General features: G+C 39.5%; 46 protein-coding genes and 1 pseudogene. 24 read left to right on the top strand and 23 right to left on the bottom strand.

Features of this window, described 5'->3' with window-relative positions:
- On the bottom strand, positions 1–886 hold an 886-nt coding region (gene lipA / locus FJR09_RS06295; protein WP_168654042.1), incomplete at its 3' end, for a lipoyl synthase.
- A gap of 237 nt (positions 887–1,123) precedes the next feature.
- Between lipA and FJR09_RS06290 the strand changes: the two genes are divergently transcribed.
- Complete coding sequence (locus FJR09_RS06290) at positions 1,124–1,702, top strand: response regulator (RefSeq protein ID WP_168651011.1); 579 nt, start codon at positions 1,124–1,126, stop codon at positions 1,700–1,702.
- A 558-nt stretch (positions 1,703–2,260) separates the two neighbouring features.
- Here the strand turns inward: FJR09_RS06290 and FJR09_RS26110 are convergent.
- From FJR09_RS26110 to FJR09_RS06255, 7 genes are all read right to left on the bottom strand, one after another.
- Entirely contained in the window at positions 2,261–3,268 is a 1,008-nt protein-coding gene (locus FJR09_RS26110; protein ID WP_371725166.1) for a hypothetical protein, read from the bottom strand.
- Positions 3,269–3,883: 615 nt separating this feature from the next.
- The gene (locus FJR09_RS06280; RefSeq protein ID WP_168653329.1) at positions 3,884–5,446 is read right to left on the bottom strand and encodes an NAD(P)H-quinone oxidoreductase subunit N; all 1,563 of its coding nucleotides are present in this window, start codon (positions 5,444–5,446) and stop codon (positions 3,884–3,886) included.
- Positions 5,447–5,695: 249 nt separating this feature from the next.
- Positions 5,696–6,322: a Uma2 family endonuclease gene (locus FJR09_RS06275; protein WP_015081436.1), complete on the bottom strand. Its 627-nt coding sequence runs from the start codon at positions 6,320–6,322 to the stop codon at positions 5,696–5,698.
- A 74-nt stretch (positions 6,323–6,396) separates the two neighbouring features.
- Positions 6,397–6,750: a MarR family transcriptional regulator gene (locus FJR09_RS06270; protein ID WP_015081437.1), complete on the bottom strand. Its 354-nt coding sequence runs from the start codon at positions 6,748–6,750 to the stop codon at positions 6,397–6,399.
- On the bottom strand, positions 6,747–7,031 hold the full coding sequence (locus FJR09_RS06265; protein WP_235081894.1) for a DUF6516 family protein: 285 nt from the start codon (positions 7,029–7,031) through the stop codon (positions 6,747–6,749). The genes FJR09_RS06270 and FJR09_RS06265 overlap by 4 nt, the downstream gene beginning before the upstream one ends.
- A gap of 240 nt (positions 7,032–7,271) precedes the next feature.
- On the bottom strand, positions 7,272–7,490 hold the full coding sequence (locus FJR09_RS06260; protein ID WP_015081439.1) for a type II toxin-antitoxin system HicA family toxin: 219 nt from the start codon (positions 7,488–7,490) through the stop codon (positions 7,272–7,274).
- The gene (locus FJR09_RS06255) at positions 7,490–7,732 is read right to left on the bottom strand and encodes a type II toxin-antitoxin system HicB family antitoxin (protein WP_015081440.1); all 243 of its coding nucleotides are present in this window, start codon (positions 7,730–7,732) and stop codon (positions 7,490–7,492) included. Before FJR09_RS06255 ends, FJR09_RS06260 begins: the two co-directional genes overlap by 1 nt.
- A 157-nt stretch (positions 7,733–7,889) precedes the next feature.
- On the opposite strand from FJR09_RS06255, the gene FJR09_RS06250 reads away from it, so the two are divergent.
- Together FJR09_RS06250 and FJR09_RS06245 are read left to right on the top strand one after the other, a co-directional pair.
- Complete coding sequence (locus tag FJR09_RS06250; protein ID WP_015081441.1) at positions 7,890–8,141, top strand: type II toxin-antitoxin system Phd/YefM family antitoxin; 252 nt, start codon at positions 7,890–7,892, stop codon at positions 8,139–8,141.
- Positions 8,134–8,550: a putative toxin-antitoxin system toxin component, PIN family gene (locus FJR09_RS06245; protein ID WP_015081442.1), complete on the top strand. Its 417-nt coding sequence runs from the start codon at positions 8,134–8,136 to the stop codon at positions 8,548–8,550. Before FJR09_RS06250 ends, FJR09_RS06245 begins: the two co-directional genes overlap by 8 nt.
- A 257-nt stretch (positions 8,551–8,807) precedes the next feature.
- Here the strand turns inward: FJR09_RS06245 and FJR09_RS06240 are convergent, their stop codons facing one another.
- Positions 8,808–9,758: an aspartoacylase gene (locus tag FJR09_RS06240; protein WP_015081443.1), complete on the bottom strand. Its 951-nt coding sequence runs from the start codon at positions 9,756–9,758 to the stop codon at positions 8,808–8,810.
- 96 nt (positions 9,759–9,854) lie between these two features.
- Between FJR09_RS06240 and FJR09_RS06235 the strand changes: the two genes are divergently transcribed.
- Both FJR09_RS06235 and FJR09_RS06230 read left to right on the top strand, forming a co-directional pair.
- The gene (locus FJR09_RS06235) at positions 9,855–10,790 is read left to right on the top strand and encodes a LysR family transcriptional regulator (protein ID WP_015081444.1); all 936 of its coding nucleotides are present in this window, start codon (positions 9,855–9,857) and stop codon (positions 10,788–10,790) included.
- A gap of 443 nt (positions 10,791–11,233) precedes the next feature.
- Positions 11,234–11,809, top strand: a complete 576-nt coding sequence (locus tag FJR09_RS06230; protein ID WP_015081445.1) for a Uma2 family endonuclease — start codon at positions 11,234–11,236, stop codon at positions 11,807–11,809.
- Between the two features lie 86 nt (positions 11,810–11,895).
- Here the strand turns inward: FJR09_RS06230 and FJR09_RS06225 are convergent, their stop codons facing one another.
- From FJR09_RS06225 to FJR09_RS25025, 3 genes are all read right to left on the bottom strand, one after another.
- Positions 11,896–12,315, bottom strand: coding sequence for a type II toxin-antitoxin system VapC family toxin (locus tag FJR09_RS06225; RefSeq protein WP_015081446.1), 420 nt, complete (start codon positions 12,313–12,315; stop codon positions 11,896–11,898).
- A complete protein-coding gene (locus FJR09_RS06220) occupies positions 12,302–12,565 on the bottom strand; it encodes a hypothetical protein (RefSeq protein WP_015081447.1) in 264 nt (87 codons plus the stop codon). The genes FJR09_RS06225 and FJR09_RS06220 overlap by 14 nt, the downstream gene beginning before the upstream one ends.
- 325 nt (positions 12,566–12,890) lie before the next feature.
- Entirely contained in the window at positions 12,891–18,491 is a 5,601-nt protein-coding gene (locus FJR09_RS25025) for a S8 family serine peptidase (protein WP_254433046.1), read from the bottom strand.
- 849 nt (positions 18,492–19,340) lie between these two features.
- Here FJR09_RS25025 and topA point away from each other — a divergent pair.
- Positions 19,341–21,971, top strand: a complete 2,631-nt coding sequence (topA, locus tag FJR09_RS06190) for a type I DNA topoisomerase (RefSeq protein ID WP_168653330.1) — start codon at positions 19,341–19,343, stop codon at positions 21,969–21,971.
- Here the strand turns inward: topA and FJR09_RS06185 are convergent.
- A complete protein-coding gene (locus FJR09_RS06185; protein ID WP_168654041.1) occupies positions 21,940–22,119 on the bottom strand; it encodes a hypothetical protein in 180 nt (59 codons plus the stop codon). The two genes, topA and FJR09_RS06185, sit on opposite strands and share 32 nt — an antisense overlap.
- 223 nt (positions 22,120–22,342) lie before the next feature.
- On the opposite strand from FJR09_RS06185, the gene FJR09_RS06180 reads away from it, so the two are divergent.
- From FJR09_RS06180 to FJR09_RS06150, 7 genes are all read left to right on the top strand, one after another.
- Positions 22,343–22,483 (top strand): hypothetical protein, encoded by a 141-nt coding sequence (locus FJR09_RS06180; protein WP_015081449.1) that lies wholly within the window; start codon positions 22,343–22,345, stop codon positions 22,481–22,483.
- A gap of 25 nt (positions 22,484–22,508) precedes the next feature.
- Positions 22,509–22,952: a type II 3-dehydroquinate dehydratase gene (aroQ, locus tag FJR09_RS06175; protein ID WP_168653331.1), complete on the top strand. Its 444-nt coding sequence runs from the start codon at positions 22,509–22,511 to the stop codon at positions 22,950–22,952.
- Positions 22,953–23,021: 69 nt separating this feature from the next.
- Positions 23,022–23,918, top strand: a complete 897-nt coding sequence (locus FJR09_RS06170) for an ADP-ribosylglycohydrolase family protein (protein ID WP_168653332.1) — start codon at positions 23,022–23,024, stop codon at positions 23,916–23,918.
- 129 nt (positions 23,919–24,047) lie between these two features.
- The gene (locus tag FJR09_RS06165; RefSeq protein ID WP_168653333.1) at positions 24,048–26,651 is read left to right on the top strand and encodes an HD family phosphohydrolase; all 2,604 of its coding nucleotides are present in this window, start codon (positions 24,048–24,050) and stop codon (positions 26,649–26,651) included.
- Between the two features lie 264 nt (positions 26,652–26,915).
- Positions 26,916–27,521, top strand: coding sequence for a VWA domain-containing protein (locus tag FJR09_RS06160; protein WP_168634137.1), 606 nt, complete (start codon positions 26,916–26,918; stop codon positions 27,519–27,521).
- Positions 27,522–27,556: 35 nt separating this feature from the next.
- Entirely contained in the window at positions 27,557–28,162 is a 606-nt protein-coding gene (locus tag FJR09_RS06155) for a VWA domain-containing protein (protein WP_148765217.1), read from the top strand.
- 199 nt (positions 28,163–28,361) lie between these two features.
- A complete protein-coding gene (locus FJR09_RS06150) occupies positions 28,362–28,895 on the top strand; it encodes a salt stress protein, Slr1339 family (protein WP_371416421.1) in 534 nt (177 codons plus the stop codon).
- A gap of 218 nt (positions 28,896–29,113) precedes the next feature.
- Here the strand turns inward: FJR09_RS06150 and FJR09_RS06145 are convergent, their stop codons facing one another.
- The 3 genes and pseudogenes from FJR09_RS06145 to FJR09_RS06135 all read right to left on the bottom strand — a co-directional run bounded on the left by FJR09_RS06145 (position 29,114) and on the right by FJR09_RS06135 (position 32,056).
- Positions 29,114–30,358 carry a glycoside hydrolase family 10 protein gene (locus FJR09_RS06145; RefSeq protein ID WP_168652825.1) on the bottom strand — a complete coding sequence of 415 codons (1,245 nt, stop codon included), beginning with the start codon at positions 30,356–30,358 and terminating at the stop codon, positions 29,114–29,116.
- 281 nt (positions 30,359–30,639) lie between these two features.
- Positions 30,640–31,044, bottom strand: a pseudogene (locus FJR09_RS06140) (response regulator); the annotation flags it as partial.
- The gene (locus FJR09_RS06135) at positions 31,007–32,056 is read right to left on the bottom strand and encodes a transposase (RefSeq protein ID WP_254433045.1); all 1,050 of its coding nucleotides are present in this window, start codon (positions 32,054–32,056) and stop codon (positions 31,007–31,009) included. The gene FJR09_RS06135 and the pseudogene FJR09_RS06140, both read right to left, overlap by 38 nt.
- A gap of 61 nt (positions 32,057–32,117) precedes the next feature.
- Between FJR09_RS06135 and FJR09_RS06130 the strand changes: the two genes are divergently transcribed.
- Positions 32,118–32,255 (top strand): hypothetical protein, encoded by a 138-nt coding sequence (locus FJR09_RS06130; RefSeq protein ID WP_162471200.1) that lies wholly within the window; start codon positions 32,118–32,120, stop codon positions 32,253–32,255.
- A 38-nt stretch (positions 32,256–32,293) separates the two neighbouring features.
- On the opposite strand, the gene FJR09_RS25020 is transcribed toward FJR09_RS06130, so the two are convergent.
- From FJR09_RS25020 to FJR09_RS06120, 3 genes are all read right to left on the bottom strand, one after another.
- Entirely contained in the window at positions 32,294–33,121 is an 828-nt protein-coding gene (locus tag FJR09_RS25020) for a sensor histidine kinase KdpD (protein ID WP_051155221.1), read from the bottom strand.
- Complete coding sequence (locus tag FJR09_RS25015) at positions 33,073–33,831, bottom strand: PAS domain S-box protein (protein WP_235081901.1); 759 nt, start codon at positions 33,829–33,831, stop codon at positions 33,073–33,075. Before FJR09_RS25015 ends, FJR09_RS25020 begins: the two co-directional genes overlap by 49 nt.
- A 381-nt stretch (positions 33,832–34,212) precedes the next feature.
- A complete protein-coding gene (locus FJR09_RS06120; RefSeq protein ID WP_015081458.1) occupies positions 34,213–34,707 on the bottom strand; it encodes a bifunctional nuclease family protein in 495 nt (164 codons plus the stop codon).
- 405 nt (positions 34,708–35,112) lie between these two features.
- Here FJR09_RS06120 and FJR09_RS06115 point away from each other — a divergent pair, with 405 nt between their 5' ends.
- The gene (locus tag FJR09_RS06115) at positions 35,113–35,772 is read left to right on the top strand and encodes a riboflavin synthase (RefSeq protein WP_148765225.1); all 660 of its coding nucleotides are present in this window, start codon (positions 35,113–35,115) and stop codon (positions 35,770–35,772) included.
- A gap of 176 nt (positions 35,773–35,948) precedes the next feature.
- Here FJR09_RS06115 and FJR09_RS06110 read toward each other — a convergent pair whose 3' ends face one another.
- Positions 35,949–37,622, bottom strand: coding sequence for a peptidoglycan DD-metalloendopeptidase family protein (locus FJR09_RS06110; RefSeq protein WP_015081460.1), 1,674 nt, complete (start codon positions 37,620–37,622; stop codon positions 35,949–35,951).
- Positions 37,623–37,720: 98 nt separating this feature from the next.
- On the bottom strand, positions 37,721–38,533 hold the full coding sequence (locus FJR09_RS06105; RefSeq protein WP_041458139.1) for a biotin--[acetyl-CoA-carboxylase] ligase: 813 nt from the start codon (positions 38,531–38,533) through the stop codon (positions 37,721–37,723).
- Positions 38,534–38,625: 92 nt separating this feature from the next.
- On the opposite strand from FJR09_RS06105, the gene pgeF reads away from it, so the two are divergent.
- Positions 38,626–39,405, top strand: a complete 780-nt coding sequence (pgeF, locus tag FJR09_RS06100) for a peptidoglycan editing factor PgeF (RefSeq protein ID WP_015081462.1) — start codon at positions 38,626–38,628, stop codon at positions 39,403–39,405.
- A gap of 55 nt (positions 39,406–39,460) precedes the next feature.
- Here pgeF and FJR09_RS06095 read toward each other — a convergent pair whose 3' ends face one another.
- Positions 39,461–40,039 carry a Uma2 family endonuclease gene (locus FJR09_RS06095; RefSeq protein WP_015081463.1) on the bottom strand — a complete coding sequence of 193 codons (579 nt, stop codon included), beginning with the start codon at positions 40,037–40,039 and terminating at the stop codon, positions 39,461–39,463.
- A gap of 193 nt (positions 40,040–40,232) precedes the next feature.
- Positions 40,233–41,456 carry an RNA-guided endonuclease TnpB family protein gene (locus FJR09_RS06090; protein WP_168654040.1) on the bottom strand — a complete coding sequence of 408 codons (1,224 nt, stop codon included), beginning with the start codon at positions 41,454–41,456 and terminating at the stop codon, positions 40,233–40,235.
- A 543-nt stretch (positions 41,457–41,999) separates the two neighbouring features.
- Between FJR09_RS06090 and FJR09_RS06085 the strand changes: the two genes are divergently transcribed.
- The 8 genes from FJR09_RS06085 (at position 42,000) to FJR09_RS06045 (ending at position 49,219) form a co-directional block, all read left to right on the top strand.
- Positions 42,000–42,245 carry a Calvin cycle protein CP12 gene (locus FJR09_RS06085; protein WP_015081465.1) on the top strand — a complete coding sequence of 82 codons (246 nt, stop codon included), beginning with the start codon at positions 42,000–42,002 and terminating at the stop codon, positions 42,243–42,245.
- A gap of 205 nt (positions 42,246–42,450) precedes the next feature.
- Positions 42,451–43,041: a DUF3177 family protein gene (locus FJR09_RS06080; protein WP_015081466.1), complete on the top strand. Its 591-nt coding sequence runs from the start codon at positions 42,451–42,453 to the stop codon at positions 43,039–43,041.
- A 158-nt stretch (positions 43,042–43,199) separates the two neighbouring features.
- Positions 43,200–43,499 (top strand): hypothetical protein, encoded by a 300-nt coding sequence (locus tag FJR09_RS06075; protein ID WP_015081467.1) that lies wholly within the window; start codon positions 43,200–43,202, stop codon positions 43,497–43,499.
- A 55-nt stretch (positions 43,500–43,554) separates the two neighbouring features.
- Positions 43,555–44,670, top strand: coding sequence for a cobalt-precorrin-5B (C(1))-methyltransferase CbiD (cbiD, locus tag FJR09_RS06070; protein WP_015081468.1), 1,116 nt, complete (start codon positions 43,555–43,557; stop codon positions 44,668–44,670).
- Positions 44,671–44,832: 162 nt separating this feature from the next.
- A complete protein-coding gene (gene guaA, locus FJR09_RS06065) occupies positions 44,833–46,455 on the top strand; it encodes a glutamine-hydrolyzing GMP synthase (RefSeq protein ID WP_015081469.1) in 1,623 nt (540 codons plus the stop codon).
- 141 nt (positions 46,456–46,596) lie between these two features.
- A complete protein-coding gene (gene grxC, locus FJR09_RS06055; protein ID WP_015081470.1) occupies positions 46,597–46,857 on the top strand; it encodes a glutaredoxin 3 in 261 nt (86 codons plus the stop codon).
- A gap of 127 nt (positions 46,858–46,984) precedes the next feature.
- A complete protein-coding gene (gene gshB, locus FJR09_RS06050; protein WP_015081471.1) occupies positions 46,985–47,947 on the top strand; it encodes a glutathione synthase in 963 nt (320 codons plus the stop codon).
- Between the two features lie 207 nt (positions 47,948–48,154).
- Positions 48,155–49,219 carry an RNA-guided endonuclease TnpB family protein gene (locus FJR09_RS06045; RefSeq protein WP_168654039.1) on the top strand — a complete coding sequence of 355 codons (1,065 nt, stop codon included), beginning with the start codon at positions 48,155–48,157 and terminating at the stop codon, positions 49,217–49,219.
- The last annotated feature ends 447 nt before the right edge of the window (positions 49,220–49,666 follow it).

The raw sequence follows: 49,666 nt of genomic DNA, 5'->3' as shown, positions 1-49,666 counted from the left end.
CGGCGTGGTAGGAACTGCGAACCAGGGGACCGGAACGGACGTGATTAAATCCCATTTCCTGGGCTATATTGCTCAGTTCGGTAAATTCGGCTGGAGTCCAATATTTTCGGACGGGTAGATGTTCTAAAGAAGGACGCATATACTGGCCAATGGTGAGGCGATCGCATTTTACAGATCGTAAATCCGCCATTGTCTCAATTAATTCCTCTATTGTTTCTCCATGTCCCACCATCACACCTGACTTTGTGGGAATCTGATGATTCAATTCTTTAACTGTCGCTAATACAGCCAAGGAGCGGTCATATTTTGCCCCTCGGCGCACGGTTGGGGTTAACCTGCGGACTGTTTCAACATTATGGTTAAAACAAGCTGGTTGAGCCTGAATAATCATCGCTAGGCTGTGACGTTGAACTTCTGCACCCCCACTACCCCAAAAATCTGATGTCAGGACTTCAATTTGAGTTTCAGGGTTCAGGTGGCGGATAGTTTCCATTGTTTTGACAAAATGACCTGCTCCGCCGTCAGCTAAGTCATCACGAGCTACAGAAGTTAATACCACATACCGCAACCCTAAAAGTTGTACTGATTCTGCCACCTTTTGGGGTTCTTGTTCATCCAAAGCCATTGGGGCATGACCTTTATCTACTTGACAAAAAGCACAGGCGCGAGTGCAAGTTGGACCCATTAATAAAAAAGTTGCCGTTTTTTGGGCGTAGCATTCACCCCGATTTGGACAACGCCCCTCTTCACAAATTGTGTGGATTTGTCGTTGCTTAATGATACGTTGGACAGTAGAGATTTCACTAGCTTTGCCAAGAGGGCGACGCAACCAGCTAGGCATAGTCATAATTTCTGACTTGATATCAACTTGTTGTGGAGAATTCATATAGTAGCGAATAGGGAATAGGGGGAGGAGAAAGTTCAAAAATGTGTAGTTTAGACAAATATGGTACAAATTGATCAAAACGTCAGTAAAAGTTTCATACAACACTTGCATTTTGAGAATTTGTCTTAGAAAATACTCTTCCCCAATCTACATAAATTTGAGATATAGCGAGAGAATTCTTAAAAGCAGTGGGCAACCAGCCATCTAAACATAAAATTTTTAGGAGAGTAATCAGTTGTGGCAAGTAACAAAATTTTAGTTATTGACGACACTACCGTTGTCAGGGTAAAAGTACGGGAAATGTTAGCTCCGGGTAATTTTGAGGTAATTGAGGCAAAGGATGGGTTGGAAGGATACAATCTGATGCGTCAGGAAAAAGTCAGCTTGATCATGCTGGATTTCCTACTGCCGAAAATGAGTGGTTGGGAGGTTTTCCAGAATATTCAAGCTCAACCAGAGTTACGGAAAATTCCCTTGGTGATCATGTCAGGCCGCAAGGAAGAGGTAACGGAAAAATTTGTAGAACCATTTGAATATTTTGAATTTCTGGGTAAACCTTTTGATCAAAAGCAACTCATTGGGGCTATTAAGTCAGCAATGGTGAAGTCGAAAATTCCCCGTTCAGCCTTAAATACACCTCCAGTTAGTTCTGCAAATCAACAACTCGTTCCAGCCACTGCTGCTGCTAATGGTGTAGATTCATCTGCTGACATCAAATTACTAAATGATAAAATTGTCAAGATGCAAGGAGAAATTGATAGCTTGAAGCAACATCTTCATCAAATTGTGACCTTTATTAAACAGAAAATTAAGTAGTTTTGTCTTTGGTAATAATTCTTGTCATCTGAAATACTTAGTATTAATAACAAGAATAGTCACCTCCAACTTGAAAAAGCTATTATCAGCATTGAGTTTAGGAGCGAGATACTCAGGATGAGATTTCGATCTGTATTCTTTGCGATCAGTTTTATCGCAAGCCTGTCATGGCACATTCAAAATACAACTCAACTTGCAAAAAACAATGAAAGCTCTGTTAAATCTGGGCAAAATTATCTTATTTTTCGACAACGTTCTGCGACAACATCAAAACTGATTTATCTACAGAAAGTAGGGTTTGAGCTAAATTCTGCTATATCTGAATTTTAGCTTAAAAAAGTAGAAGCCCCTCACCTGCCCGATAAGGAAATGAGAGGCTTCTAGCTTCTAAGAGGATGTTTGAAAAGTTTTTAATGTATAAATAAACCCCTCTCCAAACCTCTCCCCGACGCGGGGAGAGGCTTTGAAACCCCCATTCCCTTGTAGGGAAGGGGGGAAGGGGGGTTAGGTTTCTGGAGATTATCGGTTTCATCTAATACTTTTCAAACAACCTCTAAGTTAAACGATAGCAATGTAAGGATTGCCAATAATACCATCACCATTGGCATCTATGCCAAAATTAGTTTCTTGAGTGAAAGCTGCCGCAGAATTTAATCCAAATTGTCCTTCGGAAGAAACGCGATTCCAGCTATTATCCAAATGCCAAATATGCAAGTAGTTTCCAGCAGTATTTTTCCAGAGAACTTGGTTATCCCCATTCACAGTTTCCACTGCTAAAGTTTGCCATCCTGGATAGATATCTGGGAAGATTTGGACTCCACTATTTTGAATAGCAATTGGGGTGGCTGTTCCCACTTGGACAAAGTATTTATTAGCTGTATCTTTGACCAGTTTAGTATTGCCGGTTGATTCAATTGAGGTATAAGGATTGCCAATAATACCATCAGCATTAGCATCTATGCCGAAATTAGTTTCTTGAGTGAAAGCATCAGCAGAATTTAATCCCCAATTTCCCTCAGAAGAAACCCAATTCCAGTTATTATCTAAATGCCAGATATGCAAAAAGTTTCCAGCAGTATTTTTCCAGAGAACTTGATTATCTCCATTAACCGTTTCTGCGGCTATCGTTTGCCATCCTGAACCGTAGATATCTTGGTAGATTTGTTGTCCACCATTTTTGATGGCAGTTGGGTTATTTGTTCCGATTTGGGAAAAGTATTTGTTTGTTGGATCTTTAACTAGTTTAGTATTACTTGCTGCTTCAATGAGAATGTAAGGATTGCTGGCAGGATTACCAATAACGCCATCACTATTAGCATCTATGCCAAAATTAGTTTCCTGGGTGAAAGCATCAGCCGAATTTAATCCAAATTGTCCTTCAGAAGAAACCCAATTCCAGTTACTATTTAAATGCCAAATATGTAAATAGTTTCCAGCAATATTTTTCCAGAGAACTTGATTAACTCCATTGACCGTTTCTGCGGCTAAAGTTTGCCAACCAGCGTAGATATTTTGGTAGATTTGTTGTCCACCATTTTTAATAGCAGTTGGGGTATTTGTTCCGATTTGGGTAAGATTAGGGTATTAGTAGATGTCTGAATGCTGTAGGATGTGTCACAATTGGTAACACTTTTCAGTTAAAGACTATACACGAACAAGTTTGACACAAATACTTACAAGTGTCAAACCCTATATCTATGTAACAAGTTAGGATATTTTTTAAATTGGTATTCACCAATGTCAATACTACTATCAATTTTTAACAGCTTATATTCCCATCAAATATGCAATTAAAATGAAGCTGTATAGAATCAAATTTCAAGAATTATGGTTCTACCGCTCCCATTATGGAAAAGAATATTAATTTAATTTTTGTAGGTTGGGTTGAACGAAGTGAAACCCAACATTGGCGGTAAGATAGTGAGAGTTGTTGGGTTTCCTTGCGTCAACCCAACCTACAATAAATGTTGTTTTACATAAAGGGAACGGTAAAGCCAGAATTATTAACCGCAGATGGACGCAGATAAACGCAGATAAAGACGGATGAATTAATGAATTTTATGATTTTGTGAAGTTTCACATAAGTTTGGTATTATTGCTGTTTAATAATAAAAATGGGTAATTGAATATTGAAGACTAGCTTCATTACCAATTACCCATTACCAATTATTTAGGAATAACTTACAATTCCTGTAACTCCTTATTTGTAATCACACTAGCTTGTGTACTGACAACTTTTGCTGCTTGTAACATGGGAGTGTTAGTGACAGAATTATTAGCCAAAGTAAACAAGGGATTGGATAAAATTCCAGAGATAGTAGTAGCTATTAAAGTTACTATCAAACCCACTTGTAAAGGTCTCAGTCCTGGTAAATCCCAACGAACTTGGGGATAATTCTTCACCACGTCGGACATTTCTTGGGGTTCTTTGACTACCATCATCTTAACTACGCGAATGTAGTAATAGATGGAAACCACACTGGTAACTAAACCAAGTAAAACTAACCAGTAAAGACCAGCTTGCCAACCTGCCCAAAATAGGTAAATCTTCCCGAAAAATCCGGCTAATGGGGGAATACCACCCAATGATAACAGGGAGATACTCAAGCCCAGTGTTAAAAGTGGGTCTTTTTGATACAAACCGGAGTATTCAGAAATTTGGTCTGTTCCTGTTCGCAGAGAGAACAATACCACACAGGTAAAGCCGCAGAGGTTCATAAACAGGTATACCAGTAGATAGAAAATCATACTGGAATAGCCGGCATCTGTTCCCGCAATTAAGCCAATCATCACAAACCCAGCTTGGGCAATAGATGAATAAGCTAACATCCGTTTCATGCTAGTTTGGGCTAGGGCGACAACGTTACCCAACACCATACTCAGTACTGCAAGGGCGGTGAAAACAAATCTCCACTCATCTGCCACGACAGGGAAAACGGTGGTTAAGAGACGGATAGCCAGGGCAAATCCTGCGGCTTTAGAACCGACGGATAAAAAGGCGATAACTGGAGTCGGTGCGCCTTCATAAACGTCTGGTGTCCATTGGTGGAAGGGTGCAGCGGAGATTTTGAAACCAATACCCGCAATCACGAAAACCAGGGCAATTACTAAACCTAGAGATTGACCAACATTTGCTGTGGCGATACCATTAGCGATCGCACTTAGTTCTGTTTGTCCACCGGATAAACCATACAACAGTGATACACCGTACAAAAATACCGCTGTACTGGAAGCACCAATTAACAGGTATTTCAACGCTGCTTCATTGGAACGGGGGTCACGTTTTGTATAACCTGTCAACAAATAAGAGGAAATACTCAGGGCTTCTAGGGAGATGAAAATCATCACCAACTCATTAGCGCCGGATAAAAACATTCCTCCCAAAGTCGCAGTCATCAAAATGGCGATAAATTCGGCTAAAGGCGTACCACTTTGTTCAACGTAGCGAATTGACATTAATATTGTTGACATTGCTGACAGGGCGATAATCCCCCGAAAGACAATACTCAGGTCATCGCCATTAAAACTACCAGTAAAGGCAATGGGGTTAGTTGTGTCCCATTGGAAGTATAGAGCGATAATCGCGGCTGTTAAACCAGCGATCGCTAGATATGCAATCCAGCGCGCAGATGTCCGTCCCAAAATCAAATCAACAATCAAAACCCCCAAGAGGGTAATCATGACGATTCCCTCTGGTAAAATCGTTCCAGCATTTAACTGGGATGCAAAATTAGCAAAATCCATGAGATGTATAGGTTTTAGCGATTAAACATTAGGGATAACACAAGTTTATTCTATCTATACTTCTTGACTAAAGTTGCATTGATCTTTCTATCTTTAACAGTTGGAAATTCGTATATTTAATTTTAGCTATCCGCAAATGTACCGCAATAACTCAAAATAAACAGTCGAGTGCATAACTGAACTGTTCAGCGTGGGGCGATTTTCGGGAAAGAGTTAATACCGTAGAGATTAAGCATGGCTTAAAGCACTTTATCTGCCAGCCTTTAAAACTTGTTCGGCTGTCAGTTTGAAATTTGGGAATGTCGGCGAAATAATGGGTTGATTGCCTCGAATCTGCTGAATTTCATACTCTCCTTTCACTAACGTACAAATGGAAAGGGTAGGTTGTTTCGGTTTCCCAATATGTCGAGTCCCACCTAGACCTGCATAATCCGCAATCCAATATTCAGGAATACCTAAAATTGCGTAGTCTTCGACTTTACGCGCATAATCGTTTTGCCAGTTGCTACTAACTACTTCTATCACAAATTTAATAGAACTGCCCAGGGTGAGGATTGATTGATCATGCCAAAGTAGTTCTTTCGCAAGTTCATTGCGGTCAACTACCATAACATCAGGTCGAAATGCTGTTATACCCAAGTTAGAAGGACGTAGTAATCCTCGCTGAAGGACAAACCAATTTAAACATAAGGCATCAATTTGGGCGCAGATTTTTGTGGTGGTAAAAGCTGAAACTTCTTCATGGTAGCCTGTTGGTTCCAAATCAAACACCTCTCCATCAATCAATTCGTAGCGGTTACTGTCACCATAACGGACGATAAAATCGCCAAAACTTAGTAACTGCTGTTGTATTGGTCTTTCGGTTGCAATGGTCATAGGTCAATTTAGCCCCATCAATATCACCACTCTAGCATTTTCGCTAAATCCATCCTTCGCCGTTTTTCAAATTCTCACACTGCTTTCGCTAGTGGCATGAATATTTCAACGGATTCAAATGGTACAGATATTTTGTCTTCTTCTGTCCGTTCAATTAATCCCAGTTCTTCCAGGCGATTTACGTCTGTGTGTACATTTGAATAGTTTCTTTCGGCTGTTTTTGCCAGCGCGTAAATACTGCATGGCTCTATTTTGCTTAAAGTATCAAGCAAATCAAGTCGAGCAGGCGTTAGCTCGCTAAAAAGTGATTTTGCAGATTCAAATGAAAGTCTAAAATTTACTGGCTTTCCAATTTCGGAGTCTTTAATTTGTTGACGAGCGGCTCGGATTGCAGAACCACCCTTGGCTACTTCAATAATTGCTTTCATGATTCACTCCAGGTTTCAATGTCTCTTTCAAAATCGTCAAGCAATTTATCAATGCTTGTGAATTTGTAATCTATTTCGTGTGAGTTTATATGTTTATGATCTCCTTTTCCACGTTCATTGTCATATCTAATTCTACATTTTCCATTCTGCCCGTAAAATAATCTGTATTTGTATTTATGTGTGCTTGGTGGTGTTGGCTCTGGTAATTCCCATATAACAACCTCGACGATTGATCCGTCGTCATGAACTTCTTTTGCTTTGGCGATTAGATTGGCCTTCATATATTGCATTGTAGCAATACATTTAAAGTTTGTCGAGTAGCAATATTATGGGACGAAGGATGGGTAAGCGATACCTTCGGTGAGCGCTCGCGCTATCGCCCTCAACTCAAAACCAAATTATCACAATATTATCCAGTTTAATGATTTGTTATACAGCGATCGCTTGCGTTGCGAAGCACATCACCAATTACCCTTGCGAAGTTAACAAAATAATGAATTAACCTTAACGGAGAGATCGCACTATAATTTTTCCCATTCATCTCTGCTAATATGGGCTTGTTTTAGTATTTTGCTCAATAAACCTATGCTAATGTCCGCCTCATGAGGATTAGGAATCGTGAGTTTGAGTTCTCCCTTAACCAAGTATTGATGTTTACCACCTGAATAAGGACCTTCAAAGCCTGCTTCTTTAAGAAAAATAACCAGTTCCCGCCATTTTATGGCTTTCCAAGCAGGCATCAGGCAACCTCTTGTAGTGAATTTAAGCCCACACCATCAAGCACGGGAAATTGATGACCCAAACGGATTCCCAAGACAACCCAGCCTTCTAAAGCATCTTGCAAGTTCTCTCGACAGGATTCCAGGGTGTTGGCTTGACTCCAAACACCTTCACAATCAGGAATTTCCCCGTAAAAAGTACCGTCTTCTAGCAACTCATAGGTTGCTTTTTGCATGGCTTTGGCAATGTATTCAGTTATCATTACTGTTTGCTCAAACGAATTCCAACTACCTTAATAGTATTACACAAATATAACATTAACTTCTCCATTATGAAAGGCGAACTGCTTGCAGCAGCGCTTCGCGATCGCACTACAGGGTATGTTACAATAACCAGAGTTATTTCTCAAACAAAATGTAATGAGACAAGTTTCAGTTTCAGAAGTAAAGGAAGATTTTGCTTACATTATGGATAGCGCGCAACAAGAACCTATTCTTGTTAAGGAACATGATCGCAATTATGTGGCTATTATTTCGATGAATGATTATGAAGATTTGGTAAAGATTAAAAATCTGCGTTTAAAGAATATATCAGCGGATTTAGGGGCGGAAGCTCAGGCAAATGGACTAACGTTAGAACTGTTAAACGAGATACTTAATAGTGATGCTTAATCGCTATGTTTTGGATGCTAATGTCTTAGTTAGTGCTATTTTATCTCCTAGTTCTACTGCTAATCTAGCTTACCAAAAAGCTCTTGACACTGGCATTTTATTGATTTCAGTTGAAACTTTTGCAGAGTGCGAAAGTGTGATATTTCGTTCTAAGTTTGATCGTTACATTTCTGTAGCACGTCGTCAGAAATTTTTAGCGGAATTTAGGGCAGCCGCCGAGTTAGTCTCGATTCTTGAGTTAATTAATGATTGTCGAGATCCAAAGGATAACAAATATTTAGATGTAGCAATTAATGGTTCGGCAAATGTCTTAATTACAGGTGATCAAGATTTGTTGATTCTTCATCCTTATCGGGGAATATTACCAATTTTAAGTCCGTCGGATTTTCTTAGGGATGATGTTTACTGAAAAGTATCTTTAAAATTTTAACTTTTAGACGGATAAAATATGTAAATCAGCAATAGCAGGATGTGTTAGCGTAGCGTAACGCATAATAATTACTGACAGTTGCGATCGCTATTCCTGTGAGTCGTAATTTTTAGGCGATCGCATCAACATCTATCTTCATAAAAGAGATCGCTATTGCTGTGAGTCGGGATTTTTAGGCGATCACTTTTGGTGAAGTGAAAGGGAAAGTGGCGATCGCACTTCATCAGAGAAAGTGATCACATTAACCCACAATGCAGGTTATCGTTTCCCATCATTGTGTTCCTTAACCCAACCAACAGGATCGGTGATCGCACTTCGGTTTTTTTCATTAAGTGGAAGGCTAAGTTATAAGCATAGTACGCCGCTTCATTTACCAAATAAGGATACAATTCTTGCGTTTCCGTGTAATTAATTACCTCTCCATCAAAGCTAATAAATAGAGGACCTCCTGGGTTAATTGCCACAAAATTCTGAATTTCGGGGTGGATAAAGGCATTCAATTCATTAAAAGAATTAAGAGGAAAATTGACTGTCATCAGCTTTTGATAAACGGTTACAAACTCTGATTGACTCGTCGTTATTCCTGAATTCCAGCGATCAAGATAATTCAAAATTTCATTAATTAGATTTTCAGTCTTTTGAAACAATGAAAAATCCAAAACACCTTGGGCAATTGGCCCCACCTCGATCGCAAAACCCAAGGGAGAAAGAGAATTTAAGAACGAAGTAGGCTGATCCTTTTCAAAGAAGCTACAAATACGGACTTCAGGGTTAATTTGGCTTAGATAAGACGCTAAACTGAGGTTAAAGGGATGGTCGTTGACTAAAATAATAGATAAACCTACGTCCGCCGTCGTCGAGTGAAGATCGAAAATACAATCAACGTTATTTGATGTGATTATCTCCTTTATTTCTTTTGCCCGTTGCTTTTCATAGATAATAGTTTCATCAGAAACAGTCTCTAAGCTCTCAATGTCAAAGCACCGATTTAAATCTTTGTCAATGAATCGAGTGCAGGCTTCTATCGCCTTGAGATTACCGAGAATGGGGGAAGCCGTAAAAGTATTGCGTTCGAGTAAATGTGGCTGTTTCAGAAATTTTTTAATCAGATAAAGACCCGTTAGTTCATTTCCATGAATACCACCGAATATGGCTGGTTGTTTGATTTTTTCAGGAGTTTGAGTCATTGCGCTTACCTTTAGAACGTTAACTAACATCAATGTAAGGTAAGCTATTGTTAATCACAACAGCAAAAATAACATGGTGGGATGTGAAAAAATACTATGAAAATCGAACATCTTGAAAATCTGATAATTTTATCCGAAGAGCTTAATTTTACAAAAGCGGCTGATCGAATTAGTCGTCAAGGTTCTTCAATTGATCAACCTCAATTAAGCAGACAGGTTAGAGCGATTGAAAAAGAGTTGGGTCAGAAAATTGGTTGTGATGATATACCTTTATTTGAAGTAACACCAAGAAACGTACAACTAACAGAAAGAGGCGAAATATTTTTAGAGGCAGTCCGTCTTGCAATTAAATCTATTAATGAGGGAATTTATGGAATCCAGCAAGTTACTCAAGGTGAAAGGGGAAAACTGAAATTAGGAGTAATTGGTGTGATTACTCATAATTTTTTACCTGAAATTTTACAGATTTTTAAACAAAGATATCCAAAACTACAAATAGTTTTAGAAGAAATGGCCCATCCTCAAACTCAGGGGTTGCTAGACTATCAGGTTGATATTGGCTTTACCTATGCTCCTTCAAATTTTCTGTGGAATAAAGATTTGAGTTCTAACATTGTTCTAAAAGAGTCCTTGTTGCTCGTCTTGCCGAAAAAGCATCGTCTTGCTAATGTAGTTGAAATTCAGTTAACAGATATTGCTGAAGAAGATTTTATTCTACCCGCTTCTTCGACGACTCTTGGACTTACAGAGCAAATTAATATTCTTTGTCAACAATCAGGATTTACACCTAAATGTGTACAAACGGCTACTTTTGCATCAACAATTATAAGTTTAGTAGCAGGTGAAGCTGGTATCAGTTTATTACCAGAAAACACTCGATATATTCAAAGAGACGGTGTCGTTTTTCAAGAGATAAAAGAGCTATCTAAACAATTAAATGTGGTGATGTTATGGCGCAGACGTGACAAATCTCCAGTTCTAAAGAATTTTCTTGCTATTATGACAGAAATCGTTAATTCAAGAGGCATTTGAATTTTTCTCTAAAAATTGATCTTTAAGCATTCATACTGCAAATCAAGAAGTCGCTTTCTTTAAGCTGGGACGATTTCGCCACCAAGCGAGTGAGATCGCCGATCTTGTAGGTTGGGTTAAGGAACGCAACCCAATTAGGGGAAATGATAACCTCATTGTGGCTTACTGCGTACCGACTCAAGTTCGATCACCGATCTTGTAGGAGAATTATAACTCTATTTTTGGCTAATTCGTCGAGTTACTGCGATCGCTATTTCTGTGAGTCGTGATTTTTAGGCGATAGCGAACGCATTGCGTCCCGGAGCGAACTAGCGCGACCTAGGAATCGCTTGTTGTGGGGATGAAATTGGATTTATATTTGGGTTAGTATTAAATAAAGAAATCACTCAGCCAGTCATGTAAACGAATCGCTTTGTCTAAAAATTACAAGGACTTGAATAAATATGACAGTTATCTTAGAAAGAATAAAGGATAAAGTTTGGACTGATGAAGAGTTTATGGCTTTAGCTGATGATGGCAATCGTTACGAAATTGTAGATGGAGAGTTGATAAACTTGGGCAATTCAGGCATGGAGCATGGGAATATTGGCATATTCCTCGGTGGGCTAATCGAGATATTTGTAAGGCAGCATAATCTTGGCGTTACTTGCGACTCTAGTACAGCATTTAAAATGAAGGGAGATAATAAGCGGTCGCCCGATATTTCTTTTGTTAGTAAAGAGCGATTGATTGGGCTAAAACGATTACCTAAAGGCTTTTTTGATGGTGCGCCCGATCTAGTTGTTGAGATTATCTCTCCAGGCAACACTTTTGACGAAATTCACAACAAGATTGAAGAATATTTTGAAAGTGGAACTAGACTGCTGTGGGTAATCCATCCTGATGAAAGATATGTGCTGGTTTACCATAGTCCTCAGCCCGATCTCCTATTACGAGGTAATGATATTTTAGATGGAGAAGATATAATTTTAAACTTCAAGGTTGCAGTCAGCGAATTGTTTAGAACTTTGGCGTTCTAAGGGAATTGATTAGTTAGCGATAGCGAACGCATTGCGTCCCGGGGGGAACTAGCGCGACCTAGGAATCGCCAATTTATAGCATTACTTCAGTTAATAGACATCAAATTCTCAAAAGGATGCCGATTTTTCCAGCGGTAAGTATTAAAGTCCCGAAAATCAACAGATAGAATCCGCCCATGCCCCAAATGTTCGGCAAGAATAATCAATGAAGCGTCCGCTAAATCCATTGGTAGAGAACTATATTGATTCATCAATTCACTGATTCTTTTCCCATCTTGAACTTTGAGATCAAAAATCTCAAAAGCACCAATTTCTAAGCTATGAATAAACGTCTGTTGAGCATTTGTGCCTGTACGTTTCAAGAGAATATGACAAGCTTCCGTAATCACACACCATGTTGTCACCAGAGGCTCATCAATCGTATCTAGAACTTCTTGAGCGAGAACATGATAATCATCACGGCGATTGATTAGTGCTATCCAAAAGCCAGAATCAACGATTACCATATTTTTCGTTAAGACTTTCAGTGAGATATTGCTTGTAATTAACCGACAAATCAGAGTCCCCTTCAGCACAACCAATCAGCCCTGATTCTCTAAGGAGTTGCAAAGGTTTTACAGGGGATTCTTGATGTAATTTTTCATAATAAAGATCGATCGCCACTTTCATAATGTCAGACGCACCTTGATTTGTCCGCTGGCGAATGTAATTAAACTTATTAGCGCGATCGCTATCGAGCCTTGCATTAACTCTCATATTTTTGCTTGTCATAACTCTGTATGACAATACTATATACTATAGCTCAAAAAATTCAAAGTTAAGTAGTTCTCAAATAGTTTCCTCATAGGGCGATCGCTAGTAGCCTTACACTTAGCAATCTCCGTCAAACCTTTGGCTTGAGACTTGACACTAGCGATCAGCCAGGGAATAAATTCCCTGTCTAAAAGCTAAAGTCGGTTGAAACCGACTATTTTAGTACAAATAGGATAATTTTTGGTTTTGAGTTAACTAGAGTGCGTTTTAACGCACTTTAGCTTTTAGACCGGAACTTAAGTTCCGGGCGGGAATGTTGCAGCCAAACTCAGACAGTTGTAAAGTTATTGAGTCCCAGAATTCCTGTTAATCCTGTGACTTCAATAATGGCATCATTAGCAACATTAAACCCTGCTGTTGTATCATTAATGGCGACAAATATCTTTTGTCCAAAGCTGAATTGAGCCGCAAAATTAGAGCCAAAGGCTGCGGCTGTTAATTTTGCTCCGATACCTGCGGTATCTAAAGTATTGACTGCGCCCACATCTACAAATCCGGCTCGTGCAGTAGAAACACGGAATAAATCATTACCTGTGGTGGCGTTGAAATCAGTAATCACATCAAAATTAGCTAAGAGAGAATCAGAGAGGTTTTGGTAAACAAACTTATCAGCACCTAAACCACCAGTTAAAGTGTCTTTACCACCTGCACCAGTGAGAAGATCATTATTTGCACCACCGATAAGGATATCGTTACCACTAGTACCTGTTAGAGTCAGACTAGAAGGATTACCGATAGAGCCATCACCATTAGCATCTATGCCAAAGACAGTTTCTTTACCCAAAGCTTCCGCCGAATTTAATCCCCAATTTCCCTCAGAAGAAACCCAATTCCAGTTACTATCTAAACGCCAAATATGTAGATAGTTTCCAGAAACGTTTTTCCAAAGAACTTGATTAACTCCATTGACGGTTTCTGCGGCTAGAGTTTGCCAACCAGCGTAGATATCTTGGTAGATTTGTTGTCCACCGTTTTTGATAGCGGTTGGGGTATTTGTGCCGATTTGGGTAAGGTATTTGTTCGCTGTATCTTTAACTAATTTGGTATTACCTGCTGATTCTATTGCGGTGTAAGGATTACCAATCACACCATCACCATTGGTATCTATGCCAAAGTTAGTTTCTTGAGTTAAAGCTTCCGCCGAATTTAATCCCCAATTTCCCTCAGAAGAAACCCAATTCCAGTTACTATCTAAACGCCAAATATGTAGATAGTTTCCAGGAATATTTTTCCAGAGAACTTGATTAACTCCATTAACGGTTTCTGCGGCTAGAGTTTGCCAACCAGCGTAGATATCTTGGTAGATTTGTTGTCCACCATTTTTGATAGCGGTTGGGGTATTTGTGCCGATTTGGGTAAAGTATTTGTTGGCTGTATCTTGAACTAATTTGGTATTACCTGCTGATTCTATTGCGGTGTAAGGATTACCAATAACACCATCACTATTGGTATCTATACCAAAGTTAGTTTCTTGAGTGAAAGCTTCTGCCGAATTTAATCCAAATTGTCCTTCAGAAGAAACCCAATTCCAGTTACTATCTAAACGCCAGATATGCAGATAGTTTCCAGCAACATTTTTCCAGAGAACTTGATTAACTCCATTGACGGTTTCTGCGGCTAAAGTTTGCCAACCAGCGTAGATGTTTTGGTAGATTTGTTGTCCACCATTTTTGATGGTGGCTGGGATATTTGTTCCTACTTGAGCAAAGTATTTGTTGGCTGCATCCTTGACTAATTTGGTATTACCTGCTGATTCAATTAAACTGTAAGGATTGCCAATTATGCCAATTATGCCATCACTATTTGTATCTATACCAAAGTTAGTTTCTTGGGTGAAAGCATCAGCAGAATTTAATCCAAATTGTCCTTCCGAAGAAACCCAATTCCAGTTAGTATCTAAACGCCAAATATGCAGATAGTTTCCGGCAACATTTTTCCAGAGAACTTGATTAACTCCATTGACGGTTTCTGCGGCTAAAGTTTGCCAACCAGCGTAGATATTTTGGTAGATTTGTTCTCCACCATTTTTAATAGCAGTTGGGGTATTTGTTCCGATTTGGGTAAAGTATTTGTTGGCTGCATCCTTGACTAAGTAGGTATTACCTGCTGATTCAATTGCGCTGTAAGGATTGCCAATCACACCATCACCATTGGTATCTATACCAAAGTTAGTTTCTTGAGTTAAAGCTTCTGCCGAATTTAATCCCCAATTTCCTTCAGAAGAAACCAAATTCCAGTTATTATCTAAACGCCAAATATGTAAGTAATTACCAGGAATATTTTTCCAGAGAACTTGATTAACTCCATTGACGGTTTCTGCGGCTAGAGTTTGCCATCCTGCGTAGATATCTTGGTAGATTTGTTGTCCACCATTTTTGATAGCAATTGGGGTATTTGTTCCAATTTGGGTAAAGTATTTGTTCGTGGCATCTTTGACTAGTTTGGTATTACCTGCTGATTCAATTACAGCTACTGCTAGGGTAGTGCTGGGAGTTAGTGTCAGAGTATAATTGCCCTGACTTCCAGGGGCAGCACCACTACCAGTCATCGGATTATAGTTTCGAGCCTGATCACTGTAACCATTTACCCCGATATAATATTGACTACCAGAGGTAACTTGTACTTCTAAATAACTGCCTCTGGTATTACTATTCTCATTGTCATTGAAAGCAATTTCAGTGCCATTAGCATCAAAGAAACGCAGGAAAGTGTCGGCACTAAATGCTTCGGAGGTACTCGTGCGAATTTGGACTTTACCACTTGAATTGGCAACGAATCTATAGATGTCGATGTCAGTAGCTCCAATAACAAAGTCGTTATCGCTGCCGATATTGGCAAAAACTGGTGAGCCAATAGTTACAGGCTGGCTCTGAACCAAATCGCTATTAATAGCATCGTTTGAGAGACTTCCGATAACTTGGTTAGTGGATAGTAATCGACTTTTGAAAATGTACTGACCTGTGTCGCCAGGTGAACCACTGCCAAGCATGAAGGGATCGAAGTTGCTATTGCCATATCCTGAAACAGCAACAAAGTAATCTGTATTGGCTTGAATTTGGTATTGTAGCAGGGGATCTACACTATTGGTATCATCATTTTCAGCTAGTAATTTTCCCTGGGCATCAAAGATTGAGAGAACCGTATCAACGGGAGTGGTAAATGAAGTATTTTCGTAGGAATCAATGTCAACTTCTAAAATTCCCGCCGTAGCTGCACGAATTTTCACAAAATCTACATCAAGGTCGCCCACTTGGAAAGATTGGCCTGTTTGCGGATCGGTATCAGCGCCAATAGTTCCTGGTTGTCCGGTAACAGGCAAAGAAATATTAGAGACTGCTTGAGCAATACTGCCATTGCGGTCATTGTTAAGAAACTGGACAGTGAGATTGTATAAACCGCCAGTGCCAGCAGTAGAGCGGTTACTCAAATTTTGGGTATTGTAATTCCGATTAGCATAATCTGAAACTCCAATATAGTAAACGTCTCCTCTGCTTACACCTGCTGCAATAAAGCTATCGGTGGTGTGTCCATGATAATAGGTTCTATCAGTAGGATCTTCAAAAACTAAGTCAGGATAAAGAGAATCAGTAAATTCAGTCCACTTATCAGCATCAAAAGATAGATCATCATCGCTGATAATCAGATCACTTGTGCCTGCAAAAGATAACTGATTGCCATTGGCATCAAACAGCCGCAGGTAGGAATCTACATAACCCGTATCAAAGGGGGTATCAATATCAATGTAGAGCGTACCATTATCAGGAATAATTACCTTGAATAAATCTACATCCCCAGTACCAACAGACTGACCATAGTCAGCACCAATGAAGCCTTCTTTGAAGTCAAAAGGATCTATATCTGTTCCCAGACTAATATCAACGGCATTTTCTAGCAGTCCGTTGAAATCGGTGTTGCCAAGGCCAAACTGAATGGAATAATTCCCAGTGGCTGCGGCTACGCCACTTCCGGCTAGATTCGGATTGTAATTTCCGTTGTTGTAGCCACTAATTCCTGCATAGTAAACGCCTGGATTTAGGGAAACTTCCAGGCGAGAAAAATCTCCTGCACCCCCATCATCATCAAAGGCTAATTCTGTTCCTGATGAATTAAACAGTCGCAGTAGCGTATCAAAATCATTGGCATTGTTGGGATGAGAACCCAGTTCAATAGTCACAGTTCCGGGAACAACAACTTCAAAACGGAATATGTCTACATCTTTATTTCCAACCTGGGTTGTTCCACCATCTGTTCCAATCGAGCCAAGGAGCGCATCCACAGGAGAACCATTTAGGCCTGTTTGTACGAGATAAGCTCCGGTAATGGTTCCGTTAGGATCTCCTGCTCCACCGCCTGGTGGTGGAGGTGCAATTTGCTCAAATCGCCGTTTAATTTCGCTGATGGCGTTATAAATGTTCAGACGACGATAGGAAGTATTAGTATTGGCAACGTTATCGTTCTCGTCATCGCCATCAACAATCTGATCACCTGTCGATCGCAGAATCTCCACAATTTCAGCCGGAGTTAAAACCCTACCTCCAAATTGAACAGCGGCTTCTTGCATGAGCGCAACAGCACCCGCTACGTGAGGAGATGCCATACTAGTTCCTGGCCATCGCTCAAATCCTCCCCCTGGCACAGTGCTTCTGATCATTGCGCCTGGAGCAAAGAGTGTGTCATAGGTGTTATTCGGGTCATCTAGACGCTGACTAAATACGAGAATACGGTCAGCCCCAGGAAGTTGTTGTGCGGATTGACTACCGCCAGGAACATACTGTCCTAAAGATTGATTGTCTTGCCAGACTGCACCAACGTTGAGAGTGCTAGATATCCCTGGAAAGGATACACCAGGGATCTCTTTTTCAGCATAATCATTCCCAGCAGCACTAACAATAGTCACTCCTACATCTTCTAGCCTGTCAATAATGTCGTTTATCTCAGTGATAATACCACCTTCAGATTCGATCTGAGAGTTATTTGTCAAAAAGCTTCCTTCGCCTAAAGACATATTGACCGCAATGATATTATATTGATTGCGGTTGTTTAGAACCCATTGGAGAGCATTTTTTATGGCACTAAAAGGACCTATAGCACGTAAGCCAATCAGACCAACATCAGGTGCAACCCCAATATTTTCATCTCTAGCACCTACTGTTCCCGCTACATGAGTCCCGTGTTGACCGGAGTCATAGGCGTTGGTTCTACCTTCGACAAAATCAGCAAATGCTCTAAAATTTGGGCTAATTAAGGAATGGCTACGATCTAACCCTGTATCTATTATTGCTACTGAAAAACCACTGCCATCAATACCGGCAAATTGTGGATCGTTGCGTAACCGAGTCAGTCCAATTAAATCAAAAGCTGGGTTAACTCCTACGGTTGCTTGTTCAATCTCAATTGTCTGTGTATTCAGAGTGATAACAGCACTATCATCTTCTGCTTGTAGCTGTTGCAGTTGAGCATTGCTCAATTCTCGCCCTTGCACCAAAGCTGCAAAAATCGCCCCTTCATCTCCAGCGCTATCGGTTTGATTAATTTGAGCATCTACAAAATGCCCAATTTCCTCTAACAGGGTATCAAGCAAAGTTTCTGGTGTAGCAGTTGCGACAAAATTAGCTGATAAATAAATCTTATTATTACTACTGGCATAAGCCCCATTAGCACCACCAAGAATGTTACTATCCAGAATTTCAATTTGCGGAAGTTGACTAAAATCACCAGATTGCCACTGTAAACGGAGGATTTCCGCACCGCTACGATTGTATTGCGTACTAAAAGCGGTATCGAAAACCTGCCAGAAATTATCTAAACCGGAGAAAGTGCTGAGTTGATTATAGGTCAGCGTCAGGGCAGAATTGGGTACAGTATTCATGGATTTAATTATTGATATTAAGATGATATCTGAAGGCGATAGGATGTGTCACAACTTGTAACACTTTTTAGCTAAAGACTATACACGCACAAGTTTGACACAAATACTTACAAGTGTCAAACCTTATATCTATGCGACAAGTTAGAATATTTTTTTACTTGGTAGTCACCAATGTTAATACTACTATCAATTTTTGACAGCTTATATTCCCTTCAAATATGCAATTCAAAGGTTAGAGTATGTTTGAAAAGTATAATTTATTGCTCAGTACAAGTAACTTATTTGCTTGGCTGAACAAACCCGCCCGGAACTTAAGTTCCGGTCTAAAAGCTAAAGTACGTTAAAACGCACTCTGGTTAACTCAAAATCAAAAAATTATCCTATTCATGCCAAAGTAGTCGGTTTTAACCGACTTTAGCTTTTAGACAGGGAATTTATTCCCTGGCTTGAAGGGACTGACTTCTTCCTGTATAAGTTAATTTTGACACAGCATCTATAAAAAAATGGCAAATTAGAAAAATTAAGCTAATTTTAAATTATTTATTTCCCCAACCTTTAACAACTGTGAGTCTTGTACTATTAAATTCCAGGGATATTTTACAAACTATAGTCGTCAAATATGTACTAGATAAGTTAAAGATGGAAATAACTGACAATTGACTCTCAAAGGTTACTTCTAGCATTCTCAAAAAGATCACTGTACCTGAAGTTGAGAAAGATTTACCCCTGTTGGGTAGTTTGTGTAAGTATACAATCACTGCTGAGGCATGATATTTCATCTTGACATTTCGCAAAAATTAACCCAACTTAACTATTTAGCTGCATAGCTATTATTCTTTTTAAATTTCCATGTCAACTCTTGTTATCGTCGAATCTCCCACAAAAGCTCGTACCATTCGCAACTACCTACCAAAAGACTATGTAGTAGAAGCTTCAATGGGTCATGTCCGTGACCTTCCCCAGTCGGCCAGTGAAATTCCCGCAGCCGTCAAAGGGGAAAAATGGGCGCAGCTTGGGGTCAATGTAGAAGCCGACTTTGAACCGATTTATGTCGTTCCCAAAGACAAAAAGAAAATTGTCACTCAGCTTAAAGAAGCCCTCAAAGGCGTAACTGAACTGATTTTGGCCACAGACGAAGACCGGGAAGGGGAAAGTATTAGTTGGCATTTATACCAATTACTCAAGCCGAAAGTGCCAACAAAGCGCATGGTCTTTCATGAAATTACCAAGGAAGCCATTCAAAAAGCTTTGAAAGACTGCCGTAATATTGATGAGCAGGTAGTTCGCGCCCAAGAAACCAGAAGAATTTTAGACCGATTAGTAGGATATACCCTATCGCCGCTACTGTGGAAAAAAATTGCCTGGGGGTTATCCGCTGGGCGAGTGCAATCTGTAGCAGTACGCTTATTAGTAATTAAAGAACGACAACGCCGGGCTTTCCATGAAGGTACATACTGGGATTTAAAAGCCAGTCTAGAACAGGAAAAAAGTCCCTTTAGCGCGGTTTTAGTGACTCTTGGCGGCACGAAAGTTGCCACAGGCAGCGATTTTGACTCAACAACGGGCAGAATTACCGCCGGGCGTAATGTTGTATTACTCAACGAGGAACAAGCCGAAGCCCTAAAAGCCCGCCTAGAAGGGAAAACTTGGACAGTGGCGGATATGGAAGAACGTCCCGTCACCCGCAAACCAGCGCCACCGTTCACAACTTCCACACTGCAACAAGAATCTAACCGCAAATTGCGCCTATCGGCACGGGATACCATGCGGGTTGCTCAAAATTTATATGAGCAAGGGTATATTACCTATATGCGGACAGATTCGGTACATTTATCCGACCAAGCGATTACCGCCGCCCGTGCTTGTGTAGAACAAAAATACGGGAAACAATATCTTAGTCCCCAACCTCGCCAATACACCACTAAATCTAAAGGCGCACAAGAAGCTCACGAAGCCATTCGTCCCGCTGGTAGCAGTTTCCGCACACCCCAAGATACTGGCTTAGGTGGCCGAGAATTTGCTGTTTATGATTTGATTTGGAAGCGCACCGTCGCCTCACAAATGGCTGATTCTCGCCAAACTCAAGTTACTGTGCAAATCCAAGTTGAAGACGCTGGTTTTCGTTCCTCTGGTAAGCGCATAGATTTTCCTGGCTATCTTCGCGCCTATGTCGAAGGTTCGGATGATCCTGAAGCCGCTTTAGAAGACCAAGAAGTAATTCTACCTGCGCTGAAAGTTGGTGATCATCCCAAATGTAATGAACTGGAAGCGGTAGGTCATGAAACCCAACCTCCCGCCCGTTACACCGAAGCAACTTTGGTGAAAACCTTAGAAAGTGAAGGTATTGGTCGTCCTAGTACCTACGCCAGTATTATTGGCACAATCATTGATAAAGATTATGCCCAATTAGTGAATAATGCCCTAATTCCCACTTTCACGGCTTTCGCTGTGACTGATTTACTGGAAAAACATTTTCCAGATATTGTTGACCCTAGTTTTACTTCTAAAATGGAGCAAACCTTGGATGAAATTTCCACGGGTGAAGCTCAATGGCTTCCCTACTTAAAGAAATTTTATCTTGGTGAACAAGGTTTAGAAACTTTGGTGAAGGAACGGGAAACCGAAATTGATGCCAGTAAAGCTAGAACTGTAGAACTAGAAAATCTAGATGCTAAAGTCCGCATTGGTAAATATGGTCCTTATATCGAAGTTACCAATGGTGAGGAAGTAATTACCGCTTCTATCCCCAAAAACCTCACCCCGGCTGACCTGAACCCCAAACAGGTGGAAATCCTCCTCAAACAAAAAATTTCCGGACCTGACCAACTCGGTCGTCACCCGGAAACTGGAGAACCAATTTATATCAAACTTGGTACTTATGGTCCCTACGTTCAATTAGGCGATAAAACTGAGGAAAATCCTAAGCCTAAACAAGCTTCTTTACTCAAAGGTGTGACACCAGAAACCGTCACTTTAGATATGGCTGTGGGTTTATTATCTCTCCCCCGTGCTTTGGGAACTCACCCCGAAACTGGTGGCAAAGTCCAAGCTAGTTTAGGAAGATTTGGCCCCTATGTTGTCCATGACCAAGGGAAGGAGGGGAAAGATTACCGTTCTCTAAAATCTACGGATGATGTCTTGACAATTTCCTTGAATCGTGCTTTAGAATTATTGGCAGAACCGAAAAAAGGACGGGCTGCTGCTAAGAGTAAGTCTAAAGAAGCTTTACGCGAGTTGGGTACGCATCCAGAAGATGAGTCACCAGTCAATATCTATGATGGTCCCTATGGTCCTTACATTAAACATGGGAAAACTAATGCCAGTCTTCCTGAAGGTGAATCAGTAGAAAATATCACGCTATCTACAGCTATTGAATTACTTTCAGCCAAAGCATCTACAAAATCTCCCCGCAAAACCACTAAATCAACTGCTACTAAATCAACTACTACTAGAGGAAAAAAGAAAGACGCAGCAAGTTAGAGGTAGGGAGCAGGGAGCAGGGGAAATTTTTTCTGTTTTCTTCCTCCCAACAACCAACAACTGACAACTGTACGGGCGAAGCATTTGGAGAACTATTTTTGGCAATGACCGATAATTTATCTTGCAAATGCTTCGCCCCTACTGACAACTGACTCCCAAACTTCTATTCCTTATCACCAATTACCCATTACTAATTAAGGATGTGATAATCTAATAAGTAAGGGAGAACACAAAATTAGAATTTCCTAGTAGGATATATCATACTTATGGAAATGTGTCAACCTTTTTGTAGGCTAAAGGTGTGATAATACGCCAGTTTCTGCGACCCTGTTAAAAAAAATTGAGGTACTATCTCAGGAGCGGTCAGTTTAATGGATTATATAGAAAAGGTACTGGAAAAGCTGAAAGAATTAGCGCGGAAGTTAATTGATAGCCTGCTAGGTCCAGAGGCTGAACCGGAACCGGAACTGATTCCGATTCCTGTACATGAACGTTCTCGGCGACGACGCTAAAATATTGAAGGTGTGAGAGTTGAATTTGCCAGCTTTAAGTGTTCTTGTGCTGCACGGTCCAAATCTAAATTTGCTAGGACTCAGAGAACCGGGAATTTATGGTTCTTTGACTTTGGCAGAAATTAATCGCTTGTTAGAGTCTAAAGCAATGGAACTACAAGCCGAAATATTGCCCTTGCAGTCAAATCATGAAGGGGTTTTAGTAGATGCTATACACGGGGCATTAGGAAAGCATCAGGGGATTGTCATTAATGCTGGGGCTTACACTCATACTAGTGTAGCTTTGAGGGATGCGATCGCTGCCGTTAATTTACCTACTGTCGAAGTACATCTAAGTAATATTTATCGTCGGGAAGATTTCCGCCATCATTCTTATATCGCACCAGTGGTAATTGGCCAAATCAGTGGCTTTGGCGCTCAAAGTTATTTGTTAGGCTTACAAGCACTGGTGTACCATTTAAGGCAGTAATTAGGTGACAGGTGACAGGGAAGAAGAAGTAATTACCAATTACCAATTACCAATCACCGATTAAAAATTATGCGTTATTCTCTTGTGAATCGGGTTAGGGGAACTTTTCTGGGAGCTTTCTTGGGAGAGGGTTTATCTAGCCAGAATAGTTTTAGATTGGGTAAAATTGCGGTTTTGGGGACGGAAAGTTTAATCAGTTTGGGCAGGTTAGATGTAGATGACTGGTTAAAGCGTCAAGAACAAGCAGGTATTGAATTAGAAACAAATATTAATTTCTGGGGACAAATAATTCTCGCTACATTACCAGTGGCGATTTTTTTTCATGACAATACCGATAGAATGCGAGAAAATATTTTAGCCGTGCAAAGGATATTCAATGGGCAAAATGAGCCGATGATCAGAGATGCTAGTTTAATTATAGGATATGCGATCGCTCAATCCCTGAATGAAAAACTTAACCCCCACAGCCTGATTTCGGAAACAGTGAGTTTTTTAGATAAAACATCAACTTTATTACCACAAGAATTAATAAAAGTCAATAATTTATTAAAAAAAGGGGCGGGACTAGAAACAGCACAAAGGGAATTGAGTAGTCCAGAAAAATTAATTAGCAATATTGGTTTAGCTTTTTACTGCTTTGGGAGTACATTAGAAGACTTTCCCCTGACCGTATTAAGAGCTAATCAAAATCACAATTTTGCCAATCAAAATATTACAGGTGCAATTGCTGGAGCATTATCAGGCGCGTATAACAGTACAGTTGGTATACCTGTAAATTGGCAAATTTCTCCGTCAGTCACTAACTCCCCGGCTTGGGGACTTGAGAGTTTTGCCCAAATGTTCACATTAGCCGATACAATGATGGCGGTGTGGTCTGGAGTATATGACTTGAGCGATAATTGCGGCGAATTTGTGGACACAGGATATACTATCTTTGCTGCTCCTCATATTATCCGTAGACGTTGAAATGATCTGATTCAGCAAAGGTCAAATGGGAACTGCTATCACTCCCTAACTTTTTATCCAGCTAGAGTGGCGTTCGCGGTAGCATGGCGGAGACATCAGCCATATTTGGGGTATTTCGCGGAAGGAAAGATGAAAACGCAGCGATTTTTGCAATCCTTGAGCCAGCAACTGAGGCAATGGCAGCGGCAGTATAAAGTGCTATTCCGAAAAGGAAAGTATCAGCATAAACTGCATGGGAATTTTCTAAAAAATCTACTTCTGTATTTATCAGCAAATAGTCATCAAGGAAAACAAGGCAAACAGAGACAGACACAACAATCAACTGTTAAATTAGTTAAGAAAACTCGTGGTATTGATAAATTTATTCTTCTATGGATACATCAAAAACGCTCTTCAATAATTTTGGTATTGGCAATCTTATCACTCACAAGTGTAATGGGACATGGTTTATATAACCAACCAAGAATGAAAGTTGATAATATTGCTTTACAAACATTTACTGCTCCTTTCACAGATGATGTTGAAGATCAGCAAGAAACAGAACAGAAACGAAAAGATGCTATAGATAAATCTGTGCCTGTTCTCATGATTGATAACCATATAAATGAACAAATTAATGAACAGGTGGAAAAATTTTTAGATACAACTAATGAACTTAGGGATATAGTTGACGGGTTTCCATTTTTTGATCCTGCCGTTTTATCAATTTCTATTCAACGTTATCTTAGGACTTTTCCTGAATCAGAATGGCAAAAGCTGAAAGTAACTTTAGAAAATAATAGAAAACAAAATTTAAAAAAACAAAATTCAAAATTTTTGTTGTCTCCACAAATATCATCAAATTTTCCGGTATTGCAATTGTCTAAACCTTTTCCTATTTATGGAAAGCAGAGTGATGAAGCTAGTTTTATTCAAGCATTATCAGAACTAGAAGCTTATCAATTTACTGGATCAGAATCTAATTTTTCAGCATTGATTACCAAAATCTCTCAAGTTAGACAAAAATATAATCAAGCAATTGAGAAAGCATCACAAATAGAAACTGGACAAATTAAAAATTTTTATACAGAACCTATTATTTTAGATTTAACTGATGATGATTGGTTAAAAACACAAGATGGGATTCATAAAATTGCCGAGCGAATTCTTGCCCAAGGTATATATGCTGGATTACCTAAAACTATTTTGAATAATGCAGTTAATTTGCAAGTGCAATCATCTGTACCTAGTGAAGCTGAACCCCTAGTAACAAAATTATTATTAGCCGTACTACAACCAAATCTTAAACAAGACGAAGCCCAAACAGAACAACAAGATGAACTGGTAGCTAATCAAATACCATCTGTAATGATCCGGGTGAAAAAAGCAGAGGTAATTGTTAGTAAAGGAGAAAAAATTACTAAATGGAAATTTCAGGTATTAGAACATTATCGCCTGATTGGCCGCCAAGTGAATTGGATGGGTTTAACAATTGTCGGTATGGTTGTTACTGGAGGGATTCAGATTTTTGTCTGGATAGAAAGAAAAAGTCATAACTATTTGCGACAACGCGATCGCCTATTAGTTTTACTTCTTAGCCTCAGTGTTCCTGGAGTATTGGCAATGAGTTTACCCTATACTACTTGGAGTGCTATTGGTTTATTATTAGGCAGTTTCTATGGACCAACTGTAGGGATAACAGTAGTAGGGTTATTGTCGCTGATACTCCCAATTACCACAGATACAAATATTCTGGTATTGTTGGCTGGGGCTATGGGGGGAATGTTAAGTAGTTATGTCGCTCATAGATTGCGATCGCGTGAAGAATTAGCATTATTAGGTGTTGTCTCTGCCTTAACCCAAGGTGGTGTATTCTTACTATTAAAAATCCTCACAGGTGGGGTATTTGGTTCGGGTTGGTATATCTTCCAAGAAGCAGGTTTGTTTGCTGTATCTGGCTTGTCTTGGAGTATTGTGGCTTTGGGTTTAAGTCCTTATTTAGAAACATTATTTGATGTGATTACTCCTATCCGCTTGGCAGAATTAGCTAATCCCAACCGCCCATTATTAAAGCGACTAGCTACGGAAACTCCAGGAACTTTTCAACATACTTTATTAGTGGCAACTCTAGCTGAAGCTGCGGCTAAACAATTGGGATGTAATGTAGAATTAGTTAGGGCGGGAACTCTGTATCATGATATTGGCAAAATGCACGATCCCTTGGGATTTATTGAAAATCAAATTGGCAGTCCCAATAAACATGAAACAGAAATTCAAGATCCTTGGAAAAGTGCCGAATTGATTAAAAAGCACGTGACGGAAGGGGTAGTAATGGCGAAGAAACACAGTTTACCAACGGCAATTCAGGCTTTTATTCCCGAACATCAAGGCACAATGGCGATCGCTTATTTTTATCACCAAGCCCAACAAATAGCCCAAGAAAATCCCCATATCATCGTAGATAAAGCAGATTTTTGTTATGATGGTCCTATCCCCCAATCACGGGAAACAGGAATCGTCATGTTAGCGGATTCTTGTGAAGCCGCATTACGCAGTCTTAAAGATGCAACTCCAGAAAAAGCATTGAATATGCTGAATAATATTCTCAAAGCAAAATGGCAAGATGAACAATTAATAGATTCAGGCTTGACAAGAGAAGAAATGCCAAAAATTGCCCAAATATTTGTGGATGTTTGGCAACAATTTCATCACAAACGCATTGCTTATCCTAAAGCAAAAGTTGGTAATTCGTAATTAAGATCAAGCTGCATAGAATTAGAATTTAAGAATAATCAAACACAGATAAACGCAGATAAACGCAGATAAGGACGGATGAATCACAGCAGATTGCAGATTAATGAGGTACAGGATCTAAATTCAAAGCCAGACAGCAAGCCAGTTTTACTCCTTATTCATTCTTCCTTCTTCCTTCTGACTCCTGACTCCTGACTCCTTTATTCCTGCTGTATTCATACTTAACGGTTAAACTAGAGATAGAAAAATGACAATAGGAAGATTATGATGAGCGATCGTGACTATACCTTAATTATTGACAAAAGCGGTAGTATGTCCACACCCGACCAAGCGGGTGGAAGAACTAGATGGAAGATAGCTGAAGAATCTACCATTGCTTTAGCCAGAAAGTGTGAAGAATTTGATCCTGATGGCATTACAGTTTACGTTTTTTCCGGCAGATTTAAACGTTATGAAAATGTTACTGCTGCTAAAGTTGCCCAGATATTTCAGGAAAATGATCCATCCGGTACGACTAACTTAGGAAGTGTCCTCCAAGATGCCCTAAATAACTACTTTCAGCGCAAAGCCGCTGGGACAACAAAACTTAATGGAGAAACGATTTTAGTCATTACTGACGGTGAACCAGATGATCGCAAAGCCGTATTTGAAATTATCATTCGTGCTACCCAACAAATGGAAAAAGATGAAGAATTAGGAATTTCCATGATTCAAGTCGGTTCAGATCCTCAAGCCACCAAATTTCTTAAAGCCTTAGATGATCAATTACAAAGTGTTGGTGCTAAATTCGATATTTGTGATACCGTAACTTTAGATGATTTAGAAGACATGAGTTTAGCTGATGTTTTAATGAATGCCATCACTGATTAATTAACAAAAATTCCTAATATCTGGAGAGTTTAGTCATGCTAGAAAACCGTGATTACACCTTAATTATTGATAAAAGCGGTAGCATGGCTACCCCAGATCAAAAAGGTGGTAGAACTAGATGGGCAACAGCACAAGAATCTACTTTTGCATTAGCAAGTAAATGTGAACAACTTGATCCAGATGGCATTACTATTTACTTATTTTCTGGGAAATTTAAACGTTATGAAAATGTCACATCTGCTAAAGTAACACAAATTTTTCAAGAAAATGATCCTTCAGGAACAACAGATTTAGCGGGTGTTTTGAAACACGCTACTGATGATTATCTACAACGTAAAGCCTCTAGTAAAAGTCAACCCAATGGGGAAACAATTTTAGTAGTTACTGACGGTGAACCAGATGATCGCAAAGCCGTCATGAAGGTAATTATTGAAGTTTCTCGTCGTCTGGATAGAGATGAAGAATTAGCTATTTCCTTTATTCAAGTCGGTAATGATGCTCAAGCTACCCGCTTTTTGAAAATCTTGGATGATGAATTGCAAAGTGCAGGTGCTAAGTTTGATATTTGCGACACTATCACAATGGATGATATGGAAGATATGAGTTTATCAGAAGTTCTCCTCAATGCCATTAATGACTAGCACCGCAAGGCGGAATTAAAAATTAACAATTAAAAATTAAAAAAGCTTGCTGAATATTGCTTTTGACTTTTGACTTCCGCCTTGCGGTACTATTACCGTCGTGAATTAAAAATTAAAAATGATCCCCCAATTTTCACATCAATTCATAATTTGATAAAAAAAGAAGTCGGGGATCTTATATTTTTTAGGAATTACAAATATGGATTCCATTGACAAGCTATTAGCTGAACTCAAAACTGAATATACAGAACCAAAAACCACAGCACCAGAAAATAATTTAACCCCAGTTAAATCGGTTTCACCCACAATCAAATCAGATGTATTCATAGATAAATTGTTATCAGAAGTACAAGCTGATTTGGCTGAAAATAAAACTGCATATATCCAATCCAAACCCACAGAACCACAGAATAATTTACAAACCATTCAATTTGTCCATTTACCTGATACTAAATCTGATGTATTTGTAAATAACTTATTAGCAGATGTACAAGCTGATATTTTGGCAAAAGATGCGGCGGTCGCACTGCAAAAACAAGAAGAATTAACACAGGAGAAAATTCATCAAGAAAAACTTCAAGCTAAACAAAAAGCAGCTTTAGAAAAAACTGCTAAACAATGGTTAGCTAAATTAGATCCATTATCATCAGAAGGATTATGGTTTGAAAGATTTGCTGAAAGTTATCCTCACAAATTAGCAGCCGCAATTGATTATTTACAAACTAATTCCTAAATTTCAATTTACCGCTAATTTCTGGTTTTTGCCTTCAGAGGATGTTTGAAAAGTGGTATTCCGTAATTTTCATCACATTGCTACCCCCCTTAGTCCCCCCTATGCTTTGGGGGGAAACAATAAAAATCCAGTTCCCTCCCCTTTACAAGGGGAGGGTTAGGGTGGGGTAAAAAATATTTGATACATCAACCATAACTTTTCAAACACCCTCTCACACACTAAAATGGTATTTTGTCAGTCACAGTTAGATTTATTTCCCCTTCCCCAGACTCCACTGCCGTTCGTAATGCCGGATATGGAAATAAACTTTTAAATCCAGCCAAACGTTCTCTTGATGCTTCTGGTGCAGTATTCCAAAGACTTTCATAATAGAAAAAAGCTACACCCAGTCCCCGTTGTTGGGCGGCACGAACTTGAGATTGAATCTGTTGAATTGATACGGGTTTAGTTCTTAAACCTGCCATAACACCGATTCCCGCAGGAATTTTTTGTTTTACTTCTTCCATTTCTGGACGGGAAAGCTTGCCAATAAAATGATCTAAATTTTCCTTATAAACTTGCACAATTAACTCATCTACTATGTCTAATCGTACCCAGTTCAACCAATCTTGGAGTTGAAATTTATAGGCATGATTATAGTAATTAGGAGAAACAGAAAAAATCATTTTCGGTTTGATTTGTTTGACTGTTTGATTAAGTCTCACCATGAATTCTGTAATTTTATTTGCCCGCCAATTTACCCATTCTGGGTTTTGAGGATCACTGGGTGGCATTTTTTTAGTTTCTTCTTGATATAAGGCAACCGTATATTTATCGTAACCAAATTCAGAAGGTAAACTGGTATGATCATCAAATTGGATACCATCAAGATCATACTTGTTAGTAAGTTCTACAAGCAAATCGCTAATAAACTGTTGTACTTCTGGATGAAACGGATTTAACCATGAAACCTCACCGCCGGCACTAATAGATGTTTGATTACCATCTTTTTTTTGTGTTAACCATTCTGGTTTATTCATTGCTAATTCTGAACTGGGAGGAGTCATAAACCCAAATTCAAACCAAGGAATTACCAGTAAATTTTGCCGATGAGATTTATTAATTAAATCGGCAAGAATATCATGTCCATCTAAACCTTGAAAGACAAACGGTTGGATTTCTAACCGCTTGGCTACTTCACTAGGATACATGACATAACCAGAATTCCAAACTACGGGATAGATAGTGTTAAAATTGAGTTTTTGGAGTTGTGTGACTGCTTCCTGAACTTTAGTCCTATCTTTAAGAATATCAAGATCATTATTTGTCATCCATACACCACGAATTTCTTGCCGTGATGTTTGGGCTGTTACAGGTGTAAAGGTGTTTCCCCATAAAACTATGAGTAAGGAAATTAAAAACAAGGGCAGAAATGACTTTTTCAGTATTTTCTGAAAACCAAATGAATAGAAATTGAATTTCATTTTAATTTGAAATTATGGCAATGATATAGTATGAGTCAGGAGTCACCGAGTCACCGAGTCACCGAGTCAGGAGTAAAACTGACTTGCTGTATGGCTTTGAATTTAGATTCTGTACCTAATTAATCTGTAATCTGCTATATTTGACGGATTTAATCAAAAGTAGTGCCTGTTCTGAAAATTTTTTTTATGGAATGCAAAAAAATAGGTTTTGAGATTTTATTGATTGACAATGAATTATATCTCGATCTGGTGCAGTTAAACACAAAATTCCAGGTTTATGGCTATGAATCAGGATGCAGAAGATTGCGTCTAACCAGACTGGCGACAACTGTAGCTAATTCCACTGGTTCAATGGGTTTGGGCAAATGTAATTGAAATCCTGCTTGTATGGCTTGCATCCTGTCCTCTACCCTAGCATAAGCTGTCAATGCGGCTGCGGGAATATTTCCGCCTTTGTCAGGGGACAGCGATCGCACTTTACGAATTAATGAATAACCATTTTCCCCTGGCATCCCAATATCACTAATCAAAACATCCGGTGTCCACAGGGTAAGCATTTCCAAAGCTTCTTGGGCTGATGATACTGCTGTAACTTCCGCTTGGCATTCTTGTAGAACTGTAGCAATAAATTCACGGCTATCAACTTCGTCATCTACAACTAATACTTTTAGGCCGTTTAGTATGGGTTTTTAATGGCATTTTATGACGATGATTACCGCAGTTAGAGCATATTTGGGAACTAGGAAAGAACCTATCCACAAGGATTAGTTCACTCCCGAATTTCTCAGTTTTGTACTCTAATTGCATTTTAAATTCATACATCCCACAATCTGCAATTGCACCTGCTAATTTGTGGTTCTTCAAAAATGCCTTAACGTGCAAATCTTCTATCTTAATTATGCTGTGGTTTTTAGCTAGATAGTAGGTTAATTTGTGAATAGAATCCTGGCGAATATTAGAAACTTTGGCGTGTAATTTAGCTAATTTTCTCACAGCTTTTTTACGGTTATTAGAGCCTTTAATTTTCCTGCTCACACTACGCTGTAAACGTTTCATGCGTTTACTCTTATGGCGGTAGGCTTTAGGATTCTCGAATATTTCACCATTACTGCAAACTGCTAACTCCTTTATTCCTACGTCAACGCCGATGGTCGGTCTATCTGCAAGTATGGGAGGTTTTTCAATCTCGTACTTGACAGAAATAAACCATCTATCAGCTTGTCGGGAAATTACACAGTTATGAGTTGCGGTAATTGGTAAAGGTATGGCTAATCGTACCCAACCGATTGACGGTAATTTAATTCTTTTCCCATCGTTTTTAATTAACGGTTTCGCCTTAGTCCCTGATTCTAAATAAAAAGAATCGTGCTGTCCTTTTTTCTTGAATCGGGGTTGTTTCGATGTTTTGGAAAAACACCTATCCCATGCTTGGCGTAAGTCAGTTAACGCCTTTTGTGGGATATTTTTGTTAACTTCGTAATACCAAGCGTGTTCAGATTTAACCTCGGCGACTAACTTTTTATGCAAGTCAATCGCTGATGGTAATTTAAGTTTTTCGCCTTCTTTGCGAGTAGCTAAAATATCTATGATTTGAGCATTTGCCCAGTTGTAAGCGTGTCTAGCGACTCCAGATGCTTTACGAAAAGCTGTAACCTGTCCGTTATTTGGAATTAACGCGGTTTTGAATGATAAAAGCATTGATTCGACCTTCAATGTTGGGCTATGATGTCTAGTATATCAGATATATTAGGATTTGGCAATGCCTCGGATTAAATTTAAACCACAAAATCAAGTAGCCTACGATAAATCACCCTTGCAATTTAAGGTTTTACCTGGAGTCAGGGAAAAAATTAAAACCGTCCCTGACACAGCAACAACGGTTGAGGGATTTTGTTGATCAACTTATTGAAGACTTGGACAAACAGTAACATAAGGCTAGTTATGGGTAGAAATTATCAAGCTGTTTCTACCCCCTAAACTTTCTACATGAACAGTACCACCATGCATTTCTGTTAAATGGCGCACAAGTGATAATCCTAATCCGAGTCCACCATAGGATCTAGTGCTGGAACTATCAGCTTGACGAAAACGATCAAAGACATGGGGGAGAAACTCAGCAGTAATGCCAATTCCATTGTCAATTACTTGAATTTGAGCATATTTTCTGGGTTGATCATGATCATTTGACAAATTTGCGGTGCTAATAGCCACTTTATTCAGCCTAATTTCGACGTTACCGCCTTGGGGTGTAAACTTGATGGCATTGGTTAACAAATTCCAGATCACCTGTTGCAAGCGATCGCTATCACCGGATACCATCACAGCAGAGGTTGAATCTGGCAATTCTCCATCATGGGGATCAAAGTGCAAATTAATTTCCTTTGCTTGGGCTGCAAGGGAGACAGTTTCCATAGCTGAATTAATAATAGGAACTAAATTGCAACTTCGAGGATTAAAGGTTAACTTACCTCTAATGATGCGGGATATATCCAACAAATCATCAATTAACTGATTTTGGATTTTCGCATTGCGTTCAATGGTTTCTAGTCCTTGGGCTACCTGATCTTCTGTAAATTTGCGAGTTCTGAGCAAATGAGACCAACCGACTATAGCATTGAGAGGCGATCGCAATTCATGGGACAAAACTGCCAGAAACTCATCCTTCATCTGGTTAGCTTTCTGTAACTGCTCAGTTTGTGTTTGCAAAGAAGTGATCAAATTAGTGCGATCTTTTTCTGCTTGTTTCCGCTCCGTAATATCCAAAAATGCCCCGATACATCCTCCTTACTTTTCCGGAGTTCCTTGAGTGTGGCTTCCCGTTCACTTAAATCCAGGATAAAAGCTGTTGACCTCTCCCGTTTTTCCCCCTTGAGGGCAAAACCAACTAACACAGGAATACGACTACCATCTTTGCGAATATATTCCTTTTGATATGGTGTACAACCACCATCTGCACTAGAATGAGATTCAGCGATCGCTTGTTCATCTAAATATAAAAATTCCGGTGCTGTCAGATGCCTCCAACCTAAATTACCAGCGAGTAAATCTTCCCTTGTATAACCAGTAATTCTCAAAAATTCGTCGTTTGCCTGGTGGATGCCACCATAAATATCACCAGAAATAATACCAATAATGTTAGCATTGACAAAAGTTTGCAGATTCTCATCCTTAATTTTCAATGCCTCTTCAGCACGACGATTTTTATAACTGAGGCGATCAATTGCTATCGCACTTTGCCAAATTAAAATAATAAAAACTATAATTACAACAAACTCAAGAAGGGAAATAGCAAAAGCATAATTATATAACTTCGCTAATTCACCATTAAGTATTAACCAACCCACCACAAAAAGGACAGTTAGTGCTGGCAATAACAAACACACAGCTATCACACCACCATAACCATCATTAGTTATTACCCGCATTAACCACTGTCGAAAACTTGCCCACAGAATCCCCATCACCACTACCATAAATTGTCAATAAGTTGACCGCAATATTAGAGGATGTTTCTAATATTACTTCGTGTTGGAGAAATTTTTAATTTCACCATCAGCACAAAAACCCAAGTCATGATAGAAAATAATTATGATTAAAAAATCTATCTGAGGGAATATTTTATAATTTGTGTTTTTATGGTACTTAACCCCGTGTTGTTAAAAAAATGTAGGTTGGGTTGACCCAGGGAAACCCAACAAAATTCTGAATCAAGTTGAGTCAAGATTCCTCCTGACTCCTAACCTTAGTCTAGTACCGCAGGACGTAAATAAACCAACCATCCTCAATCGTCAAAAAGCTTGCTCAATATTACTTTTGACCTTTGACCTTTGACTTTTGACTTCCGCTTTGCGGTACTAGTCACCATTCCCAAACCGCTTGATTAAATCCTCTGGACGGAGATTAGAAATAAATTCGCGGAAAGCTTCCTGTTCAGCTTCATCAGCATCACGATCTACAGGAATAGAAGCATTAGCCACTACTTCTTCCATGACCCAAATGGGAGTATTTGTGCGGAGTGCAATAGCGATCGCATCACTGGGACGAACATCAATTTCTTTTTTGACATCCCCTTGCTGAAGAATTAACGCAGCATAAAAGGTATCTTTTTGTAAGGTATGAATAATAACTTTATCTAAAGTCATATTCCATGTTTCCAGCATATTCACGATTAGGTCATGGGTTAAAGGTCGGGGGGGCTTTTGATTTTCCATTGCCCCCATAATTGCTCTTGCTTGTTCCTGACCGATGTAAATGGGCAAAGCGCGACGATCTGAACCATCCTTCAGAAGCACAATCGGGCTGCGAGTGATCGCATCTAATGCTATACCAGCGACTTTCATTTCTATCATTGGTTCAGCCTCTAAAGTTCTTTAATCGCTTGGAAATATGTAACAAATAATCCACTTTTTTCCGAATTTAAGAATTAAAAATTAAAAATTAAAAAAGCAAATCAAACCAGCTTTTTAGGAATTTTTAATGGTTAGTTGACTCTTACTGTGGTGTCATAGAAATCAGGTATAAATAAACTAATTTCACACCTTGTTAATAACTCATTTATTGATCCTTCATATTTTATCCTTCATCTTTCTTTTAGCTCCTAATTCAAGTATGCCTGGGGATTGATGTTAATATGTTAATATTCATTTACCAAAACCAGGAAAAAAATAAACTTACGGGCTTTACATTTTTTCCGAGAATTATTAGTTGATTTCCGCCAAAATTAAGCAATAAATAAAATTAGTTTCCCAAAAGCTGTGTTTACAGGATTAATTCAAGGTTTAGGAACCATAAAACCCTTAACAGGAGATTCGTGGCAGATTAATTATCTTAGTCAGCCAGAGATGATCATTCATGACTTGGCCTATGGTGATAGTGTGGCGGTAGATGGCGTGTGTTTGACAGTTGAAGAAATCTTAAAAGATGGATTTATTGCCACCGCTTCACCGGAAACCCTAGGACGCACAACATTAGGCAAAGAAGAAATTCAACAAAGATACGTCAATCTAGAAGCATCACTACGGGTGGGTGGTAAAGTTGGCGGTCATTTTGTTATGGGTCATGTAGATGGAATTGGTCAGTTAATTACATCTGAACAAACTGCTAGTTCCTGGGAAATGACCTTTGTCGCCCCAGAAGCGATCGCTCGTTATATAGTTCCTAAAGGTAGCATTGCTGTCAATGGTATCAGCCTCACCGTAGCTAAATATAAATCAGAATCATCTCAATTTACAGTTGCCGTCATCCCGCTAACATACAGCGAAACCAATCTGAGTTATTTAGTAGCGGGTAGTTGGGTAAATCTAGAAGGAGATATCCTGGGTAAATACGTGGAAAAATTCCTCACCCCTGGCAATAATCACCATCAACAAGCGGAAATTACAACTGCATTCTTAGCAGAAAACGGATATTTGTAAGGAGAAGAGGAGTCAGGAGTCAGGAGTCAGGAGTCAGGAGTCAGGAGTATGGCTAACGCCACGCTTCGCTATCAGAAGTATGGCTAACGCCACGCTTCGCTATCAGGAGGAAGAAGGAAGAAGGAAGAAATTTCTCCCCTCCTCCCTGACCACTGACCACTGACCACTCCGCCAAATTACCGAGCTTGGGCTGTTTTCGTGCCTTGTGTGCCTTGTGCCAACTGGCTAAGGCCACCTTCTAATTGCACACCTGGGTCAACAGCAACCCATCCATTTTGGGTAAGGTGACGGATTTCAAAGTGCAGGTGAGGTCCTGTAGAGTTACCAGTGCTACCAACTCGACCAATGACAGTTCCAGGCTCTACCCATTGACCAGGTTGAACAAAGATTTCTGACATATGCCCGTAAAGACTTTGTTGAGCCGAACTGTGATTGATTGTTACAGCCAAACCATAACCACCTAACCAGTTAGCTGATTCTACTTGACCTTTAGCCGCTGCTAAAATTGGTGTTCCCGTGGGCGCACCTAAATCTGTACCAGCGTGAAAACGGCGATCGCCCGTGATAGGATGAACACGCCAGCCAAATAAAGACGTAATTGGTGCAGCCATAGACAGAGGGAAGACAATTCCCGAACCACCACCACCACGATAAGCCAGGGTATTAGTATAAGGAACTTGAGGTAATACAGATGCCAGTGAAAAATCATAGGACACCAGACTGGGACGAGGAGCAAGATTACCCTCAATCATCGGTGCTGGTAAACTACCTACTTGGGGAGCAATAGGGATAGAACTCACCTTTGTCGTGCTAAATTCCCTAGGACTGGGGATAAAGCTATTGGCATGATAGGCAGCCTTTGTATGACTGCTGGTGTTAGTTCTGGAAATCCGCCAATTATTTTGAGGTTGACTAATTTTGCTCACACTAGTAGCAACAGCTTCACCAACATTCTCACGTTGATTGCGGGTTGCAGTTATGGCTGTCCTCACTGGGGACACGATTGGTAATTTAGCAGTTTCACTTTTTTTCAGCCAAGTCGGTGATGAATCTTTAGACTTAGCCACGGCAGGAGTTTGGGTAGTTTTAGCACAAGCACTTTGCCCTGGAACTACATTTGCACTACAACCACTAGAACGTTCTGTGACGACTACAGAACTGGGCGGTTCATAGTTATCTGTGGTTGCATTTTTGTAGTCAGTGGGATCAATATAAGCGTTGTTATAATCCTTGAGACTACTTTCTGTATCCTTGACAGTATTTTGCGAATTATTGGTTGTTTGAGCGACTTCTGGGAGTTTTTTAACCAATGGGTCAGGTTCACTAACACTGGCTGTAGGTTGAGTATTTTCACCTTTGGGCTGGGAAATTCTCACACTGGCTGTAGGTTGAGTATTTTCACCTTTGGGCTGGGAAATCCTCACACTAGCTGTAGGTTGAGTATTTTCACCTTTGGGCTGGGAAATTCTCACACTGGCTGTAGGTTGAGTATTTTCACCTTTGGGTTTAGCATCTCTGACAACTTCTGTAGATTCAGCAACACTTTTGCTATTTAGCTTCTTTTTCAGCCTAGCTTGTCGGTCAGAAAAATCCGGCTGTGGCTTGGCTGTTTCAGGAACAATAGTTTCTTTCTGAACTGGATTTGTAACTACTGCTGGTTGGGAATTCTCAATCGTGGGAACAATATTGTCTATTGATGCAGTTTCAGTTTGAGCAGTTACAAATCCGCTACCAAGAAGACTAAAGCTACTTAACAAACAGAGGCTTTGTGCTGGTAGTCTAGAAGCAAAACGTTTACTCGTGCCACCGTAGTAAAAATTTTTATGGGCAGATTTATGGTGCTGCGTCATTTTTTCTCTTGTGTTGTGTGTAATAAGTCTAAAGAAATGATATCATTCCATGCTGGATATACTATCCTATGAAGTGACATTTTTAACAAATTTAATCATTAAACAGAAGCTTGACGATAACCCAAACTGATTGTACCTGGTTGGCAAAAAATTTCTGGTGTTACGGCTGCTTTTGGATCATAAGTTGTCATTTTTAACCGGAGATTACCCTGTGGAGTTACTCCAACTACTGTACCTAAAAGATTATTGACATAAACCTGATCACCCATATTTGTGAGTAGATCAAGATAGCGAGATAAGAGGATGTTTATTCCTTCTACCTGTAGACACTCGATACCGGACTTAATTCCTAGTAAGACTTGTGAGGTAAGCATTTCCAGGTGATGAATCATCTGATAATTTTGGGAATTTTGCCATAATTGCAGATTAATTCCCGTTTCTGGAACTTGATTTGCCCAATTAATGCCAACACCAATCACAGCTTGAGTGATATGTCCTTGATTGACTTTGGTTTCCGTTAAAATGCCTCCTAATTTGCGACCATCTAATACTAAATCATTTGGCCATTTTATGCCGACGGGTATACCACATTTTCGTAATTGCGCTGTAATTCCCCACGCGCTGGCCAAGGTGAGTTGATAACTGCTGGTAGCTTCCATGTTGGGTGTTAATGCCATTGAAAGATATAGACCACCAGTAGAAGATTGCCATTGACGACCCCATTGCCCCCTGCCGGCGGTTTGCTGGGTGGCAATAACTACACAACCTGGTTTTTCTCCTTGGTTGATTAGTTGCCACAGGGTTTGATTTGTGGAAGATAAAGTGTTAAAAATATGTAGAGAGAATGGTAAATCTTGATGCTTATATTCTGCTTTTAAGCTATCTACCAAAAGTTGCCGATTAAATTCCACCACAGTTCACCATTGTTTTAAATCTTTTTTGGCAGTTGTTCAAGTTAGCATTGATTGAAAGTAATTAATTTTCTATTGAGGTTTGGTTAAAGATGCACACTTGGCATTGGCACAATTGGGAAGGTCTACCTTACCTGACTTGTAATCTTCTAGAACCCTGGTCTCATGGTTTCTTTACCCAACGGTTTTGGCCTCGTTTACCTCATGAACTAACTCAGGCACTACAACCAGAGGCTTTAGCTTATCGTTTAAAACAGGTGCATGGCAATACTGTTTTAACTCCCCAGGAGGTTGATGATCATGTCAATGCCAGTGATGATGATTTGGCGTTGGCAGATGGTTTAATTAGTCAGCAACCGTTACAAGCTGTCTGGGTGGCTTCTGCTGATTGTACACCTGTTTTGATTGGAGATGTGAAAACTGGACAGGTGGCGGCTTTACACGCTGGTTGGCGGGGAACAGCGGCGAAAATTGTTCCTGAAGCTATTACCAGAATGCAATCTCACGGTAGCAATTTAGCAGATTTGCGCGTAGCTATGGGTCCGGCTATTGCTGGGGAAGTTTACCAAGTTTCTGTGGAAGTAGCTGCGGAAATTGGCAGTACCATTCTACCACATTATGAACCAGAAAAAATAGTTGCTGCTTTACATAATTTAGCGAATTCACCTTTAATCAAAGATCCAGAACCGGGAAAGGTCTGTTTAGATGTGCGGCGGGTGAATGCTTTGCAATTGGAACAATTAGGAATTAGTTTAGAACAAATTGCGATCGCTCCCTATTGTACTTTCCAAACTCCAGAACATTTCTTTTCTTATCGTCGAGAACGGGAGAAAAAGGTGCAATGGTCAGGAATTGTGAGTACAGGTAAATAATAGCATTATATTACCATGACTTACCAAGATGATCCGGTTGTTGAATTTCAACAACCTATCCCCAAATGATTTCCATATTTAAAATAAATTCTGGCAAAATATCTTCACCTAATAATTCTTGGGGAAATTCTAATATCTCTACTGGTTTACCAAGACGATAAATTTCCACTTGGCGCATTTTTCGATTAATTAACCAACCTAATTTAACTCCATTATTGATATATTCCTGCATTTTTGCTCGCGTTTCCTGCAAACTATCACTAGGTGACATTAATTCTAAAACAAAATCTGGGGCAATTGGGGAAAACTTTTCTTGTTCTGCTGGTGTGAGTGTATCCCATCTTTCTTTTTTAATCCAAGCAACATCAGGAGAACGATTTGCACCATTGGGAAGTTTAAAACAGGTGGAAGAGTCGAAACAAACCCCTAGTTTATATTTACGATTCCAAAACACAAAATCTGCGGCAATTTCCACATTACGTTTTCCTGTTCCTCCTCCTGTTGGTGACATAATCAATATTTCTCCTTTGGCATTGCGTTCAAATTTGACTTCAGGATTTTCTCGACAGAGTTGATAAAATTGCTGATCACTTAATTGGATAATAGGGTTTAAGTTGACGGTGATAGCTGTCATAATAACCTCGTGAGGATGAGATCAACTTTAGATAAATTATAAAATGATATCTGGGAAATTAAATTTTAATCTCTAAGCTTAATTAAAAATTACTACACCGACAATAAACGTATACATGAATTGACACTCCCCGGTCTAAAGACGCGGGGATTCTACATTCACAGACTCGCCGTTAGACGACAGGTTTGCACCCTTACGGGTTCGGCAGTCGCTCATGGGGGAAACCCCCAAGACCGCGCTGCCTCACCAATCGCCCAAGAGGGCAAATCTCCTGTAGCGTAGCTGACCGTATCCCTACCGTAGTTAATCCTAATCTTAGGATGTTGATACTGGCGTTAATATCTCTATCTTCTACGAACCCACAATGATGACAATTGTGAGTTCTAGTTGATAGAGATTTTTTGACTTTTTGACCACAATTAGAGCAATTTTGAGAAGTATTATGGGGAGGAACAGCAACTGTTACTTTCCCATATTTGAGTCCAAAATATTCTAGCCATTGTCGAAAAGTCGCCCAGCCAGCATCAGAAATTGATTTAGCTAAATGTCGGTTTCTTACCATGCCTTTAATATTTAAGTCTTCATAAGCTACCAAATCGTTAGATTGGATCACGGAATATGCTAATCTCTTGCAATATTCTTTTCGCTGCCTACTTACTCTTAGATGTTTACGGGCATACCTATTTTTAGCTTTTATATAGTTCTTGGATTGTGGTTGTTTAGCTTTCTTTTTATCTCTACTGAACTTCTTGGATTTTTTGCGATTAGCTCGACTTAACTGTTTCTCTGATTTTCTGTAAAATTGTGGGGCAGGCTCTACATTACCTTTTGAATCAGCAATGAAATATTTTAAGCCCACATCTAAGCCAACGATTTGATTCGTGGGTTGAGATTCAATTCTAATTTTGACATCAATTGCAAATTGAGCATAGTATCCATCAGCCCGACGAACTAGACGAACTCGTTTAATTTGTTTGATGTCATAGAAATTAAGATCATAAGTACCTTTTAATTTCAAAGTACCTATACCTTTCTTGTCAGAGAAAGTAATTGCTTTTCTAGTTTCGGATAGCTTCCAGCCGGTAACTTTGTACTCAACTGAACGGCAATTCTTTTTGAATTTTGGAAATCCCTTCTTACCCTTAACTTTCTTTTTGCAATTATCGTAAAACCGAGCTATTGCACTCCAAGAACGTTCCGCAGCAGATTGTCTTGCCATTGAATTAAGTTCATCCGCAAAAGGAAATTCAGATGCCAAAATCGCGCAATATTTATTGAGATCATATTTCGTCGCACCTTTGTTATCCATCCAATATCTTAAACATTTATTTTGGATGAACTGAGATGCACGAATAGCCTCATCTATTGCGCGATATTGCCTATCTTTTCCTTTGACTTTGAACTCATAAATTATCATGGTTTCGACCTAAACACCACGAAGCTATGCTAACTCACGAATCATAATCTTGTCAACAGGAAAAACTTTCAGTGGAGGCTGAAGCCTCTATCTGGCTTTCATCCCTTGCCTAAAGGACAGTTGAGTTTTTCCGCAGTTCGACAAGTGTTACAGTGAGCTTGCCGAACTGCTCACTGACCACCACGCTCCAAAACTCAACTTCAAGGGTTTTCAGCCTAGTCTCTTATAATTAAATTCATATCAATAAAACTTTAAGCTTATAAGCGAATATATTAGTTTACGCTAAACTATCAGAGGCTTATAAGCGATATTCAAAGTCTGTATTCAAAATGAAAATCTGGTAAGTTATAAGTATAACAGCTTATGATATTCATGGGATAATACTCTGGACATATTTCGCTGAATGAGCCAAAAGCCTATTTGCAAGATATTAGCCACTGGAATTATCACCAAAAGTGTAAAACTAGTGATCTCAGAAACAGAAAACTACAATTTTCAAATTTTTTCTATACTAGTATAAACAAAACATAAGGAGAAATAATCATGACTAACACCCAAACACAAGCTACTGGCGACATTCAAGAAAAAATCCAAGAAGAACTTGAACAAGCCCGCACTGTATGTGATATCTCAGGTAGCAACTCCGCTGAATGTGCTGCTGCTTGGGATGCTGTAGAAGAATTGCAAGCGGAAGCTTCTCACCAGCGTCAAATCAAGCCTAAAAACGCTTTAGAGCAATATTGTGATGCTAACCCAGAAGCAGATGAGTGCCGTCTGTACGAAGATTAGAATCAGCAGTTGTGCTTTTTTCATTAAGTAACAATTTACTGGAATATCAATGGTTTAAACCTCCATTAATTAATGGATTTGAACTAGACGGGGAATAAACTCCCCGTTTTTCGCTTTTGAGAAAAGTCCCCAAACTGAATTTTTCTAGAATAGCTAACGCTATCAAATATCTATTCACAAATTTTCTATTTTTGTTATTGACTTTATGACACAAGTATGGTTTCGCCCTTATGTTTGGATGGATTATAGACTAGCGTTATTATTTACGCTGATTATTCCTTTAATTCTTTCAATTTGGGCATTTGTGCAAAAAGCTGAAGGAATGCAACGCTTATTAATGATTTACTGGCGAGTGGCTAGTTTATTAATTGTTAGTATGTACTTAATGATTGGTAGCTTTGGAGTTAGTTTCATCTCTGCTTTAATGGCGCGGATTCTGATCCCAATTGCGCTATGGTTTTGGGTAGATATCAATGATGAAATTGACTATTATCCCCATAGTCCATTAAAATTAAGTTTTACTTCTTGGCGTTGGGCGACAACAGTTTATTGTAGTTTAGGGGCAATAGCCCTTTTACCCTTCCTAGGTTGTGCTTTTTCAGGAACTGCGATTAAAACTCCTTACTGTAGTGTCTGGTTAGAAGCACCATTAATCTTTAAAGACTATTTTCACCACAATAGCAAACCTGCTTTTCTAGGGTTTTTGGGGATAGTGACTTTAGCAATTTACGTAATTTATTTAAGTTATTTTGTCGCGGTTAAACTCGGTAAACATGGACGTTCCGCTACACATTAAGCAATTGAAAAGTTAGAAAAAATTCTGAACTGTGATTATTCGGATTAATTATCTAAATAAAATTCATCACACAAATCATAGTTCCGACTTGTTTTCCTGATCAATAAATCATCCAAATCAAATTCATCACAAAAATCGTAGTTCCGACCGCTGAATTAATGAATAACTCTGTTGGTAAAAGACTGGAACAATATACAGTCAAAAAATCCCAAGAAGTTCTCATCGTCACTGTCAAAATTGATGATGAACCTGATCAAATTGCTGTGTTTAAAGGCTTTTCTAGTTCTTTGATGCGCCCAACAGCTTATGATCCAGATGTCCCAGTGTTACCAGATAAAGCTACAATTATCGCAATTGACAGAATAGCAAGTCCCTATAATCCTGATTCACCCCGTTATCTTCAACAAGATATTTCTTGGGAAGATATGCAGGTTTTATTATCAAAAATGGGAATTTAGATGAAGAGTGGGTAAGATTTTTTGAATTTTGAATTGTTAATTTTAAATTGTTAATATGTCGCGTTCTGGATACACTTTGCCCGTTTTTGCTTGTGCTGCTGCTGTTGCGGCTTTGCATTGGTTACGCTATCATCAACCCCTGACTGTGACTTCTGTAGATTTGATTACACCTGCTGAAATTGCCGAAATACCCATTGAACAAGTCGCAGGAATATCAGAAAATCAGGCTTTGGCTATGACTCGCAGTGATCCAGGTGATAACCTAGATTTAACAAAGAATACACCGATTTGGGCGATGGTGGCATGGTACGAGGGAGATGGAGAAGCGGTAATTATTCAGGGTGGAGAGGGGATTGGGAAGCAACTCAATGGTGAGGGGAAAGCCGCAATTTATGGTTATGCCCAAAAGTTATTCCAGGAAAATTTACAGCGATTATTAAAACCGACGGAAAAAATCAAGGTAACAATTATTTTACCAGAAGGGCGATCGCTTGCGGTCCGTACTTCTAATTCGGCGTTTGGAGTAGTGGAAGGACTGTCTTTATTAGGAACAACAGGGATTTCTCAACCTTTAAGTACACCAGATCAATTAACAGCTTTTCGTGCTGATTTAGCCGAAAAAGCCAGTCAATTTCCCACTTTGGTCTTTTGTATTGGGGAAAATGGCCTAGATTTAGCCCAAAAACTCGGTATCAACCCCGCACAAATGGTAAAAACTGCGAATTGGTTGGGACCCATGTTAGTCGCTGCTGATGTTTTAGGTGTAAAAGAAATTTTATTATTTGGTTATCACGGTAAATTGATGAAACTAGCGGGGGGAATCTTTCACACTCATCATCATTTAGCTGATGGTCGCCGGGAAATTTTAACTGCCCATTCTGCTATGCTAGGATTAGAGTCTTCCGATATTCAAACCATTTTTCAGAGTCCTACAGCAGAAGCAGCATTAAAACATCTGAGAATTCTCGATAGTAATAGTGGTAGTAATTGGGTAAATCAGGTTTATAGCTCCATTGCAGAAAGCATTGATACCCGTACTCAAGAATATATGAATAGCCATAATGAACAAGGTAAAACCATGATAGCTTGTGGTTCTGTACTTTTTGACCGCGATCGCCAAATTCTCGTAAAAAGTAAAACTGGTTGGATATTACTGGAAAAATTGTGCTAAATTAATAGGAATTATCGTAAGTACCACAAATAAATATTTTTAACTATGATTTGTATAATTAATTTGTTTAGATGATTCATTAATCTGTTATCACCATTAATCACAAAAATCATAAAAATCACAGTCCAGACTTCTTATCCTTAACAACACACCCTCCATAGCATGAATACAGCGGTGACTCTACCAACCGAAAAAATACCTCAAACACCAGAAAATTTGGGGAAACTTAAAGGTCAAATAATTGTAATTTTAGACTTTGGCTCTCAATATTCTGAATTAATTGCGCGTCGTATCCGCGAAACTCAAGTATATTCAGAAGTTATTTCCTATCGCACCACAGCCGAACAGTTACGCGAAATCAACCCCAAAGGTATCATCCTTTCCGGTGGACCAAATTCCGTATATAGCGACTACGCTCCCCATTGTGACCCAGAAATTTGGAAATTGGGAATACCCGTTCTCGGTGTTTGCTATGGTATGCAACTCATGGTTAATCAACTGGGTGGGGAAGTTATCCAAGCCGAACGGGGTGAATATGGTAAAGCATCTCTATACATAGATGACCCCACAGACTTATTAACTAATGTCGAAGAGGGTGCAACCATGTGGATGAGTCATGGAGATTCAGTCACAAATATGCCTCCTGGCTTTGAGTTACTGGCACATACTGATAATACTCCTTGTGCAGCGATCGCTCACCATGACAAAAAACTCTATGGTGTGCAATTTCACCCCGAAGTCGTCCATTCTCAGGGTGGTATAGCCTTAATTCGCAACTTTGTTTACCATATCTGTGACTGTGAACCAACTTGGACAACAGCCGCTTTTGTCGAAGAATCAATTCAGGAAATTCGCGCCAAGGTAGGAGACAAACGGGTATTATTAGCATTGTCTGGCGGTGTAGACTCTTCAACTCTAGCTTTTCTTCTGTATAAAGCCATTGGTGAGCAGCTAACCTGTGTATTTATTGATCAGGGTTTCATGCGAAAACTAGAACCCGAAAGATTAGTAAAGTTATTTAAAGAACAATTTCATATTCCTGTAGAATATGTTAATGCCCGCGAACGATTTATCTCAGCTATTGCTGGAGTAACTGATCCCGAAGAAAAGCGTCGCCGCATTGGACATGAATTTATCAGTGTTTTTGAGGAGACATCAAGGGATCTTGGGCATTTTGACTACTTAGCTCAAGGGACACTTTATCCAGACGTGATTGAATCTGCTGATACCAACGTTGATCCAAAAAGTGGTGAACGGGTAGCAGTGAAAATTAAAAGTCATCACAATGTGGGTGGTTTACCAAAAGACTTGAGATTTAAACTGGTAGAACCACTGCGAAAACTATTTAAAGATGAAGTTCGCAAAGTTGGGCGTTCCATTGGTTTACCAGAAGAAATTGTCCAACGTCAACCTTTTCCCGGCCCTGGTTTAGCAATTCGTATTTTAGGTGAAGTCACCTCCGAACGCTTGAATATTTTGCGAGACGCTGATTTAATTGTTCGTCAAGAAATTAACCAACGTGGTTTATATAATGAGGTTTGGCAAGCTTTTGCGGTTCTGTTACCAGTTCGTAGCGTTGGGGTGATGGGTGATAAACGCACCTATGCCTATCCTATTGTTTTAAGAATTGTCACTAGCGAAGATGGCATGACCGCAGACTGGGCGCGAATTCCTTACGATATATTAGAAGCAATTTCTACCCGCATTGTCAATGAAGTAAAAGGTGTAAACCGTGTGGTTTATGATATTACCTCTAAGCCACCTGGAACTATTGAGTGGGAATAGGTAATTGGTAATTGGTAATTGGTAATTGGTAATTGGTAATTGGTAATTGGTAATTGGTAATTGGTAATTTAAAAAACTATTACCCATTACCACTAAACTTGAGTTTAAAATTAAGAAGTATTGCATTTCTTTGAAAATATTATGGCTGCAAAAGTAGAAATTTACATTTGGACTACTTGTCCGTTTTGTGTTCGTGCTAAAAGTCTACTGAAAAGTAAAAGTGTTGATTTTATCGAATATAATCTTGATGGAGACGAAATAGCCAGAGATAAAATGTCCCAAAGAGCTAATGGAAAACGCTCCTTACCACAAATTTTTATTAATGATATTCACATTGGTGGTTGTGACGATATCCATACTTTAGACCGTCAAGGTAAATTAGATCAGATGCTAGTTTCTTAAAATATTGTGGATCAGATCCCCGACTTCTTTGCTAAATTTTGCTCGAAGATGACTAAGTTCATTTCAGAAGTCGGGGATCTTTAAGATTCTTTAATATTAAAATTCGTAGATGAAAGAGGTATAAAGGATGAAACTAGCTTTTATTATTGATCCTATCCATCGGCTTGATCCATGTCATGATACCAGTGTTGCTTTGATGGAAGCAGCGCAAATTCTAGGACATGAAATTTGGATAACTCAGGCAAATTTGCTGAGTGTTATTGATGGCAAAGCCTGGGCTTCCTTGCAGCAGGTAGAACTCGTTCCCGTGGAGTTAGTAGAACGACGTTGGTTAGCAGTTAATTCTTGGTTTAAATTAAGTCCTAGCGCCTTTACTGCTTTAGAAACAATGGATGCCGTATTTATGCGGACAGATCCACCTGTTAATGATGCTTATCTCTATGCTACCTATATTCTCGATTATGTTGACCAAAATAAAACTTTGGTAATAAATGATCCGGCTGGGATTCGTAGCGCTAATGAGAAAATGTATGCTCTTCAGTTTAGCGAATGTATTCCCGAAACAATTGTCAGCGCTGACAAGCAAGTTATTCGCCAATTTGTCGCAGCTAAAGAAGCAACAATTCTCAAACCCTTGGGGAATAAAGCTGGGGAAGGCATTTTATTCTTACAATCAGGCGATCGCAATTTTAACTCCATTGTCGAACTTAGCACGCTCCAAGGTCAAGTTCCAGTTATGGTACAAAATTATTTACCCCAAGCCAAGGAGGGAGATAAACGGATTATCTTACTCAATGGTGAACCCATAGGTGCGCTAAATCGTCTTTCTAGTAGTAGTGATTTTCGTAATAATATGGCCACTGGTGGAACAGTGGCTCAAACCACCATTACCCCAAGAGAACAGGAAATTTGTAGCCATTTAGCCGCAAAACTCCGGCAAGATGGCTTAATTTTTGTTGGTATTGACGTAATTGGTGGCTACCTAACAGAAGTTAATGTCACAAGTCCCACAGGTATCCGGGAAATTGACCGTCTCGACGGGACTCACATAGCTCATCAGGTTATTCAATGGGTAGAAGCGAGTAAATAGGCAGGGAGCAGGGGAGAAATTTATTTACCAGAAAGACTGGGAAGTTTGAAAGCCCCTGAGTAAGCATTGCGTAGCAATGCCTTATGTGCTTTAGACAGGGGATGAAAAGCGACTCAGGTGGTTTTAACCACCGTCAAGATGTTGCCAGGCGCAATACATTTAGCCATCTTCAACCAACTATAGTAGTATAAGACATGAGGTGAAAGAATGCTAGTTTTTGAGTTTAAAGCTTATGGAAAGTCAGCGCAAATAAAAGCAATAGATGACGCGATTCGGACTGCACAGTTCATTCGTAATAGCTGCATTCGGCTATGGATGGATGTTCAAGGTACAGGTAAAAACGACTTGCAGAAATATTGTGCTGTACTGGCGGCTAATTTCCCTTTTGCTAATGAACTCAATTCAATGGCTAGACAATCTTCTGCTGAACGAGCATGGGCTTCTATCACTCGGTTTTATAATAATTGCAAGAAAGGCATTCCTGGTTTAAAGGGATATCCTCAATTCCAAAAAGACTGTCGTTCTGTTGAATACAAAATAAGTGGTTGGAAGCTTGCTTTAAATCGTAAATCCATCACTTTCACTGATAAAAAAGGCATTGGGCAGTTAAAACTTAAAGGGACTCGTGACCTCCATTTCTACCAAATTAACCAAATAAAACGGGTAAGATTGGTAAAACGGGCTGATGGTTATTATTGTCAATTTTGTATTGATGTCAACCGTCAAGAAAATATAGAACCATCGGGAAATACAATTGGTTTAGATGTAGGTTTGAAAGAATACTACACTGATTCTCATGGGGTGATGGTTGAGAATCCGAAATTTCTGCGTATTGGCCAAAAGGTTCTTAAACGTTCACAACGCCGTGTTTCCAGAAAAGTCAAAGGTTCAAAAAATCGGGGCAAAGCTAGACAGGTTTTAGGAAAACGCCACCTCAAAATAAGTAGGAAACGTAAAGACCATGCTATTAAATTAGCACGGTGCGTAGTTCAGTCTAACGACTTGATAGCCTATGAAGATTTGAGAATTAAAAACATGGTGAGAAATCATTGTTTAGCTAAGTCAATAAACGACGCATCTTGGTATCAGTTTCGTGTCTGGCTTGAATATTTTGGCAAAGTATTTAAGAGAGTCACGGTGGCAGTAAATCCACAATATACAAGCCTTGAATGCTCTAGCTGTGGTGAAGTTGTTAAGAAAACTCTATCTACGAGGACACACGTTTGTCAGTGTGGCTGTGTGATGGATAGAGATGGTGCGATTCGTTGTTAGCTGAATCACGGTAATCAGTCCGTACATAAGCTAACCAACCCAATCCAATCATGGAAAAAGGTTGAACTCTCGGTCTGATATGGGTGAAAGCCCCATCTGCCAGACTCAGGTATGACTCCCTATCTGCCCATGATGACCCGACTCGGTTTCGGGAGGTCAAAGCTGGGAACAGGGCGCAATCAGACACCTGTTGTGAGGTGACACTTGGCGCTAACGGGGAGTTCCTATGATGAAACCGAGCCTAAAAAAGCGACCTAATCCAAAGCGGGACACAACTCAAAAACCCGACTTTACTGGAGCTAATTCCCGCCGCATATCCGTCCCAATATCGGCAAGAGTCCAGGGAATCCAGTGGTTGAATTGGCTACATCTAACGGAACAATCAATCAACCGAGGGAACGAATAAAAACGGATTGGAGGTCTAAGGGAGGTCGAACCCTAAGTAGG

The sequence above is a fragment of the Dolichospermum sp. UHCC 0406 genome (assembly GCF_009712025.1).
GTDB classification, from domain to species: Bacteria; Cyanobacteriota; Cyanobacteriia; order Cyanobacteriales; family Nostocaceae; genus Dolichospermum; species Dolichospermum lemmermannii.
The sequence above is the reverse complement of the archived record's forward strand: the minus strand, read 5'-3'. Positions and strand labels throughout refer to the sequence as shown.

Coding starts and splice junctions, on each gene's coding strand:
- FJR09_RS06280 (WP_168653329.1), bottom strand. CDS start 5,446: ATGGATTTTGCTAATTTTGCATCCCAGTTAAATGCTGGAACGATTTTA.
- FJR09_RS06275 (WP_015081436.1), bottom strand. CDS start 6,322: ATGACCATTGCAACCGAAAGACCAATACAACAGCAGTTACTAAGTTTT.
- FJR09_RS06270 (WP_015081437.1), bottom strand. CDS start 6,750: ATGAAAGCAATTATTGAAGTAGCCAAGGGTGGTTCTGCAATCCGAGCC.
- FJR09_RS06265 (WP_235081894.1), bottom strand. CDS start 7,031: ATGAAGGCCAATCTAATCGCCAAAGCAAAAGAAGTTCATGACGACGGA.
- FJR09_RS06260 (WP_015081439.1), bottom strand. CDS start 7,490: ATGCCTGCTTGGAAAGCCATAAAATGGCGGGAACTGGTTATTTTTCTT.
- FJR09_RS06255 (WP_015081440.1), bottom strand. CDS start 7,732: ATGATAACTGAATACATTGCCAAAGCCATGCAAAAAGCAACCTATGAG.
- FJR09_RS06250 (WP_015081441.1), top strand. CDS start 7,890: ATGAGACAAGTTTCAGTTTCAGAAGTAAAGGAAGATTTTGCTTACATT.
- FJR09_RS06245 (WP_015081442.1), top strand. CDS start 8,134: ATGCTTAATCGCTATGTTTTGGATGCTAATGTCTTAGTTAGTGCTATT.
- FJR09_RS06240 (WP_015081443.1), bottom strand. CDS start 9,758: ATGACTCAAACTCCTGAAAAAATCAAACAACCAGCCATATTCGGTGGT.
- FJR09_RS06235 (WP_015081444.1), top strand. CDS start 9,855: ATGAAAATCGAACATCTTGAAAATCTGATAATTTTATCCGAAGAGCTT.
- FJR09_RS06230 (WP_015081445.1), top strand. CDS start 11,234: ATGACAGTTATCTTAGAAAGAATAAAGGATAAAGTTTGGACTGATGAA.
- FJR09_RS06225 (WP_015081446.1), bottom strand. CDS start 12,315: ATGGTAATCGTTGATTCTGGCTTTTGGATAGCACTAATCAATCGCCGT.
- FJR09_RS06220 (WP_015081447.1), bottom strand. CDS start 12,565: ATGAGAGTTAATGCAAGGCTCGATAGCGATCGCGCTAATAAGTTTAAT.
- FJR09_RS25025 (WP_254433046.1), bottom strand. CDS start 18,491: ATGAATACTGTACCCAATTCTGCCCTGACGCTGACCTATAATCAACTC.
- topA (WP_168653330.1), top strand. CDS start 19,341: ATGTCAACTCTTGTTATCGTCGAATCTCCCACAAAAGCTCGTACCATT.
- FJR09_RS06180 (WP_015081449.1), top strand. CDS start 22,343: ATGGATTATATAGAAAAGGTACTGGAAAAGCTGAAAGAATTAGCGCGG.
- FJR09_RS06170 (WP_168653332.1), top strand. CDS start 23,022: ATGCGTTATTCTCTTGTGAATCGGGTTAGGGGAACTTTTCTGGGAGCT.
- FJR09_RS06165 (WP_168653333.1), top strand. CDS start 24,048: ATGAAAACGCAGCGATTTTTGCAATCCTTGAGCCAGCAACTGAGGCAA.
- FJR09_RS06160 (WP_168634137.1), top strand. CDS start 26,916: ATGATGAGCGATCGTGACTATACCTTAATTATTGACAAAAGCGGTAGT.
- FJR09_RS06155 (WP_148765217.1), top strand. CDS start 27,557: ATGCTAGAAAACCGTGATTACACCTTAATTATTGATAAAAGCGGTAGC.
- FJR09_RS06150 (WP_371416421.1), top strand. CDS start 28,362: ATGGATTCCATTGACAAGCTATTAGCTGAACTCAAAACTGAATATACA.
- FJR09_RS06145 (WP_168652825.1), bottom strand. CDS start 30,358: ATGAAATTCAATTTCTATTCATTTGGTTTTCAGAAAATACTGAAAAAG.
- FJR09_RS06135 (WP_254433045.1), bottom strand. CDS start 32,056: ATGCTTTTATCATTCAAAACCGCGTTAATTCCAAATAACGGACAGGTT.
- FJR09_RS06130 (WP_162471200.1), top strand. CDS start 32,118: ATGCCTCGGATTAAATTTAAACCACAAAATCAAGTAGCCTACGATAAA.
- FJR09_RS25015 (WP_235081901.1), bottom strand. CDS start 33,831: ATGGTAGTGGTGATGGGGATTCTGTGGGCAAGTTTTCGACAGTGGTTA.
- FJR09_RS06120 (WP_015081458.1), bottom strand. CDS start 34,707: ATGATAGAAATGAAAGTCGCTGGTATAGCATTAGATGCGATCACTCGC.
- FJR09_RS06110 (WP_015081460.1), bottom strand. CDS start 37,622: ATGACGCAGCACCATAAATCTGCCCATAAAAATTTTTACTACGGTGGC.
- pgeF (WP_015081462.1), top strand. CDS start 38,626: ATGCACACTTGGCATTGGCACAATTGGGAAGGTCTACCTTACCTGACT.
- FJR09_RS06095 (WP_015081463.1), bottom strand. CDS start 40,039: ATGACAGCTATCACCGTCAACTTAAACCCTATTATCCAATTAAGTGAT.
- FJR09_RS06090 (WP_168654040.1), bottom strand. CDS start 41,456: ATGATAATTTATGAGTTCAAAGTCAAAGGAAAAGATAGGCAATATCGC.
- FJR09_RS06085 (WP_015081465.1), top strand. CDS start 42,000: ATGACTAACACCCAAACACAAGCTACTGGCGACATTCAAGAAAAAATC.
- FJR09_RS06080 (WP_015081466.1), top strand. CDS start 42,451: ATGACACAAGTATGGTTTCGCCCTTATGTTTGGATGGATTATAGACTA.
- FJR09_RS06075 (WP_015081467.1), top strand. CDS start 43,200: ATGAATAACTCTGTTGGTAAAAGACTGGAACAATATACAGTCAAAAAA.
- cbiD (WP_015081468.1), top strand. CDS start 43,555: ATGTCGCGTTCTGGATACACTTTGCCCGTTTTTGCTTGTGCTGCTGCT.
- guaA (WP_015081469.1), top strand. CDS start 44,833: ATGAATACAGCGGTGACTCTACCAACCGAAAAAATACCTCAAACACCA.
- grxC (WP_015081470.1), top strand. CDS start 46,597: ATGGCTGCAAAAGTAGAAATTTACATTTGGACTACTTGTCCGTTTTGT.
- gshB (WP_015081471.1), top strand. CDS start 46,985: ATGAAACTAGCTTTTATTATTGATCCTATCCATCGGCTTGATCCATGT.
- FJR09_RS06045 (WP_168654039.1), top strand. CDS start 48,155: ATGCTAGTTTTTGAGTTTAAAGCTTATGGAAAGTCAGCGCAAATAAAA.